We start from the raw sequence: 48,247 nt of genomic DNA on the forward strand, positions 1-48,247 counted from the left end.
AGTAATCCATCTCCACAACCAAACGGATCGCCTCCGCTTTTTCCTCAGATGTAACAACCCGATATCCCATGATGATTCCTAAAGTCGACGCTCCTACATCATGGTCCAAAAATATTCGACCACTACAGGCTCACTCCTACATATGGAATGCGTTCCCTTGTAGGAGTGAGCCTGCTCGCGATGGGGCCCTCACACCCACTGAAGATTTCAGCCTTTCCAACATACAGAAACAATTAAGCAGCCCTTCGGCTGCTCGATAAACTGTGCCCGTTACGTTTACGTTACCGTGATGCTGGCCCTGTACGTGGCCTTTCTCCACGGCAACGTGCCATCACGCTACTCACCTACACACTTTTTGCCGCCAAAGCTACGCACCAATTTGGCGCGCATCCTCAGCTCGTCGCCCTTTCCTGGATCAGAATCCACGGCGAAACGACCACTGCCCACAGCTCCGGATCGCGTTCGAAAAGATCCAGCGCCCGCGTTTCAGACAGCTTGGCGACCTTGTCGGCGGCCAGCCAGGCAGCCACTTTCTTGCCTTCATCGGTCGCGACTGCCTCCGCTGCAGCAATCAAATCCAGACCGGGGTCGACCCACAATAGGGCACCCTTGGCGAAGAACGGCTCCAGCTCCTTCCAGGTAATAGATGCGGTTTCACCAAGCAGCTTGGCATAGAGGGTGCTAGGTTCTTGAGTCATGGGTCCTGTCCGGAAAAGAAATCGACGTCATCATAACGTTGGTGGACTGGCAGAAAAACCCGGATGCAATTGAGTTACCGATTGAAAACAGCAGGAAAGCCAAGGATTGCTGATATTTCAGCTATAACCCCCGCCGCCATTCTGTCTTTTTCTTTCAAAAAAGCGACACCCTCTGATTTTGCCCCCTGGCGCCAGCTTCCCAGGCTAACAATTGGCGCTCTACACTGTACCGGTACAGTTGCCGGGGGCATTTTCCGGAGGATATCGAAGATATCTGACCCGGTTCTGCTGCTACGGCGCCAGGACTATAAAAACTACAACAGTAAGAGTGGAGCACTATGACTAAGGCTACTAAGCAGATTTCCAAACTGTTTGCCGCTATGGTTCTGGCCGGGGTTGCCAGCCATTCGTTCGCAGCTGACACCATCAAGATCGGCATCGCCGGCCCTAAAACCGGCCCTGTAGCCCAATACGGCGACATGCAGTTCAGTGGCGCCAAAATGGCCATCGAACAGATCAACGCCAAAGGCGGCGTAGACGGCAAGAAACTCGAAGCCGTTGAATACGATGACGCCTGTGATCCAAAACAAGCGGTAGCGGTCGCGAACAAAGTCGTCAACGACGGCGTCAAGTTCGTGGTCGGTCACCTGTGCTCCAGCTCCACCCAACCGGCTTCGGACATTTACGAAGACGAAGGCGTGATCATGATCACCCCGGCTGCCACCAGCCCGGACATCACCTCCCGTGGTTACAAAATGGTGTTCCGCACCATCGGTCTGGACAGCGCCCAGGGCCCTGCCGCCGGTAACTACATTGCTGACTTCGTAAAACCGAAAATCGTTGCTGTTCTGCACGACAAACAGCAATACGGTGAAGGCATCGCCACCGCCGTGAAGAAAACCCTGGAAGGCAAAAACGTCAAGGTTGCCGTGTTCGAAGGCATCAACGCCGGCGACAAAGACTTCTCTTCGATGATCTCCAAGCTCAAGCAAGCCAACGTCGACTTCGTCTACTACGGCGGCTACCACCCGGAGCTGGGTCTGATCCTGCGTCAAGCCCAGGAAAAAGGCCTGAAAGCCAAGTTCATGGGTCCGGAAGGCGTGGGTAACGACTCCATTTCGCAGATCGCCAAAGACGCTTCCGAAGGTCTGCTGGTAACCCTGCCGAAATCCTTCGACCAGGATCCGGCCAACGTCGCCCTGGCTGATGCGTTCAAAGCCAAGAAAGAAGACCCGAGCGGTCCATTCGTGTTCCCGGCCTACTCGGCTGTGACCGTGATTGCCGACGGCATCAAGGCTGCCAAGAGCGAAGACGCTGCCAAAGTGGCTGAAGCCATCCACGCAGGCACCTTCAAGACTCCGACTGGCGACCTGAGCTTCGACGCCAAGGGCGACCTGAAAGACTTCAAATTTGTGGTTTACGAGTGGCACTTCGGCAAACCAAAAACTGAAGCCAAGCCTCAGTAAGGCGTTGCCTGACTGACTGCCAATAAAGCCCACGGCGTGCCGTGGGCTTTGTTTTACGAACGTATTGGGCCGCGCTGGCGTGATCCGCCAGTCTCCCCACCTGAAAATCTCAAAACCGTCATCAGCGGTTCGCTGGCAAACCTCGCGTTCGAAGTGGATGCAGATCCACGGGGCTCGAGCGGGAAAATGACTCCACCAGTGAAATGCGTATCAGGTTTTTAGGAGCGCTGTAATGCCTGACATCTATCACTTTTTCCAACAGCTGGTTAATGGTCTGACCATTGGCAGCACGTATGCCCTGATCGCCATCGGCTATACGATGGTTTACGGCATCATTGGAATGATCAACTTCGCCCACGGCGAGGTGTACATGATTGGCTCTTACGTGGCGTTCATCGCCATTGCGGGCCTGTCCATGATGGGACTCGACAGTGTTCCACTGTTGATGACCGCCGCTTTTCTCGCGACCATTGTCGTGACCAGTGCCTACGGTTACAGCATCGAACGGATCGCCTACCGCCCTTTGCGCGGCAGCAACCGTCTGATCCCGCTGATTTCCGCCATCGGCATGTCGATCTTCCTGCAGAACACGGTTCTGCTGGCGCAAGACTCCAAGGACAAATCCATCCCCAACCTGATCCCCGGTAACTTCTCCATCGGGCCAGGTGGCGCACAAGAAGTGCTGATTTCCTACATGCAAATCGTGGTGTTCGTGGTGACCTTTGTCGCCATGCTCGGCCTGACGCTGTTCATCTCCCGCTCTCGCCTGGGTCGCGCCTGCCGCGCCTGTGCCGAAGACATCAAGATGGCCAACCTCTTGGGTATCAACACCAACAACATCATCGCCCTGACCTTCGTCATCGGTGCCGCACTGGCAGCCATCGCGGCTGTGTTGCTGAGCATGCAATACGGCGTGATCAACCCGAACGCCGGCTTCCTGGTCGGTCTCAAGGCCTTCACCGCAGCGGTACTGGGCGGTATCGGCAGCATCCCCGGAGCGATGCTCGGCGGGATCGTGCTTGGGGTGGCGGAAGCCTTTGGTGCCGATATCTTCGGCGACCAGTACAAGGACGTCGTGGCGTTCGGCTTATTGGTTCTGGTGTTGTTGTTCCGGCCAACCGGCCTGTTGGGCCGTCCGGAGGTTGAAAAAGTATGACTAGGAATCTTAAACAGGCGTTGTTCAGCGCCTTGCTGGTGTGGGCCGTTGCCTACCCGGTACTCGGTCTGAAACTGACCATTGTCGGCATCAACCTCGAAGTCCATGGCACCAGCAACGCAACGCTGATCACCATCGCCGTGTGCTCGGTGCTGATGTTCCTGCGGGTGTTGTTCGATCAGCAGATCAGCTCGGCCTGGAAATCCTCGCCGAACATGCCGGTGATCCCGGCCAAGGCCAGTACTTTCCTGACCCTGCCGACCACTCAGCGCTGGATCATCATCGCGTTGATCATCGGTGCGCTGGTCTGGCCGTTCTTCGGCTCCCGCGGTGCGGTGGATATCGCCACGCTGGTGCTGATCTACGTGATGCTCGGCCTGGGCCTGAACATCGTGGTCGGTCTGGCCGGTCTGCTCGACCTCGGTTACGTCGGCTTCTATGCCGTCGGCGCCTACAGCTATGCGCTGCTGTCGCACTACTACGGTCTGAGCTTCTGGATCTGCCTGCCAATCGCCGGGATGATGGCGGCCACCTTCGGCTTCCTGCTCGGCTTCCCGGTCCTGCGTCTGCGCGGTGACTATCTGGCGATCGTGACGCTGGGCTTCGGTGAAATCATCCGTCTGTTCCTGCGTAACCTGACCGGCCTCACGGGTGGTCCGAACGGCATCAGCAACATCGAGAAACCAACGTTCTTCGGCCTGACCTTCGAACGTAAAGCCGCTGAAGGCCTGCAGACGTTCCACGAGTACTTCGGCCTGGAATACAACTCGATCAACAAGGTGATCTTCCTTTACCTGGTTGCGCTGTTGCTGGCGCTGTTTGCCCTGTTCGTGATCAACCGCTTGCTGCGCATGCCGCTGGGCCGTGCCTGGGAAGCGTTGCGTGAAGACGAAATCGCCTGCCGTGCGTTGGGTCTCAATCCTACAGTCATCAAGCTCTCGGCCTTCACCCTCGGTGCCTGCTTCGCCGGTTTCGCCGGCAGCTTCTTCGCCGCGCGTCAGGGCCTGGTGACACCGGAGTCGTTCACCTTCATCGAGTCGGCGACCATCCTCGCCATCGTGGTGCTGGGTGGCATGGGCTCGCAACTGGGCGTCGTACTCGCCGCCACGGTGATGATCCTGTTGCCGGAAATGATGCGTGAGTTCAGTGAATACCGCATGTTGATGTTCGGCGCCTTGATGGTGCTGATGATGATCTGGCGTCCTCAAGGACTGCTGCCCATGCAACGTCCTCACATGGAGCTGCGCAAATGAGCCGCGAGATCCTTAAAGTCGAAAATCTGAGCATGCGCTTCGGCGGTTTGCTGGCGGTCAACGGCGTAGCCCTGAGCGTGAAGGAAAAACAGGTCGTGGCATTGATCGGCCCCAACGGCGCCGGCAAGACCACCGTGTTCAACTGCCTGACCGGTTTCTACCAGCCGAGTGGTGGCAGCATCCTGCTGGATGGCGAGCCGATCGAAGGCCTGCCCGGCCACAAGATTGCCCTCAAAGGCGTGGTGCGCACCTTTCAGAACGTGCGGTTGTTCAAGGACATGACGGCGGTCGAGAACCTCTTGATCGCCCAGCACCGTCACCTGAACACCAACTTCCTGGCCGGTCTGTTCAAGACCCCGGCGTTCCGCAAGAGCGAGCGCGAGGCCATGGAGTTCGCCGAGTTCTGGCTGGACAAGGTCAACCTCAAGGCGTTCGCCAACCGTCCGGCCGGCACCCTTGCCTACGGTCAGCAACGTCGTCTGGAAATCGCTCGCTGCATGATGACCCGTCCGCGGATCCTCATGCTCGACGAACCGGCCGCCGGCCTGAACCCGAAGGAAACCGAAGACCTGAAGGCGCTGATCAGCATGCTGCGTGAAGAGCACAACGTCACCGTGCTGCTGATCGAACACGACATGAAACTGGTCATGAGCATTTCCGACCACATCGTCGTGATCAACCAGGGCACGCCTCTGGCCGACGGCACACCGGAACAGATCCGCGACAATCCCGAAGTGATCAAAGCCTACCTGGGGGAAGCGTAAATGCTGCAATTCGAAAACGTTTCCACCTTCTACGGCAAGATCCAGGCCCTGCACAGCGTCAACGTGGAAATCCGTCAGGGCGAAATCGTCACCTTGATCGGTGCCAACGGCGCGGGCAAATCCACCTTGCTGATGACGCTTTGCGGTTCGCCGCAAGCCCACAGCGGCAGCATCAAGTACATGGGTGAAGAGCTCGTGGGGCAGACCTCGGCGCAGATCATGCGCAAGAGCATCGCCGTGGTTCCGGAAGGTCGTCGGGTGTTTGCCCGCCTGACCGTGGAAGAAAACCTCGCCATGGGCGGATTCTTCACCGACAAGGGCGATTATCAGGAACAGATGGACAAGGTTCTCGGACTTTTCCCACGCCTGAAAGAACGCTTCGCCCAACGCGGCGGCACCATGTCCGGCGGCGAACAGCAAATGCTCGCCATCGGCCGTGCGCTGATGAGCAAGCCCAAGTTGCTGCTGCTCGACGAACCTTCGTTGGGCCTGGCACCGATCATCATCCAGCAGATCTTCGACATCATCGAACAGCTGCGAAAGGATGGTGTGACGGTGTTCCTGGTGGAGCAGAACGCCAACCAGGCGCTGAAAATTGCTGACCGTGCGTACGTTCTGGAGAACGGCCGGGTGGTGATGACAGGCACTGGGGAAGCGCTGCTGACTGATCCGAAAGTACGTGAAGCGTACTTGGGTGGTTGAGTCTTTGCGGTAAACAAAAAACGGCCTTTGGGCCGTTTTTTTATGTCTGCCCCCAAACCCGAAATCACTGAAGATCCCCTGTGGGAGCGGGCTTGCTCGCGAACGCGGAGTGCCATTCAGCATTCATGTCGACTGATACTCCGCCTTCGCGAGCAAGCCCGCTCCCACAGGTTCGGTGTGATGAGCTAAAGCCGATCCAGCGCTTCACCGCTGCGCTTGAACCAGCCAATCAGATAATCCGCCAGCACTTGCGTACGTTTCGGCAAACCGCCCTGATACGGGTGAACCAGGTACATAGGCATGCGGCGGGTCTGATAGTCACGCAAGAGCCATCGCAATCGCCCGTCAGCCAATTCCGTTTGCAACAAGTAGGACGGCAACCGCGCAATGCCGGCGCCGGCCAGTGCCGCTTTCTTCAGCAGGCTGTAGTGGTTGCTGGCGAACGGTCCCGAGACTCGCACCCGCAACAACTCGTGTTGCTGGTGATAGAGCCACTCTTCGCGACCGCTGTAATGACTGTTGAGCAGGCAGCGGTGTTCAGCGAGTGCTTGAGGCGTCAACGGTTCGCCGTATTGCTCAAGGTAGGCCGGGCTGGCGCAGGTCATTTCGTGCCAGGCTAAAAGCGGTCGAGCCACCAGGCGCTCGTCATTGCCCACTTCGGAGCGAACCGCCAGATCAAACCCGTCGCGGGACAAATCACGGTAGTTGTTGCTCAGGTCCAGCTCGATCTGCACCTCGGGGTACTTGCCGGAAAACTCCAGCAACAAGCCATCGAAGAAGGTTTCCCCCAGCGATACCGGAACCGTCATACGCACCGGGCCGGCCATGTCGTCCTTCAGCCGCGCCAATGCCTGACGCGCCCTCTCGACCTGGACTACGAGCGCCTGGGCTTGCGGCAACAGCGCCGCACCCGCTGCCGTCAAACTCAAGCGCCGGGTGGTGCGTTGCAGCAGGACCACGGAAAACCGTGTTTCCAGCAGGCTGATGCGCTTGGACAATTGGCCCTTGCTACAGCCCAATTGCTGCGCCGCCAAGGTGAAACTCCCCGCTTCGATCAACACCGCGAACGCCGCCAGATCATCCATTTCGCTCATGGATTGTTTCCATTTGAAAACCAAAGGTTGCCTATTAGCGCGCTTATCAATGGAAAAAACCACACTAGACTTCAACCTCGTTTAACCACTTCGAGGAACAGCACAATGAAAATTCTTTTGATAGGCGCAGGCGGCACCATCGGTTCGGCGGTCGACAAAGAGCTGTCCGAGCGTCACGAGATCATCCGTATCGGCCGCAACAGCGGTGATTTCCATGTGGATATCAGCGACAGCGCATCGATTCGCAAGCTGTTCGAGAAAACCGGCAAGTTCGATGCACTGGTCTGCGCCGCCGGCAACGTAACCTTCGCCCCCCTCGATGAAATGACCGAAGAAAGCTTCGCGCTGGGCCTGAAAGACAAGTTAATGGGCCAGGTCAATTTGCTGCTGATCGGCCGCGAGTTCGCCAATGATGGCGCCTCGTTCACCTTCACCACTGGCGTGCTCAGCCACGACCCGATTCGCAGCGGCGCCTCGGCAGCGCTGGTCAACGGTGCCCTTGACAGCTTCGTCCGTGCCGCAGCGATCGAACTGCCTCGCGGTCTGCGCGTCAATTCGGTGAGCCCGAACGTACTGGTCGAAGCCATGGGCAGCTACGCGCCGTACTTCCGCGGCTACAAACCGGTTCCGGCAGCGGATGTGGCATTGGCCTACGCCAAAAGCGTGGAAGGCCTGCAAACAGGTCAGACCTTTCACGTGGGCTAAACCCTTGTGATGAACGGTCAGGCTGAGTAACGTGGCGACACTTGTCTGGAGACTCAAAGATGCGTGTTGCCCGTTCCTTAGTCCTTGTTGCCCTGCTTCCGCTGTTCGCCGCTTGCCAGTTGCTCGATGGCCCGCGTGAAAGTGCCTCCCACGTGGGCCAGACCCGCATGCAGGGCCAGTTGACGGCGGCCGACGGCAAGCTGTTGTTCCAGCCGTGCAATGAGCAGCGCAGTTATGTGGTCAACGACACCGGCGGCACCAGCGTCCTGCAAGAGGCCGCAACCCTGGCCGATGCCCAGGGCAAGCTGTTTGCCGACGTGCGCGGCCGAGTCAACGCCAGTGGTGCCGACAACCGCCTCGATCTTGCGCAGCTGTACCGCGTCGAGCGCTCGGGCACCGCGTGCAACGATCCGAATTTCAAATTGCTTATCCTGCGCGCCGCCGGCCATGGGCCTGAGTGGAACGTGAAAGTCAGCGGCAAAGGCATGGTCATCGAGCGCGCCGGTCAGCCGCCATTGGCCGTGCCCTACGTTGAAGAGCAACTGGGCGATGGCCGCTTCAACCTCAGCACCGAAGCCAATAACCAACGCATTGAACTGTGGGTCGCGCCGCAACGTTGCGTCGACAGCACCACCGGCAGCGTCCAGCACATGAGTGCCGAACTGCGCGTAGACGGCCAGGTTCAGCGTGGCTGCGGGTATTTCGGCGGATCGCGTAACGACTGATCGTTTTAGCCTCACGGGAATCATTCTTTGAGGCTTATAATCGCGGGCTTCAAACGCCTTGGCGCAGTTGTGCGCCCCGCGAACCGGATCCTGTCATGTTACGAATCACCGAACTCAAGCTGCCGATCGACCATCCCGAAGAAGACCTGCGCCCTGCCATCGTGCAGCGCTTGGGCATCACCAGTGATGACCTGCTCGATTTCACCTTGTTCAAGCGCAGCTACGATGCGCGCAAAAAGTCCTCCGAACTGTGCTTCATCTACACCATCGACCTCAACGTTCGCGATGAGGCGACGGTGCTGCACACGTTCGCCGATGACCGTAACGTCAACGTGGCGCCGGATGTCAGCTACAAAGCGGTCGGCCAGGCGCCGGCTGATCTTGAGCAACGTCCTGTCGTGGTGGGCTTCGGTCCGTGCGGGATTTTCGCCGGGCTGCTGCTCGCGCAAATGGGCTTCAAGCCGATCATCCTCGAGCGCGGCACCGAAGTGCGTCAGCGCACCAAGGACACGTGGGGTCTGTGGCGTAAAAGCGTGCTTAACCCGGAGTCCAACGTGCAGTTCGGTGAAGGTGGCGCGGGGACATTCTCCGACGGCAAGCTCTACAGCCAGATCAAGGACCCGAAATTCATCGGTCGCAAAGTCCTGCACGAGTTTGTAAAAGCAGGCGCGCCGGAAGAAATTCTCTACGTCAGCAAACCGCACATCGGTACGTTCCGTCTGACCGGTGTTGTGGAAAACATGCGTGAGCAGATTCGCGCGTTGGGTGGCGAAGTGCGCTTCCAGCAGCGCGTTACCGACGTATTGATCGAGGACGGCCAACTGGTCGGCGTCGAGCTCAATGGCGGCGAGCAGATCCATTCGAAACACGTGATTCTGGCCCTCGGCCACAGCGCCCGCGACACCTTCCGTATGCTCCACGGCCGTGGCGTGTTCATGGAAGCCAAGCCGTTTTCGGTGGGTTTCCGCATCGAACACCCGCAATCGCTGATCGACCGCGCGCGCTTGGGCAAGTACGCCGGCCACCCGAAACTCGGGGCCGCCGACTACAAACTGGTGCACCACGCCAGCAACGGGCGTTCGGTCTACAGCTTCTGCATGTGCCCGGGCGGCACCGTGGTGGCGGCGACGTCCGAGCCGGGCCGCGTGGTCACCAACGGCATGAGCCAATACTCGCGTAACGAGCGCAACGCCAACTCCGGGATCGTCGTCGGGATCACCCCGGAAGTCGATTATCCGGGCGGCCCGCTGGCGGGGATCGAGTTGCAGGAACGCCTGGAATCCCACGCCTTTGTGCTGGGCGGCAGTAACTACGAAGCACCGGCGCAACTGGTCGGTGACTTCATTGCCGGCAAGCCTTCCACCGAGTTGGGCAGCGTAGAACCCTCCTACAAACCGGGGGTTGCCTTGGGTGATTTGGCGCTGGCCTTGCCGGCGTTTGCCATCGAAGCCATTCGCGAAGCCTTGCCAGCGTTCGAGAAGCAGATTCGCGGTTACTCTCTGCACGACGCCGTGTTGACCGGGATCGAGACGCGTACGTCGTCGCCGCTGCGGATTACCCGTGACGAGTCGATGCAGAGCCTGAACGTGAAAGGCTTGTTCCCGGCGGGTGAAGGCGCGGGTTATGCGGGCGGGATTCTGTCGGCGGGTGTCGACGGGATTCGGATTGCAGAAGCTGTGGCCCGCGACATCCTAGGCCTCAAGGCCTGACCTGCATTACCTGGAATAAATGCAAAACCCTGTGGGAGCGGGCTTGCTCGCGAAAGCGGTGGATCAGCCAACATCTCTGTTGAATGTGAAACCGTATTCGCGAGCAAGCCCGCTCCCACATTGGATCTTCAGTGCTGAACAATCTCAGATATTGGCGCGCAGAACGGTGGCCGGCAGCAGCTCACCGCGCTCGACACTCCCCGCCACGGCATCCATCAAACCACTCAACTCATACCCCTGGGCCTTGAGCCAAGCCTGATCGTAATAGGTGGTGGCATAACGCTCGCCGCCATCACACAAAATCGCCACGATTGACCCCGACTCCCCCGCCGCTGCCATCTGCTGGGCCGCCATCAACGCGCCGATCAGGTTAGTACCGCTCGACCCGCCGACCCGTCGTCCCAAACGCTGCGCCAGGTAATGCATGGCCGCCAGAGACAACGCGTCCGGCACCTTGACCATCGCATCGATCACTTTGGGCAGGAACGACGCTTCCACCCGAGGCCGGCCGATGCCTTCAATCCGCGAACCGCAATCCAGGCGCAAACTGGCATCGCCGGTCTGGTAGTAATCGAAGAACACCGAGCGCTCGGCATCGGCGCAGAGCACGCGGGTGCAATGTTGGCGATAACGCACGTAACGGCCCAGCGTCGCGGTGGTGCCGCCGGTGCCGGGGCTGGAAATCAGCCAGCTCGGCTCGGGGTGCAGCTCGAAGCGCATTTGCTGGAAGATCGACTCGGCGATGTTGTTGTTCGCCCGCCAGTCGGTAGCGCGCTCGGCATAGGTGAACTGGTCGATGAAATGCCCATCGTGTTCGCGAGCCAGCCGCTCGGATTCGGCGTAGATCTGCGTCGGATCGTCGACCAGATGACTCTTGCCGCCGTAGAAGGCGATCTGCGCGATCTTCTCCTTGGAGGTGGTCGCCGGCATCACCGCAATGAACGGCAAGCCCAGCAAACTGGCGAAGTACGCCTCGGAAATCGCCGTTGAACCGCTGGACGCTTCAATCACCGGCGCCCCGGGCTTGAGCCAGCCGTTACACAGCGCATACAGAAACAGCGAGCGCGCCAAGCGGTGCTTCAGGCTGCCGGTGGGATGGCTGGACTCATCCTTGAAATACAACTCGATGCCCGGAAAACCCGGCAGCGGCAAGGGGATCAGGTGGGTGTCGGCGCTGCGCTGGAAGTCGGCTTCGATGATCCGGATGGCTTCGCGGGCCCACTGTCGGTTGTCGCTCATGGTGGTTTTCTCGTTGATTCGGCCTTGTTGCAAGGCTCAGCTAACAAGCTTAGGAAAAAACCTACATCACGCACAGATACAGCTGAGGTTCAATACGCCCGACAACTGCTAGGCTCAGGTCCCTGACGGTCGTTCGCGTTGTAACGGCATATAACAAAAAAGAATATAACTTTTGTTTTAACAACTAACGGTACGGGTTAGGGTGTGCCACCTTTTGAATTCATCGATGGAGAGCGACCTTGCCTCTGCGTAGCACTTTCACGCGTTTCTTCCAGTTGGAAGCTGCCAGCGGTCTGTTATTGATCGCCGCTGCTGCCCTGGCTTTGATCATCAACAATTCCCCGCTGTCGTGGCTTTACAGCAGCTTTCTGGACACTCCGGTAGTGGCGCAGATCGGCGCGTTGCAAATCGCCAAACCGGCGCTGCTATGGATCAACGACGGCCTGATGGCCCTGTTTTTCCTGCTGATCGGGCTGGAAGTGAAGCGCGAAGTTCTTGACGGTCAACTGTCGAAACCGTCGCAAATCGTCCTGCCCGGCGCGGCGGCGATTGGCGGCATGGTGGTTCCGGCGTTGGTCTACTGGTTTCTGAACCGCGAAGACCCGGCAGCCCTGAGTGGCTGGGCCATCCCGATGGCCACCGACATCGCCTTCGCCCTCGGCGTACTGGCCCTGCTGGGTAAGCGGGTGCCGGTGTCGCTGAAGCTGTTCCTGATGACTTTGGCGATCATTGATGACCTCGGCGCAATCATCGTCATTGCGATCTTCTACTCGGGTACGCTCTCGACCCTTTCGCTGTCTCTGGCCGCGACGTGCATCGTGGCGCTGATCGCGATGAACCGGCTCGGGGTGGTCAAGCTCGGGCCGTACATGATCATCGGCCTGATCCTTTGGGTTTGCGTGCTCAAGAGCGGCGTCCACGCGACACTGGCCGGTGTGACCCTGGCCTTCTGCATTCCACTGCGCACGAAAAACGCCGAACCGTCGCCGCTGCTGACCCTCGAACACGCCCTGCATCCATGGGTGGCCTACGGCATCTTGCCACTGTTCGCGTTCGCCAACGCCGGCCTGTCCCTGAGTGGCGTGACCGTCGAAAGCTTCACTCACCACGTACCGATGGGCATCGCGGTTGGCCTGCTGCTGGGCAAAACCCTAGGCGTCTTCGGCCTGACCTGGTTGGCCGTGAAAATCGGCATCGCCGCCCTGCCCCAAGGCGCCAACTGCGGCCAGGTATTGGGCGTGGCAATCCTCTGCGGCATCGGCTTCACCATGAGCCTGTTTGTCGGCTCCCTGGCGTTTGTACCGGGTGTCAGTGAATACGCCGGGATGGATCGGATGGGAATTTTGACCGGGTCGATACTGGCGGCGCTGATTGGTTATGCGGTGACGGCGGCAGCGAGTCGCAAGAGCACCGTTCTGCAATCCTGATAAACAGAGACAACTCCTAGAGTCATTCAAGACTCGTCCTACAGCCACGATCAGCCTCGTTCGTTAACGTCGCACAGCCCCTTTTTTGGGGGCTGTCGACGGACGAACGCAAGGAAGATCAGTGGCTGGCAACAAGGACATTCCCCGGGTTCAGAACCCTCCGTCAGGCGACGGTCATCACGTCACTCACCGCTTTATGACGGCTACCGAACTGGCCGCGCGGGACGCCAGACAAAACGCTTACGACGCCATGCTCGCAAGGCAAGACGCCTTCGAACGGAGTCGTGAGGTTGCCGCGAAAAAGCATGAAGTCGTTCGCGCGGGCTGCGTCTTCGCCAAGTCCTGCAAGCTGCCGGACGCCATCATCGATTACTCGAATCCTTCGGGAATGGTACCCACCGATAGCCTCAAGGACTACGGAGAAGTCGCCTGGCTCGGTGCTCGCGAGGTAGACGATGCAGGGCTGCTGAATCTTGAAACGATCAGTGGCAGCACCGTCTCGCTTGGCATCGGCCGAATGGCTCTTCGCACACCGACTCTCGCCGTTCCCACCGCAGCACTCAGTGCTGCTGGAACCGCCATATTGGCCGGCCTGGTCGCGTTTTTCTGGACGCCGAGCCTGGGCGACAGCGCGCTCTATACCGAAGACCAGTTGCGCGCCCTGAAACAGGCTCGAACTCGCGTTCGGCTGAGAATCGAGCAACAGGCTGACGGTAGTCTCAAAGGATACGGTTTCTACACCGGAAAAAACCGCGATTGGGAAATGGTTGATGTCGTGCAATTCACATTGCGTGGCAGTCAGCAGGTGGCGGATCTGGGGGATGGTGTTGAGCTGATCTGGACACCGGCTGTGGATGGTTCCGACATCCTCGGCATTCCAGCGCTGGAAGCTGCGCCGCAAGCGCCGCATATTTGGGTTTATCCGCCGACGAAAGCGGCGGATAGCATCATCGTGAATCCGGTTTATCCGCCTGAGTACAAGGATTTCATTCTTGTATTTCCGGTTGGTTCTGGGGTGTCGCCGCTATATGTTGTGATCAGCGCGCCTCGTAAAGGCTTGCCAGCAGCTGGTCACAGTTATCATCCAGCACCAAAAACCGAAGAAATCACTGCATTTCCGGGCCTTAGAAAGGCCAAGAAAAAGAATCCCATCGTAGGAGGCGGAGGACTTAGAGAGCGCTGGATTGATGCAAAGGGCAAAACCATCTACGAGTGGGACTCTATGCATGGGGAGCTGGAAGCTTATCGCGCAAGTAATGGGAGTCACTTGGGAGCATTTGACCCCATAACAGGTGAGCGACGTGACGATGCTCAATCTAAACGCAACATCCCCAAAAAATACTTGTGAGACGACGATGGGACTGAAACTAAGGTTGGAATGGTATGACAAGCAAACTGAAATTTGTGAGGGGGAAGAGTCCTCCAAAGATTTAGGTGACGATGAGTCAATACTTGATGCTCTCGGCATCCCCGTCGAAAACAATATTAACAATGGAGGCTTTGATGTTGGCAGCCATTGGGTTGCCATTATTCAACCCTACTTTCGCCACCTAATTGACCTGGCCGCCTACGATCACCAACTATCTTTCGATTATCGCGAGAACTGGTAACCCCGCCGAGACACTCAACTTACCGCTGACCGGATGGTCAGCCAATTTTCGTTAACGTCGCGCAGCCTTTTCGAGGGCTGCGAAGCCAGGTAGAAGGACCTCAAAATGACTGAAGATAAAAAACGTGCGCTATCTATCCATCGCCGGTTTTCACCCTGATGAAAAACAAGATAATTCATTGCAGTTCCAATTGACCATCAAAGACTATGAATTGAACCAGGCATTAGCTCAATTGACCGAGTCAAAAAAACTGGAAGAAATAGAGCCTGGAGAGCTGGAGCTAACAGCTGCTCAAATCCTACTGGTTGCAGAACTACTAGAAGTCGACTTCCCCGAGGGGCTGGAATATTTCATAGGTCCCCGCGCCGCGTCGTGACAATCCTTAACAAACAAAACCCCGACCAGTCACCTGATCGGGGTTTTCTTTTACCCGTATTCCCGCTTAATGCGAAACGCGGCTAGTCCCATCTACAGTAGCAATCCGCACCCGCTCACCAACACGGAATACTTCATTCTCCTGAACCTGTTGTACGTAGGCGCGCATGCTGCCGTCGTCTTCACGCACGGTGATTTCCACGCCCTGAGTGCGGGTCAGGCCTTCTTCGGCTGCAGAACCTGCCAGGCCGCCAGCGACGGCGCCGATAACTGCAGCAACGATGCTGCCACGACCGCCACCGATAGCGCTGCCGCCAACGCCACCCACCGCCGCACCGGCAAGGCCGCCGATTGGGGTTTTGGTGCCTTCGATTTTGACCGGTCGCAGGGATTCGATCGTACCCATGCGAATGGTCTGCACGCGACGCGCTTCGTCACGGGAGTAGGAGTCACCGGTCAGGCTCGATTGGCAGCCAGTGAGCAACATCGCCATCGTGGAAAAGGAAGCAACCAGCAGAACAGACTTACGCATAGCATCAACTCCAAAGGACAGGTATTCATTAAACTCCGCAGCTTGACGCCTGTCACGGCATCGCCCGGATAAAATTGGTTTGATTCAGGCCCGGTACAGGCACCTCCACGAACTCACCACACAGTAGCGGCAAATTCCGGAATCTGCGTCGCTGCCCCAAGGATTGTCATGGATTACTTCATTATTGTCGTCACTACCGTTGCCGGATTGTATTTCCACGGGTGGCTATACGTGCGGATCAAACGCTGGATGGACCGCGATCTGGCGTTGGCACTGGCGGGTAAAGACGAGCATAAAAAGGCGTTCATGCTCCAGCAACTGGCGAACGCTCAAGCGCAGAAAATCAAGCGCCGAGACCTGCCCCAGTGGCTTGAAGCCGCTGCGGCAGGCTATCCCGATCGGTAGACGGCTTAAGGTGCCAGACGTTCAAGAATCCAGTCGGCGCCCTGAAAGCGGTAGTTGAGGCGATCGTGCAGGCGGCTCGGACGGCCTTGCCAGAACTCGATACGCTCCGGTAACAAACGATAACCGCCCCAGTGCTCAGGGCAATGAGGTTGCGTGTCGCTGAAACGTTGCTCGGTGTTCTTGAGCAGCGCTTCCAGCTCGGCACGATCGGCGATTACCTGGCTCTGGGGCGAAGCCCAGGCACCGAGGCGGCTGCCCAGTGGACGGACCTGGAAGTAGGCGTCGGACTCTTCAGGCGTGACTTTCACCACCCGCCCCTCGATGCGCACCTGGCGCTCCAGGGCCGGCCAGAAAAAGGTCATGGCCGCGAACGGGTTCGCGGCCAGATGCTGACCCTTGGCGCTGTCGTAGTTGGTGAAGAAGGTGAAACCCTGCTCGTCCAGTCCCTTGAGCAGCAGAATGCGGCAATGCGGCCGACCGTCCTGATCGACGGTGGCCAGGGTCATGGCGTTGGCTTCCACCGGCGCCTGCTCGGTTTTCACCGCGTCGGCGAACCACTGAAGGAACAGCGCGAATGGCTCGGCCGGGGCTTGCGCCTCGGTCAGGCCATCACGGGTGTAGTCGCGACGCATATCAGCCAGGCCCTGGGTCATGGCGCATTCCTTTTGGTTAACGAATCACTTTTTTACAGTATCGGCGGCGTCGGCGACTTTTTTCGTGTCGGCAGTGGCTTTGGCCGGAGCAGTCTTTTTCGCCGGCGTTGCAGTTTTAGCCGGTGCCTTCTTGGCGGCGGCTTTCTTGGCCGGGGCTTTTTTCGCAGCAGGCACAGCCGCTTTCTTCGCGGCTGGTGCCGGGGTGACCGGCTTGACCACTGGCTTGACGTCCTGGGCAGCGACCAACTTCACTGGCGCTGGCGCCGGCATGTTGTACTTACTCAGTAACGCGACCATGGTGTTTTGCGGGGTCACCAGCAGTTCGATGCGACGGTTCAAGGCACGGCCTTCATTGCTGTCGTTGGCAGCACGCGGGGCTTCGCCACCCATACCGCGCAACATCAGGCGATCACGCTGCAGACCGCTGAGGCGGAAAATCGCTGCCACGGCCTGGGCACGCTCCTGGCTCAGTTTCACGTTGGCCGGTGCGGCGCCCGATGTATCGCTGTGGCCGAGAACCAGCACGGCGGTTTTCGGATCGACTTCAAGGATTTTCGCGACGCGAGTGAACGGACCGAGGGTCACCGGCAGCAGCATGGCCGGACGGTCAGGGTTGAACGAGCCTTCTACTGGCGCGGTCACCACCAACACGTTTTCACGACGTTCGAGTTGCAGATTGCTGTCCTTGATCGCTGCGCGCAGACGCGGTTCGTAGTCGTCGAGCCAGGCCTGGGTAACTTTAGGATCGGGCATCGGCACGGCTTTAGCAGTGCTTTGCTCTTTGCCGCCGAACGGCCACCACCAATTGCCACCTGCATCGGCCTCAGCCTTGGCCTTGGCCTTGGCCACCTCGACCGGTTTGGCTTCAGGATTGGCTTCAGCTTTTACCTCTGGCTTCTTGTCGAGAACTTCTTCGGAACCGAATGGCCAGTACCAAGGGTTGGAGCTTTCAGCCTTGGCAACCGGAGCAATCGCGGCAGGCTTCAAAGGTGCCGGGGCTGGGGTCGGAGCCGGACCTTTAGCGGCGACTTTGTCGGAAGAACCGAACGGCCACCAGCTGCTGCCATCCGAGTCATTTTGTGGAGTTTGTGCGCAACCGGTAATAGCGAAGCACAGGGCCAAAGCGAGAGTTTTATTGGATGACATTGAATATCCACAAAATAGGTAATGAAAAATCAGGCCGGGTTGACCCGGATAAACAGACGCTTGGAAACCATAAAGGCCTTGGGGTTCCGGCCCTGGAACCCCTGAGCGTGATTTACAGACAAGTGGCCAGTGCCCGCACAAGCTTTTGCGCGCGCGGATCCATCAAGACGTACGGCCCTAGGGTATTTGTCACAAAGCCGAAGGCCACATCGTGTTCCGGGTCAGCAAAACCGGTGGAACCGCCCGCACCCGGATGACCGAACGCACGAGGGCCGAGGCCGTAGGTGGCGTTGGGGACGTCCGGTTGATCGAGCATGCAACCCAGGCCGAAACGGGTCCGGGTCAGTAAAGTCTTGTCCTCGCCGAGGCTGTGCTCGCGCGTCAGTTCCTCGAGCATTTCGCTTTCCAGCAAGCTGCCATCGAGCAGACCCGCATAGAACCCGGCCAGGCTGCGGGCATTGCCGTGACCATTGGCGGCCGGCTGCTGCATGCGTCGCCACTCGGGTTTGTTGGTGCTGGTCATGATCGACGGCGGGTTAGTGAACGCCCTCGTGGTCATGGCCGTCGGCTCGCGCATGGTCACTTGCAGCAAGCGCTGGGCGGCGGCATCGCCGACATTGCCCTTGCCACGGGCGATGTGCGCCACGCGATGGAACTCCTGGTCCGCCAGGCCGACGTGGAAATCCAGGCCCAAAGGCTTCGCGACCCGTGCCACGATGGACTCACCCGGCCCACGACCGTCGGCACGACGCAGCAACTCACCGACCAGCCAGCCGTAGGTGATTGCCGCATAACCGTGACCAACCCCCGGCGTCCACCACGGTTCTTCGGCGGCCAGGGCGTCAACCATGGTTTGCCAGTCGTAAAGGGCTTCCGGGGCCAACAGCTCACGCAGTGCCGGTAGACCGGCCTGATGGCAGAGCAATTGACGCAGGGTCACGGACGCTTTGCCGGCGGCGGCGAACTCGGGCCAGTAGCGGGCAACCGGAGCATCCAGTTGCAGCTTGCCTTCGGCCACCAGTTGCAGGGCAGTCACGGCGGTAAAGGTCTTGGTGCAGGAAAACAGGTTGGCGATGGTGTCGCTGTGCCAGGCTTCGGTGCCGTCCTTGTCAGCGGTGCCGGCCCAAAGGTCGACCACGGTTTCACCGCCAATCTGGATGCACAACGCTGCGCCACGTTCCTGAGGATCGTCGAACAGCGCCGCGAAAGCCTCACGCACCGCTTCGAACTTCAGCTCGTAAAAACCCTGAATCTGCACCCGCAACTCCTCTGGATAAACGCTCTACAAAGTGGCCGCATTGTTCCAGCCATTGAAGGTTTTGGAAACAGGGCCGGGCCGGGCGGTCGCCATCCCGCCCGAGTGAAACACTCAGTAAATCTTACGTACTTGTCAGCACTCAGTGGCCATTGCCGGAATGCCCACCCGCATGACCAGCGCCCTGCCCCGGGCCTTTGCCGGCGTCGCCTTTTCGGTCGCCCTCGGCGGCATGGCTGGCTTTTTCAGCTTCGGCGCTGGCCTTCTCGGCCTCTTTACCGAGCTGATCGACGGTCTGCAAATTGCTCTTGCGCACGCTGTCGACGAAGCCCTGGAACGGCAGATCGGTAATGCCCACCAGCCCGAAGTGACCGTTCTCGCCATCCAGCAGACGACCGGTAACCGGTTGGTCAAGGTATTGGAACCAGTGCACGCCGACGATCGACGGTTCGCTCATCGCCTGTTTGAGGAAATTGGCGTAAGCGGCCCCACGGTCTTCTTCCTTCGCCAATTGCGTCACGCCGCCCCAGAACGGGCCGCGATCCGCGGAGCCAAAGTTGAACTCGGTGATCAGCACAGGTTTGTCCAGGCTGCGCAATTTGGCGAAGTCATACCCGTCCTGCGGTTGCAGGGTGTACATGTTGAAGCTCAGCACGTCGCAATACTGGGCGCAGGACTCAACCGCTTCCGGGGTGCTGATAGCAAACCGGCCACCCAGCAACAGCTGATTCGGCGCGTGCCACTTGAGCGAGTCGGAGAGGGTCTTGAAGTACGTGTCGGCGAAGACCTTCTGGAAGTATTTGAAGTCGGCTTCGATTTCCGGGTATTCGGCGCTTGGCAGCGGCGGCACGAAGCCCGGGTCTTCCATCAATTCCCAGGCCGGCAAATCAATGCCCCAGGCTTTGGAAAGGCCTGCCTGATTGCGGTACTTGTCCCGCAATTGCTTGAGGAATGCGCGCTTGGCCGGCACGTCGGTAGTCATTTTCAAGGTGCCGTAGGCCAAGGCGTAACGGGCTTTCGGGTCGTCGCCGGGACCGGCCCAGGCCAATTCGTTGTCGGCAAAGTAGCCGATCAGCCACGGATCGTCGCGATGGTCGCGCGCGGCGATGGCCACGGCACGTTCGGTGGCCATGGCGAATCGTGGGTCGAACGGATCGGGCATGCCGCCCCACCAGTCGGTGCCGGTGCTGATGCTGGCGTAATCGCCGACGATCGACAGCGGCAAGGTGTACGGCACGCGATCAGCGCTGGCCAACGCCGGGGCGCTCCAGTTGCCGAGGGTGTTGAAGCCCCAGGCTTGCAGGCGATCAAGGGTGTGGCTGGCCCAGCGTTGTTCATCAACCAGCGCTTTGCAGGGTTCGGCAGGTGTTTGCTCAGCTGCTTTCGCGGCGGTCGCTTCAACGGCGCCGGTCTTCGCGGATTCGGCGACACCGGCCTTGGTGTCGCTGGTCAACACACACGGCGGACCATACAGACGCTGCAAGTTGGCACCATAGAAGTCGTACCAGCGACCGGCATTGTAGCCTCGGCCCTGATCGACGCCGTTGCCACCACGGTTATCGCCTTCGCCATAATGGCTGGCCAGAGGCTCGTCGGGTTTGGGCAGCGATTCAAACATCCACTCGCGGCCGGCGACGTAGGTCTGGTCGACGTCCGGGGTGACGGTGTTGACCCCGAGCGAATAGAACGGGTGGCCTTCCGGGGTCACCAGGTACCAGCGACCGTCGCGCTTCTCAGTGCGGAAAAACCCGCTGGCCTTGAAGGCCGGACCTTTGTTCCAGCCACCAAACTTGTCCAGGGACGACTTCTCGCGCTCGGCCAGCCAGGTTTTCAGTTGCTGCTGTTCCTTGGCGGCGGCGCTTTTCAGTTGCTCGTCGCTGCTGACTTTCTCTGGCCATTTGGCCCGGGCCGACTGGCCGTAAGCGTCTACAAGGCCGCCAAAAGCCGCTTGGGTAACCGCATCGCCGTCCTGCACGCCAAAGCGTTCCAGCAGAATGCTTTGGGCGACTTTTGGCTGATCCATCGACAAGGTCACCGACACCACCTGGCTGCGCTCCAGCTCACCGGCGCTGCTGGCCAGCAATACGCGCTGCCCCTCAAAAGTGATCGGCATCGGCGGGCCGGCTTTCAGGCCAAGGCTCAATGGCGTAAAGGGCTGCAGCGGCACCAACAAGGTTTGCGCAGGGCCGGCCGGCAAGTCGACGCGGCTGACCAGTGTCTTGCCGTCGTTGCTCTGGATTTTCACGTACAGGGTCACGGCCCAGTTCATTGCGCTCTGAATCCGCAAACTCATGAAGCCCGACTGCGACCAGTCCCAGGCGCCAGTCTGCGGGGTCAGACGCAAGGTCGGTTGTGCCACCGGGTTGAACGTCACCCGACGCAACACTTCGCCTTCGGCCGTTTGCTCGGCGTTGGATTGCGGCAGGCTGGCGTCCTGAGTCGCCACCTGGACCACATCGGCGGGGCGCACAAAGTTGAACAGCGTCTGTTGGCCGGCAGGAGCCGCCAGCAAAGGGGCTGCGAACATCAGAGCGAAAACGGCAGGTAACGAACGGCGCAGCGAACGGCGAATCATGAGAACGAAATTCTCCCTAACGACCCGGATGGGCCAGTGGAAAAGCGATGGCAGAGAGATAGACAACGCGGTGGGCAAATTTGCCCACCGGTGTATCAGGAAATTTCTCGACGGAAGGGTGGCAACGCATTGAGGATCGCTTTGCCATAACGCTGGGTCACCAGACGTCGATCGAGCAAGGTGATGGTTCCGCGGTCTTCTTCGGTGCGCAGCAAGCGACCGCAGGCCTGGACCAGCTTCAGCGAAGCATCCGGCACGGAGATTTCCATGAACGGATTGCCACCCCGTGCTTCGATCCACTCGGCCAGGGCCGCTTCGACCGGATCATCGGGCACCGAGAATGGAATCTTCGCGATCACCACGTGCTCGCAGTAGGCACCGGGCAAGTCGACCCCTTCGGCGAAACTGGCCAGGCCGAACAACACACTGGAATCGCCACCGTCGACGCGCGCCTTGTGTTTGTTCAGGGTTTCCTGTTTCGACAGGTTGCCTTGAATGAACACCTGCTTGCGCCAGTCGCGGTCGAGGCCGTCGAACACGTCCTGCATCTGTTTGCGCGAGGAGAACAGCACCAGGGTGCCGCGCGAACCTTCCACCAAGGCCGGCAAATCACGGATGATCGCCGCGGTGTGGGCCGGCGCATCACGCGGATCGGCCTTCAGGTCCGGCACTCGCAGCACGCCGGCGTCGGCATGATGGAAGGGACTTGGGACCACAGCGGTCACGGCTTTTTTCGGCAGGCCGGCGCGCATGCGGAAGCGGTCGAAGGTACCGAGCGCGGTCAGGGTCGCGGAGGTCACCAGCGCGCCGTAGGCGACGTTCCACAAATTGCGACGGAGCATTTCCGCCGCGAGGATCGGGCTGGCGTTGACCTCGATGTCGAACAGCGAGCCGCTTTCGGCCAACGTCAGCCAACGGGCCATGGGCGGGTTGTCTTCCGGGTCTTCAGCAGTGAACGCCACCCACAATTCCCAATTGCCCGAGGAACGGGACAACAGGCTGCCGAACAGCGGATACCACTCTTCGGCCTGGTTACTGGCGATGCCGATGTTGACCTCGCCGTCCATGCCTTCCTTGAGCAGTTCGGTGAGCCGAGTGAACAGGTCGGTCAGACGGGCAAAGCCCTTCTTCAGCTCGACACCCATCTCGCGCATGTGCTCGGGAATCACCCCGCCGACGAAGCGGTGACGCGGCCGCTCGCGACCTTCAACGTCTTCGCCGGGCTTGAAATCGGCGACCTGCTCGCAGGCGCTGAACATGAATTGCTGCTGGGTCTTGATCTCCCGCGCCAACTCCGGCACTTGTTCGATCAACTTGCCCAGGTCGCCCGGCAGCGGATGCTGGGCCAGCAACTTGGTGAGGTTCTTGGCGGTGGTTTCCAGCCAGTCGGCGGTGGACCGCAGACGCGTGTAATGGGCGAAATGGCCGATGGCCTTGTCCGGCAGGTGGTGGCCTTCGTCGAACACGTAGATGGTGTCGCGCGGGTCCGGCAGCACGGCACCGCCGCCCAGCGCGAGGTCGGCAAGGACCATGTCGTGGTTGGTGACGATCACGTCAACCTTGCCCATGCCTTCGCGGGCCTTGTAGAAGGCGCACTGGCCGAAGTTCGGGCAATGGCGATTGGTGCATTGGCTGTGATCGGTGGTCAGGCGCGCCCAGTCGGCATCTTCCAGTGCGGTGGACCAACTGTCGCGGTCGCCGTCCCACTTATTGCCGGCGAGTTTCTCGATCATGCTGGTGAACAGCTTCTGACTGGCCTCGTCGACCTCGATCTTGAAGCCTTCTTCTTCGAACAGCTGCGCCGTGGCGGTTTGCGCGTGACCTTCCTGGAGCAACATGTCGAGCTTGGACAGGCACATGTAGCGCCCGCGCCCCTTGGCCAGGGCGAAACTGAAGTTCAGCCCGCTGTTGCGCATCAGGTCGGGCAAATCCTTGTAGACGATCTGTTCTTGCAGGGCCACGGTGGCCGTGGCAATCACCAGGCGTTTGCCGGCGGCCTTGGCCGTGGGGATGGCGGCCAGGCTGTAGGCCACGGTTTTGCCGGTACCGGTGCCGGCTTCCACCGCGACAATCGCGGGGTCGCCACTGCGCCGGCCTTCGTCGTCGGTGTCGATGTCACCGAGGACCTTGGCAATTTCGGCGATCATCAGGCGTTGGCCGTAGCGCGGCTTGAGGCTCTTGGCTTCGAGAAAACGCGAGTAGGCGCCCTGGATCGTGGTTTTGAGTTCAGTGCTGATCATGGATTGTCGGGCGCAAAAAACGCTGGATAAATTTTCAGTGGTTCGGTTCGGCCGCTATCATACCCCGCTAATTAATCCCGCGCAGAACGGAGTACCCCAATGACACCTTTTGGCATCGTTTACACCCTGCATGTCCTGTCCGCCCTGGTCTGGGTTGGTGGCATGTTTTTCGCGTGGATGGTCTTGCGGCCCGCGGCGATGAAGGCGCTGGAGGGCCCTGCCCGGCTGAAGCTGTGGGTAGAAGTGTTTCAAGGTTTTTTCCGCTGGGTCTGGGTCGCGGTGGTGCTGTTGCCGGTCAGCGGTGTGGGCATGATTCATCTGCAGTACAGCGGTTTTGAAGCGGCGCCGCGGTATGTGCAGGTGATGATGGGGTTGTACGTGGTGATGACGGCGCTGTTTATCCGGATTCAGGCGTTGTTGTTGCCGGAGTTGCGTACGGCGGTGGCGGCGCAGGACTGGCCGACCGGGGCTGCGACGCTTGGGAAAATTCGCAAGTTGGTGGGGATTAATCTGATGGTCGGGTTGGTGCTGGTGGCGATTGCTGCGGCTCGGCCTACCTTCTAAAGCCTCACAGCTTTTGTGGCGAGGGGACTTGTCCCCGTTCGGCTGCGCAGCAGTCGTAAACCAGACACTCTCCGGTTTGGTGCCGCTTCGCAGCACAACGGGGACAAGTCCCCTCGCCACAGGGGTCTGGGGCGTTCTTACAACCGCTGAACAGTCACCGCCCCCGCCGCACCCGCAGGCCCCGGCTGACCATCAACACCCGGTCTGCCGTTCTTGCCGCCATCAGCCTTGTAAACAAAGCAGCCCTTGGCCTTGCCACCCGCGCCCGGTTTACCGCCAGGCCCGGCCACACCACCGTCACCGCCAGCCACCTGAACCTTGATCAGTTCCGTCGGGAAATCACGCGGCACTTCCAAACGAACCAGTGCACCCGGAGCGCCGGCCTGACCGTCGCTGCCATCACTGCCATCGGCACCGCGACCGGCCTGGCCCCAGGTACAACCCGGTGCCTGACCGTTGGCCCCATCGAGACCGACGAAACCCGGCGCGCCCGCACCGCCGCGAGCGTCCACCAACAATTGCGGCGCACTCAGTGCCTTGATCTGCAAGTTGAGGTTACGCCCGGAGCGGGCTGCCTTGAGGTAAGTTCCCGGCGCACCGCGAGCCGTGATCTGGCTGCCTTCCGACAACTGCGCACGACTGACCTTCAGCTCAAACGGCTGTTCGCCGGGTACGATGGCGATCCGCGCTTCACGTCCCAGACGCAATTCGCCGACGGTGACCTCGGTCACATTCGAGGGAATCAACAACGTGCCGTAGTCGGCCACTTCCAGGCGTTCCAGCTGCAAGGTGCTGGCGGTGTTGGGCAAACGCATCAGCGAGTTGGTTTCGACGCTCACCACCTGGGCGCAGGCCAACGGGCTGATGAGTGCAGCGAGCAGACAGAGTTTACGCATGGGAAGCCTTAGGCGCGGTCGGAGCCGGGATGGTTTGCAGGTGGAAAACGCCGAAAAAAAGGATCTTCAGGCGATCAAGCCAAGGGTGGGCGCGACCTCTGAGGCTGCGGAAACAGAACACCGCCTCAAGAAGATGAAGGGATGCCAGCAGGCCGCCGGCCAGATCGACCAACAGATGCAGAGGATTGACAAACGGCATGAGCTGATTGACCAGCACCACCAGCCAGAACAGCAGGGTCAACAACTTCCCCAGCCCCCAAAACACGTTCATACGCCCCCCGTTGAGAATTATTCTTTGCACGCACAGTACCGGCTTCCACGCGGGATAAGCCAGAGGGCGACGAAAAATTCTTCATGAAGACCGCCGAATGGCCGCCGAACCAATCTTAATTGTCGTCCGACGGCTCTATCACGGGGCTCAGCGATTGACGTGCAACTCCACCCGACGGTTTTTCGCCCGTCCTTCTTCCGTTTCGTTATCGGCCACCGGCTGACTTTGGCCCTTGCCCTCGCTGGTGAGCTTGTTCGGCGCCACGCCCTGGCTCAACAGGTAGGCCGCCACGCTGCTGGCGCGACGTTCCGAGAGTGCCTGGTTATAGGTGTCCGAGCCGACGCTGTCGGTATGTCCGATCACCTTGATGCTCACCACATCGGCGCTTTGCAGTTTGGGCATCAGCGAATCCAGCTTGCTCTGCGCGGCAGGGGTCAGTTCGGATTGGTTGAAGGCAAACAGTACGTCGCCCGCGTCACTCAGGGTGATGACCTCCGATTGCACAGGTTCAGGTTTCACGCTGGCCGGGTACTGCGGCATTGGGCAACCATGATGTTCGACGGGGGTATTGGCCGGCGTATCAGGGCAGCGATCACGTCGGTCGAAGACACCATCGCCGTCTTCGTCGCCATCCTGGGCGTAACAGATCAAGCCACCGGTCAAGATACCGAGCGCCGCCCCACCGGCCGCCCAACCGCCACTTTCGAGAGCGCCCAGACCGCCACCGACCAGGCCGCCGATAACGCTGCAGATTGGCCAGGTTCGTTGATTGAGGGGGGCGGTGCCATCGCTGTGAGTAGCGCAACCGGTCAACAGGCTGCCCAGCAGCACAACCGGCAAGACGGTCCGTGTGAAAACACTCATGGTGAAAGCTCCTGTGTTACCGGCCAATGCCGGTCACACAGGAGTAAAGACCCGCATCCGCGACTGCACAAGCCGCGGAGTACGAGGGGTTTAGCGGTTGATTTTGATTTCCGTGCGACGGTTCATCGCGCGGCCGTCAGCGGTTTTGTTATCGGCAACCGGCTGGCTTTCACCGGCACCGGTAACAGAGACGAAGCTGCTGCGCGGTACACCTTGGGAAATCAGGTATTCAACCACCGAGTGCGCACGACGATCCGACAGTTTCTGGTTATAGGTATCGCTGCCAACGCTGTCGGTGTGACCGGTTACAGTCAGTTGGGCGTTAGGCGCTTCCCCTTTCAAGCGAGTGGCGATTTTATCGAGTACAACTTTGTCTGCGGGGGTAAGTGTGGCCTTGTCGAACTGGAAGTGAACATCGCGAATGACGATGACTTCTTCTTTAACCACGGCTGCTTCTTCGACCACTGGTGCAGGCACCGGTGGAGGGCAACCGTCGGCATCGACGCGCACGCCTTTAGGTGTTCCCGGGCACTTGTCGCGGCTATCCGGCACGCCATCGCCGTCTTCGTCGCCATCACCGTGAACCCAGCAATAGGCCGCCGCCGTGCCGCCGACGAGCAGCGCGCCATACCCCGCCCATGCCGAGCTCTCGGTTGCGCCGAGACCTGCACCCACGACACCACCGACCGCCGCACAGGTCGGCCAGTCGGTTTTCTGCAAACCTGCGCAACCAGTCAACACACTGGTTAGCAGAACCAAGGGTAATGCTGTCCGAACTATGCTCATCTAGTTTTCTCCTGAGGGATCGGCTTAGAACCGATTCAGGTAGTAAAGACCCGAGTTTTAATCTCCGCCAGCAATAGGCCATTGCAGTTTTATCCCGTGTTCACGGCGCATCGGCGCTTTTGGGGCAAACCACCTCTAGGCCCGGCTCTTTGAGCAGGCTAGTCTTGGCAGTTCTGATTGAGGATCTTCGATGATTGCAGGTATTTCTTCGCGCACGCCCCAGCAGGCGTTGGCCGCTTTGCTTGATCGTTATGCCCCCGCGCGCCTGTTGCTGATTGGCGCCAGCGAGTTCCCCGCGCTTGAGGCCTTCAAGCTGGCGCACCCGGACACTTGTGTGGCCCATGCGGCACCCGGGGCGTTGCCGGCTGAATTGGCGGCGCGCCGATTTGACCTGGCATTGGTGGTCGATTGCCTCGAACACTTGCCCAAACGCGATGGCCTGAACCTGCTTGGCGGGGTCCGTAACCTCAACGCCAGTCGCATTGCGGTGCTGGCGGACTTGCCGGCCAGCGGCTGGCAGGAAACCGATTTTTTCTCCCTGGCCCTGCAAGCCAGCGAACGCTTCCAGCGCGACGATCAAGTGCTGACCCTGTTCACCTATGATCTGCTTGACTACAAACAAGTCCCCGACTGGCTCAACTCACGGTTTTGGGCCAATCCGGAAAACTTCGGGAAATATTGGTGGTAACGCAATGAGTACATCCATTTGCCCCTGCGGCAGCGGCACCCTGCTGGATGCCTGCTGCGGCCATTACCATGCTGGCCATCCAGCGCCGTGTGCCGAAGCTTTGATGCGTTCGCGCTACAGCGCCTACGTGCTGGGGCTGATCGATTATCTGGTGGCGACCACCCTGCCCGCACAACAGGCAGGCCTGGATCGGCAGTCCATCAGCGACTGGAGCGTCCAAAGCACCTGGCTGGGCCTTGAAGTGGAAAGCTCCGAGGTCTTCGGCGGTCAGCCTGAACATGCCTTCGTGACCTTTACCGCTCGCTGGCACGACGGCAGCGGTGAACACAGCCACCGCGAGCGCTCCTCGTTCGTGCAGAACGCCGGCCACTGGTACTTCATCGACCCCACCGTACAACTCAAGGCCGGGCGTAATGATGCGTGTCCTTGCGCCAGCGGGCAGAAGTTCAAGAAGTGTTGTGCGGGTTATTTCAGCAGTTGAGGTAACCCCGAGAGGCTAGACTGGGCATCAAAGGGAGTCCCTCCATGCTCAGTCAGCGGCGCGTCTTTCAAACCCTCACCCTGCTCCTGTTTCTGGGGCTCGGCGGCTGCGCGTCCTGGTTCGGCGACGATCTGCCGGAGCCGCAGGTGCACCTGGCCAAGGTCGAAGTGGTCCAGGCCAAACTGATGCAGCAGCGATTCCTGCTGCACTTTCGCGTCGACAACCCCAACGACAGCGATCTGACGGTGCGGGGCATCGAGTACCGCATTCACTTGGGCGACATGCTGTTGACCGAAGGTGAACACGAACACTGGTTCACGGTCGGGCCCAAGCACAGTGCCTACTTCAAAGTGCCGATCCGCACCAACCTGTGGCCCAAGGTGCGGGATCTGGTGAAACTGCTGAAAAAACCCAAGCAGCCCATTCCCTATCGTCTGGAAGGTGAACTGGAAACCGGTTTATTCATCGCGCACTACGTGCACCTGGCGCGCAATGGCGTGATAATCCCCGCCGATTTAATTCCGGAGCAAAACCGATGACCCAGCAACCCCATGTCCATGGCCCTGACTGCAACCACGATCATGACCATCACGACCACCCTGATCACGACCATGGCCATGTCCACGGCCCGAACTGCGGCCACGCCCACCAGGAACCGGTGCGTAACGCCCTGAAAGACGTCGGCCGCAACGACCCTTGCCCCTGTGGCAACGGCAAGAAATTCAAGAAGTGCCACGGCGCTTGATGCTTCGGGCGAAGATCTTTTTCGCCTGTTGAATCGCCTTCGCGAGCAAGCCCGCTCCCACATTTGATCGCGTTCACAAGGTAGATACGGTCAAGTGTGGGAGCGAGCCTGCTCGCGAAGAGGCCCTCAAAGTCACCCTCACTTCAAGATCTGCACAGAGCTGACGACCGTCGCGTATTCCCCGTGCAAATTTCCTAGCGACATCGCATGCACTTCCTCGGCTGTATGGGCTTTACCAAAGTAGTCAGCCTTGTCGAACGTAAAACACGCATCCTCCGCCACCCACGTTTCAAACCCCAGATTCCCGGCCGTTCGTGCCGTGGATTCCACCGAGTTGTTGGTCGCTACTCCGACAATGACCAACTGATCGATACCTGCCTCTCGCAAACTCGCTTCCAGCCCCGTCGCACAAAACGCATCCGGCACCTGCTTTTGAATAAGCTGCTCACCGGTCTGTGGCTGAAACCGTTCCTGAAATTCCACCCCCGATTGCTGCGGCCAGAACACCGAGTCAGGTGAACGGGACAGGTGCTGTACATGAATGACCGGTCGCCCGGTTCGACGCCAATGCCCCAGCAAATCGAGAATTCGCTGCTCGGCCTGAATATTATTTCGGCGACCGAGTTTGGGATGCAGAATGCCTTTTTGTTGATCGATGATGATCAGCGCCGCGTTTGTTTTGAGCTCCATGCCGTTTTTTTCTCATGCGGGGTCATTGAATTTCCCGCACTTCAGCATCACCTCCTCCTACAGGCAAGCTATCGAACGCAAACAGGACGACCTGATGCCGGCGTTTGCTGTCCGCAAGTAACGACATCTTTTGATTTGGAGTACTCCATGATCGACCTGTATTACTGGACCACCCCCAACGGCCACAAAATCTCGATATTCCTGGAAGAAGCCGGCCTGCCGTACAACGTGCACCCGATCAACATCAGCCAGAACGACCAGTTCAAACCCGAATTCCTGAAAATCTCCCCGAACAACAAAATTCCGGCCATCGTCGATCCCGAACCGGCCGATGGCGGTGAGCCATTAGCACTGTTCGAGTCCGGGGCGATTCTGTTGTACCTGGCAGAGAAAACCGGCAAGTTCCTGCCCAAAGACCTGCGTGGTCGCCAGCAAGCGCTGCAATGGTTGTTCTGGCAGATGGGTGGCCTGGGGCCGATGGCCGGGCAGAATCATCACTTCAGTCGGTTCGCGCCGGAGAACATCCCCTACGCGATCAAGCGCTACATTGACGAGACCGCCCGCCTCTACGGGGTCCTCGACAAGCAGCTGGCCGATAAAGACTTCGTCGCCGGCAGCGAATACAGCATTGCCGACATGGCGATCTACCCGTGGATCGTTTCCCACAAATGGCAGAGCCAGAACCTGGAAGACTTCCCCAACGTGCTGCGCTGGTTCAACCACATCCAGAGCCGTCCGGCGACGGTGAAGGCGTATGCCCTGGTGGCCAAGGTCAATCCGCCTAAATCCTGAAATAACCTGATACCCCGCTTGCGCGGGCACCTCCTGCTCACTAACGTAGCGCCTTTAATGACGCTACCCCCCGCAGGAGCTTTGCCATGGCCTCGCCAGCCCTTACACATTTTCTTCCCCGGTTCGGCGTTGCCGCTGCAGTGGCCGGTGTTTTGAGCCTGACCGGTTGTCAGACCTGGAACACCCAGGACACCCTCCCGCCGACCACCGGTGTGCAGCCGCTCAAGGGCCTGGCGCAGAACGTTTCGGTACGCCGCAATGCCATGGGCATGCCGTTGATCGAAAGCAACACCTTCCACGACGCGCTGTTCACCCTGGGTTACGTCCACGCCACCGACCGCATCACGCAGATGGTCACCCTGCGCCTGTTGGCTCAGGGCCGTTTGTCGGAGATGTCCGGTTCGGACCTGCTCGACGCTGACCGCTACATGCGCGCCGTCAACCTGAAGAAAAGCGCCGGCGAGCTGTACAAGGCGTCTTCGCCGCGCCTCAAACGCTTCTTCGAAGTCTATGCCCGCGGCGTCAACGCCTACCTGTTCCGCTATCGCGACAAGCTGCCGGCGGACCTCGCGGCCACCGGCTACAAACCTGAATACTGGAAGCCGGAAGATTCGGCGCTGATTTTCTGCCTGCTGAACTTCAGCCAGTCGGCCAACCTGCCGGAAGAAATCGCCTCGTTGATGCTGGCTCAAACCGTCAGCACCGACAAACTCCCGTGGCTGACGCCGTCTGCCCCCGATGAAAAGCTGCCGCTGGCCGAAGCTGAAAAACTTCAGGGCATCAAGCTCAACGGGCAAATCCCGGGGCTGGCCGAGATCAGCAAAGCCACGAGCCAACTGTCCGATCTGAACCTGCTGGGCGCCACCTCGTCGAACAACTGGGCGATCGGCCCGCAACGCAGCCGCAGCGGCAAAAGCCTGCTGGCCAGCGACAGCCATGGACCACTGGGCGTGCCGTCGTTGTTCAGTTACGTGCAGATCCGCGCGCCGAAGTACCAGGCCTCTGGCGTAACCATTGCCGGTTTGCCGATGGTGCTCGGCGGTTTCAACGGCAAAGTGGCGTGGAGCATGACCACCGTCATGGGCGACAACCAGGATTTGTTCCTGGAAAAAATCAAACGCCAGGGCAACGGTCTTTCCTACGAGGTGGGCGGCAAATGGCAGCCGGCGATCGTGCGAAACGAAACCTACTTCGTCAAAGGCCAGCGGCCGATTCGCGAAGTGGTGTACGAAACCCGCCATGGCCCGCTGCTCAACAGTGCCCAAGGCACGACGCTGGCCAACGGTTTCGGCCTGGCCTTGCAGACGCCGAACTTCACCGATGACAAGACCCTGGATGCATTTTTCGACTTGTCTCGCGCCCAGACCGTCGAGAAAGCCTCGGACGCCAGCCGTGAAATCCGCGCCATCGCGCTGAACCTGGTATTTGCCGACGCCAGCAACATTGGTTGGCAAGTCACCGGCCGCTTCCCGAACCGTCGCGAAGGCGAAGGCTTGCTGCCGTCGCCGGGCTGGGAAGGTCGTTACGATTGGGACGGTTACGCCGACCCGATGCTCCATCCCTATGACCAGGATCCGGCCCAAGGTTGGCTCGGCACCGCCAACCAGCGAGTCATTCCCCATGGCTACGGCATGCAGTTGTCCAACTCCTGGTCGGCGCCGGAGCGTGGCGAACGCCTGGCCGAACTGGCGGGCGTGGGCAAACACGACACACGCAGTCTGATCGCCATGCAATACGACCAGACCACCACTTTCGCTGCCAAGCTGAAGAAAATGTTTGAAGCGCCGGGCATGGCCAAGCCACTCAAGCAGGCCATTGAAGCGTTGCCTGAGGCGGATCGCGGCAAGGCTCGTGAGGCGTATACCCACCTGATGGCCTTCGACGGCAAACTCAGCCCGACCTCCGCTGATGCAGCGATTTACGAGCTGTTCCTCCAGCAAAGCACCCAGCAAATCTTCCTCGACGAACTGGGTCCGGAAAGCAGCCCTACGTGGAAAGCCTTTATCGCCAACGGCAAGTTGTCCTACGCGGCCCAGGCTGATCACCTGTTGGGGCGTGAGGACAGTCCGTTCTGGGATGACGCTCGCACACCGCAGAAAGAAGATAAACCGGCGATCCTCGCTCGCAGCCTGGCAGCCGCGATCAGCGCGGGCGACAGCCAGTTGGGCGGCGATCACAAAGCCTGGCAGTGGGGCAAACTGCACCGCTACGAATGGAAAAACGCCAGTGGCCAGACGGTGCGCGGTCCGCTTGCAGCCGGCGGCGACCACACCACGCTGAATACAGCTGCATTCGCCTGGGGTCAGGATTTCAACACCACCCTGGCGCCGGCCATGCGCTTTATCGTCGACTTCGGCCAGGCCGAACCGCTGATGGGGCAGAACGGTACGGGGCAATCCGGTAATCCAGCGAGTCCGAACTACCTCGACAGCATTGATCCGTGGCTGAAGGGGCAATACATGAGTCTGCCGATGCAGCCGCAGAACTTTGACAAGGTGTATGGGAAGACGCGGTTGACGCTGACACCTGGCAAGTAAGTCAAAAAGACAAGATCAAAAGATCGCAGCCTCGTTTCACTCGACAGCTCCTACAGGTCTACGCGATCCCCTGTAGGAGCTGTCGAGTGAAACGAGGCTGCGATCTTTTGTTTTTGATCCCTGAAAATTAATAGAACTTCTAGCCTCACGCAAACCTCATAGCTAACAAGTCCCTCCACTTTGGTAACAACATGGATCTTGTTATCGCGCGTCCTGAAGGTTTGTACTGCCCGGCCGGAGATTTCTACATCGACCCGTGGCGGCCGGTCGAACGTTCAGTCATCACCCACGCTCACGGCGACCATGCCCGCACCGGCAACCGGCATTATCTGGCGGCCGCTCCCGCTGAAGGGATTTTGCGTGCGCGATTGGGCCAGGACATCAACCTGCAAACCCTGCCCTACGGTCAACCCCTGACCCACCATGGCGTCACCTTGAGTTTTCACCCTGCCGGGCATGTCCTCGGCTCGGCACAGGTGCGTCTGGAATATGGCGGCGAAGTCTGGGTCGCCTCGGGCGACTACAAGATCGAGCCCGACGGCACCTGCGCGCCGTTCGAACCCGTACGCTGCGATACCTTCATCACTGAATCGACCTTTGGTCTGCCGATTTATCGCTGGCAACCCCAGGCGCACGTCTTTGCCGAGATCAATCAGTGGTGGCAAGCCAACGCCGCCGCCGACAAAACCAGCGTGTTGTTCTGCTACGCCTTCGGCAAGGCGCAGCGAATTCTCCACGGCATCGATGCCAGCCTCGGCCCCATTCTGGTGCACGGCGCCGTGGAGCCGCTCAATCAGGTTTATCGCAAAGGTGGTATTTGTTTACCGCCAACGATCTATGCCGGCGCGGTAAAAAAGAACGACCCCATGATGCGCAAGGCCTTGGTCCTGGCCCCGCCTTCGGCTGGCGGCAGCACTTGGATGCATCGCTTCGGTGATTACAGCGACGGCTTCGCCAGCGGCTGGATGCGTTTGCGTGGCACGCGGCGGCGACGTGGCGTGGATCGTGGTTTCGTGCTGTCTGACCACGCTGACTGGCCCGGCCTGCTCTGGGCCATCGAACAGACCGGCGCTGAGCGTGTGGTGGTGACCCACGGTTCGGTCGGGGTACTGGTGCGCCATCTGCGCGAACAGGGTCTCGATGCCATGAGTTTCAGCACTGAATACGGCGACGATGAGGAAGAAAACGCAGCCGTCGCCCCTGAGAGCGCCGAGGTGCTGGCATGAAGGCGTTCGCCGAGTTGTACGCCGAACTCGATGCCACGACGTCGAGCAACGCCAAACTGGCGGCGATGCAACACTACTTCGCCGAGGCCGCGCCGGAAGATGCCGCATGGGCTGTTTACTTTTTGTCCGGCGGGCGGCCTCGGCAACTGGTGCCGGTGCGCATCCTGCGAGAGTTGGCGGTGGAGATCTCCGGCCTCGCGCCGTGGCTGTTCGAAGAGAGTTATCAGGCGGTCGGCGATCTGGCGGAAACCATTTCGCTGGTGCTGCCCGAAGCGCTTCACAGCTCCAACGATGGATTGGCGGTCTGGATTGAAGACAAACTGCTGCCGCTGCGCGGTGAAACCCCGCAAGTCCTCGCCGAGCGACTGCCTGCCCTGTGGTCGCAACTGGACCGCCAGAGCCTGATGCTGTGCATCAAACTGATCACCGGCAGTTTCCGTGTTGGCGTCTCCAAGTTGCTGGTCACCCGCGCCTTGGCGGCCATGGCCGGGCTCGACAGCAAACGCGTCGCCCAGCGACTGGTGGGTTACACCGACCTGTCCAACCGCCCGAGCGCGCCCGGTTACTTGAAGTTGATCGCCGCCGAATCGTCTGACGAACATACCCAACGGGGCGGTCAGCCCTACCCGTTTTTCCTGGCCCATGCATTGTCGCAACCGGTCGAGCGTTTCGAAGCCCTGCTCGGCCCGGCCAGCGATTGGCAAGTGGAATGGAAGTGGGATGGCATCCGCGCCCAGGTGGTCAAACGCGACGGGCGACTGTGGATCTGGTCGCGAGGTGAAGAACTGGTCACCGAGCGCTTCCCCGAACTCGACAGTCTGGTTCACTGCTTGCCCGACGGTACGGTGATCGACGGTGAAATCGTCGCCTGGAAAACCGAACAACCCACCACCGAAGACGCCTTCAACCCTCATTCCCCGGCCTCACCCGCGGTAAAGCCTTTCGCTTTGCTGCAACAGCGGATCGGCCGTAAAACCCTGGACAAAAAGATCCTCGAAGAAGTGCCGGTGGTGGTCCTCGCCTACGACCTGCTGGAATGGCAAGGTGAAGACTGGCGCAACCAGCCTCAGGCCAAGCGTCGCACTCAACTGGAGCACGTCGTCAGCCGCTGTTACAACCCGGTGTTGTTCACTTCACCGGTACTCACCGGCGCAGACTGGTTTGACCTCGCCCGACAGCGGCAAGCCTCCCGCAAGCTCGGTGTCGAAGGCATGATGCTCAAGGCCCGGGATGCGTTGTATGGCGTCGGGCGGACCAAGGACATGGGCGTCTGGTGGAAATGGAAAGTCGACCCGTTCAGCGTCGACGCGGTACTGATTTATGCGCAACGCGGCCATGGTCGCCGCGCCAGTCTCTACAGCGATTACACCTTCGCCGTGTGGGACGGGCCGCCTGACGCGAGCGAACGCGCACTGGTGCCATTTGCCAAGGCCTATTCAGGGCTGACAGACGAAGAAATGCGCCAGGTCGACAGCATCGTGCGCAAGACCACCGTAGAGACATTCGGGCCGGTGAGCAGTGTGACGCCGAGCCTGGTGTTTGAACTGGGATTTGAAGGCATCGCCCTGTCCAGGCGACACAAGAGCGGGATTGCGGTGCGGTTTCCGAGGATGCTGCGCTGGCGGCAGGATAAGTCGGTCGAAGAAGCTGACAATCTGGGAACGTTGCAAGACTTACTCTGCTGACGATCAGATACGCCCCCTATCGGTGCAGCTATTTTCCGGCGCCCGTTTTCGTGCACAAATCCCTCCTTGCCATTTCTTGAATCACCTTTTAAAACACTTGTTCGGGACTCTGGTTCGGAAATTGCTACTTTCATAGGGTCTTACGCTTTCCAGTAACAATAATTCTGCGCCACAAGCGCTCATATTGGTTTTTAGGGATTGAATAATGAAAAAAGCATTGCTGACCCTTTCTGCACTGGCGTTGTGCATGGCAGCCGGTTCCGCGCTGGCCAAGGAATACAAGGAATTGCGTTTTGGCGTTGATCCTTCCTACGCTCCGTTTGAGTCGAAAGCGGCTGACGGTAGCCTGGTAGGTTTCGACATCGATCTGGGTAACGCGATCTGCGCCGAGCTGAAGGTCAAGTGCAAATGGGTCGAAAGCGATTTCGACGGCATGATTCCGGGCCTGAAGGCCAATAAATTCGACGGTGTGATCTCTTCGATGACCGTCACCCCGGCCCGCGAAAAAGTCATCGACTTCTCCAGCGAGCTGTTCTCCGGCCCAACCGCATACGTGTCCAAGAAAGGTTCTGGCGTCACCGCAGACGTCGCTTCGCTCAAGGGCAAAACTGTCGGCTACGAACAAGGCACCATCCAGGAAGCCTATGCCAAAGCCGTTCTGGACAAGGCGGGCGTGAAAACCCAGGCCTATCAGAACCAGGACCAAGTGTATTCCGACCTGACTTCCGGTCGTCTCGACGCCGGCATCCAGGACATGCTGCAGGCCGAACTGGGCTTTTTGAAGTCGCCACAAGGTGCCGGTTACGAAATCAGCAAGCCGGTGGACAGCGAATTGCTGCCAGCTAAAACGGCTGTCGGTATCTCGAAAGGTAACAAAGACCTCAAGGCACTTTTGGATAAAGGTATCAAAGCGTTACACGACGATGGCACCTACGCCACCATTCAGAAGAAACACTTTGGCGATCTGAATCTGTACAGCGGCAAATAATGCCCGGCGCCCATCTTGCGATGGGCGCTTTTTTCATCCGATCAGGTTGCTGATTTATGTTCGAAAACCTACTACAAAACCTGGGGCTCTCAGCCTTCAGCCTCCAGGGCTTCGGTCCGTTGCTGATGGAAGGCACCTGGATGACCATCAAATTGTCGGTGTTGTCGCTGTTGGTGGCCGTGTTGCTCGGCTTGCTCGGCGCCAGTGCCAAGCTGTCAAAAGTCAAACTGGTGCGCGTACCGGCCCAGCTCTACACCACGCTGATTCGCGGTGTGCCGGACCTGGTGCTGATGCTGTTGATCTTCTACAGCCTGCAGACCTGGCTGACGTCGTTTACCGATTTGATGGAATGGGAATACATCGAGATCAACCCGTTCAGCGCCGGGGTCATCACCCTGGGCTTCATTTATGGCGCGTACTTCACCGAAACCTTCCGTGGCGCGATTCTCGCGGTCCCACGGGGCCAGGTCGAAGCGGCGACCGCGTATGGCCTCAAACGCGGCCAGCGCTTCTGGATCGTAGTGTTCCCACAGATGATGCGTTTTGCCCTGCCGGGTATCGGTAACAACTGGATGGTGATGCTCAAGGCCACCGCGCTGGTCTCGATCATCGGCCTCGCCGACCTGGTCAAGGCAGCACAAGATGCCGGCAAAAGCACCTATCAGCTGTTCTACTTCCTGGTACTTGCAGCGTTGATTTACCTGCTGATCACCAGCGCCTCCAACTTCGTCCTGCGCTGGCTCGAACGCCGCTACGCCGCCGGTTCCCGGGAGGCCGTACGATGATCGAGCTCTTGCAGGAATACTGGAAACCGTTCCTTTACACCGACGGCTACAACATCACCGGCCTGGCCATGACCATGTGGCTGCTCAGCGCGTCGATCTTCATCGGTTTCGTGGTGTCGATCCCGCTGTCCATCGCCCGGGTTTCGCCGCATTTCTACATCCGCTGGCCGGTTCAGTTCTTCACCTATCTGTTCCGCGGTACGCCTCTCTATATTCAGCTGCTGATCTGCTACACCGGGATTTACAGTCTGGCCGCCGTGCGCGCCCAGCCCGTGCTCGATGCGTTCTTTCGCGATGCGATGAACTGCACGATCCTGGCCTTCGCCCTGAACACCTGCGCCTACACCACGGAGATTTTCGCCGGGGCGATTCGCAGCATGGCGCATGGTGAAGTCGAAGCGGCCAAGGCATACGGTCTGACAGGCTGGAAGCTTTATGCCTACGTGATCATGCCTTCAGCCCTGCGTCGTTCGTTGCCTTATTACAGCAACGAAGTGATTCTGATGCTGCACTCGACCACCGTGGCCTTCACCGCGACCATCCCGGACATCTTGAAAGTCGCGCGGGACGCCAACTCGGCGACCTTCCTGACCTTCCAGTCGTTCGGCATCGCCGCGCTGATCTACCTGACCGTTACCTTTGCGCTGGTCGGCGTGTTCCGCCTCGCCGAACGCCGATGGCTGGCCTTCCTCGGGCCAACCCACTAGGACCCGCTTTAGGAATAAAGAGACATGCGCCACCAGATTCATGACCTGCTGGCCCCGCTGCCGGGGACCGCTCGACAGATTCACAGCTTTCACTTCGGCCCCTCATCGGCCAAAGGCAAGATTTACATCCAGTCATCCCTGCATGCCGACGAAATGCCGGGCATGCTGGTTGCCTGGCACCTCAAGCAACGTCTGGCGGAACTCGAAGCCGCCGGCCGTCTGCGCAGTGAAATCGTGCTGGTGCCGGTGGCCAACCCGGTCGGCCTCGAACAAGTGCTGATGGATGTACCGCTGGGCCGTTACGACCTCGAAAGCGGGCAGAACTTCAACCGCTGGTTCGTCGATCTGAGCGAAGCCGTCGGCAACGAGATCGAAGGTCTGCTCGGCGACGATCCGCAGCACAACCTCGAACTGATTCGCAGCAGCCTGCGCAATGCCCTCGCCCAACAGACGGCCAGCACGCAACTGCAATCCCAGCGCCTGGCTCTGCAACGGCTGGCCTGCGATGCCGACATGGTGCTGGACCTGCATTGCGATTTCGAAGCGGTCGCCCACCTTTACACCACGCCCGAGGCCTGGCCGCAGGTCGAGCCACTGGCGCGGTACATCGGTGCCGAAGCCAGCCTGCTGGCTACCGACTCCGGCGGTCAGTCGTTCGATGAATGCTTCACTCTGCTCTGGTGGCAATTGAAGGAGCGCTTCGGCGAACACTTCGACATTCCGCTGGGCAGTTTCTCGGTCACCGTCGAATTGCGCGGTCAGGGCGACGTCAATCACCCCTTGGCGAGCCTCGATTGCCAGGCGCTGATCGATTACCTGATTCACTTCGGCGCCATTGCCGGCGAACCTGCGTCGCTGCCCGAACTGCCCTACCCGGCCACGCCGCTGGCCGGCGTTGAACCGGTGGCAACACCGGTCGGTGGGCTGCTGGTATTCACCGCGCTACCAGGGGAATACCTCGAAGCCGGGCAACTGATCGCTGAAATCATCGACCCGATCTTTGACCGCGTCACCCCCGTTCATTGCACCGTCGCCGGGTTGATGTACGCCCGTTCGCTACGGCGCATGGCCACTGCCGGCATGGTGATCGCCCACGTCGCGGGCACCGAAGCCTATCGCAGCGGCTACCTACTTTCGCCTTGAGGATGCATGCCCCCATGTACAAACTGACCATTGAAGGCCTGCATAAAAGCTATGGCGAACATGAAGTACTCAAAGGCGTTTCGCTCAAGGCCAACACCGGCGACGTCATCAGCCTGATCGGCGCCAGCGGCTCGGGCAAAAGTACCTTCCTGCGTTGCATCAACTTTCTCGAACAGCCCAACGACGGCACCATGAGCCTGGACGGCCAGAACATCCGCATGATCAAGGATCGCCACGGCATACACGTGGCCGACGCCGATGAACTGCAACGGATCCGCACCCGCCTGGCCATGGTGTTCCAGCACTTCAACCTGTGGAGCCACATGACGGTGCTGGAAAACATCACCATGGCCCCGCGTCGGGTGCTGGGGTGCAGCAAGCAGGAAGCCGAAGACCGTGCCCGGCGCTATCTCGACAAGGTTGGCCTGGCCTCGCGCGTGGCGGATCAATACCCGGCGTTTCTTTCCGGAGGTCAACAGCAACGCGTGGCGATCGCCCGGGCACTCGCGATGGAACCGGAAGTCATGCTGTTCGACGAACCGACCTCGGCCCTCGACCCCGAACTGGTGGGCGAAGTACTGCGCGTGATTCAGGGTCTGGCCGAGGAAGGCCGAACCATGATCATGGTGACCCACGAAATGAGCTTCGCGCGCAAGGTGTCGAGTCAGGTGTTGTTTCTGCACCAAGGCTTGGTGGAGGAAGAAGGTGCGCCGGACGACGTACTGGGCAATCCGAAAAGTGAGCGGTTGAAGCAGTTCCTGAGCGGCAACCTGAAATAGCCTCACTTCCCACCTCTACAACGAAATATGGCCAGTCAGCTGAAGTCTTTGAAGACATCAGCTGACTGGCCATTCGTTTTTCGCAGGCGGCGATCAAACAACGGGCGCTGGAGGCGGCTCGTCCGGCAAGGTGGGCTCACCGGGCTCGGAAGGTTGTTCGTTGGGGGTATCGGGATCAGGCTGACCGGGAATGCCCCCTGCCATGCTGATAGGTGGATGTGCCAACAAGGACCAGGCCAAAACGCCAACCTGATTGGGCTCAAGCCTTGCCAGTTCGGCACTTATTCGCGGATCGATCTTCATAGGGCACTCCTGAGCGATGGCCCGTCCGCGTTGCGCGAACCGGGCAGTACACCCAATAGAGTGTCCACCCGCTCAAGAATTCCCACGACTTGCCTGACGAACGGATCAGGTGCGTGGCAGGGTAACGCCGCGCTGACCCTGATACTTGCCGCCACGGTCCTTGTAGGACACTTCGCACTCTTCGTCGGATTCAAGGAACAGCATCTGTGCCACGCCTTCGTTCGCGTAGATTTTCGCCGGCAGATTGGTGGTGTTGGAGAACTCCAGGGTCACATGACCCTCCCACTCAGGCTCAAGCGGCGTGACGTTGACGATGATACCGCAGCGCGCATAGGTGCTTTTACCCAGGCAAATGGTCAATACATTACGCGGAATGCGGAAATATTCGACGGTGCTGGCCAGGGCGAAGGAGTTCGGCGGAATGATGCACACGTCGCTGTGGATGTCGACGAAGCTGCCGGCATCGAAGTTTTTCGGGTCGACGATAGCCGAATTGATGTTGGTGAACACCTTGAAATGATTTGTGCAACGCACATCGTAGCCGTAGCTTGACACGCCGTAGGAGATCACACGGCTATCGTCGCTGCCACGCACCTGGCGCTCTACGAAGGGCTCGATCATGCCGTGCTCTTGCGCCATGCGGCGAATCCACTTGTCCGATTTGATGCTCATGGCGGGTGTCCTGAATAGCGAGGTGGAAAAAATCTGTCCGGCATCTTACCGGGCGCGCGCTTCGGGTTCAAAGTCCGAGGCACAAATCTTGCCGATCCCCCGTAATTTCCGGGCCTTGCGAGAAAACCGGCGGACCGTCAGTCATGAAAACAGAGAAACCTTCGTCGCAAGCATTGGCACGTTCCGGAAAAAGGGTTAAGGTGGCGCCACTGTGCTGCTTGTGTCACTGAGAATCTCTACACGATATGTTGAATTTCGATCCAACCATCTACAAGAATTTTTCCTGCTCTTTGCACTCAGTCTCGGCCAGGGTTCTTCCTGCGTCGCAGTTATCTTTGTTCAAGGAGTTACACCATGTCTAATCGCCAAACTGGTACCGTTAAGTGGTTCAACGATGAAAAAGGCTTCGGCTTCATCACTCCACAATCCGGTGACGACCTGTTCGTTCACTTCAAAGCTATCCAATCCGACGGCTTCAAAAGCCTGAAAGAAGGCCAACAGGTTTCTTTCATCGCTACCCGCGGTCAGAAAGGCATGCAAGCTGAAGAAGTTCAAGTTATCTAACTTGTACTTGCTTTAGTAAAAAGCCCCGCCCTCAAAAGCGGGGCTTTTTTGTGCCTGTCTGTTTTGCAGGCAAAAAAAATCGCAGCCCATGGCTGCGATTTTTTGCGTCTTACCAAGCCACGCCAAACCCGGCGGTGTACCGGGTCTTGTCCAGATCAGCATCGTCGGTGCCGCTGATGATGTCTCTCTCGGCCTTCAGGTTAAGCGACGCCCATTCGGTCACCTTGTAGCGCAAGCCCATTTCGGCATCGAGTGCGTAATCGGCCACGCCCGACAACGGCTTGCCCACTTCGCCATTGGTGAAGAACTCCACCTTCTTGCCGATCAGGTAGCGGTTGTAATCCCACTTCATCGCCAGGGAATAGAAGTTTTCTTTACCACCGTCAGCGAACTCATAGTCCGTGCGGTTGACCAGCGAGCCCAGCGAGAATGCACCCAGCTCGTTATCCCAGAACTGGTAACCCGGACCGGTACCGACGGTGCGCTGGCGGGACAGCTCTTCGACCTTGTCGCGCTTATAGACCGCGCGCCCTTGCCAGAACCATTTTTCGGTCAGGAAGCGGTCGAGCGAGTATTCGCCCCGCCAGTTGTCGGTAGTGACCACGTCATCCTGAAATTCGCGGTTGTACTCACCTTCTGCGGTGTGTCGCCATCTGCCGTGACGCGCAGTGGTCTTGAAGTCGATATCGTAATCATCGGTGTCTTTCTCGGCCCGCTGATAATCCAGCGCTGCATCGACATTACCCTTCCAAACCAAATCCTCGACGACAGGCTTTGGCTTGAGAATCTGCTGAATACTCGCCAGCTCCACAGTCTTGGGCGTCTCGCCGTTGGCCAGGGTGACCTTGCCGTCTTCTGCCGCATGCAGCGCCTTGGCCTTTTCACCGGTGTAGGCATCCTGTTTGACCAACAACTGCTGATCGCTTTCCAGGGTTTTGACCTGCTTCCAGTCGATCGGGACGGCACCGGCGTATTCGGTCTGGATCAACAGTTTGCCGCCATCGAAAACGGTGATCTTGCCGCTCAGCTTGTCACCGTTCTTCAACCAGACGGTATCGGCGAGCAAGGGCGTGGAGGCACTGACGACAGCAAGGCACAGCAGGGTTCTGGACAACATAAGCAAATACAGGCTCAATTTTGCGAAAAAAAGTCGGCATTATCCATACGAATAAGGCCCTAACAAGGACTGACCCGACTATTTCTATTGAGTTCATTTCTCAATTGGCGATCCAGGATTTACTCTACAGACGGTAAGGCGAACTCTTTCAGGAACTGCCGACGTGACCGACTCCACCACTGAAACCGATAGTCCGGCGCAAATCCGACGCACGGCGCTGTACCTGACTCTGGCGCAAGTCCCGGAGGGAAAAGTCGTGAGTTACGGTCAGCTCGCCGAGCTGGCCGGACTGGGTCGCGCCGCCCGCTTCGTCGGACGGACGCTGAGCCAACTGCCGGGCGACAGCAAATTACCCTGGCACCGCGTGCTCGGCGCCGGCGGGCGTATCAGCCTGCCTGCAGGCAGCCCTTCGGGGGATGAACAACGCGCGCGTTTGCGCATGGAGGGCATCAGTATCCTGAACAATCGTGTTGATATTCAGCGCCATGGCTGGCGCCCGGTAGAGCACAGCGGTTAGAGTGCGCGCTTTGTTTCCGTATTTCTTGAGGCAGACTCCAGCCCATGCCCCGTAAAACCTGGCGCGCCGCGCTCGCCGCCTATGCCAGCCCCTCGACGCTTGTACTGTTGCTGCTTGGTTTCGCCGCCGGCCTGCCCTACATGCTGGTGTTTTCGACACTTTCGGTCTGGCTGCGCGAAGCCGGCGTGGCTCGCGAAACCATTGGCTATGCAAGCCTGATCGGCCTGGCCTACGCCTTTAAATGGGTCTGGTCACCGCTGCTCGACCAATGGCGCCTGCCTTTTCTCGGCAAGCTCGGTCGCCGACGTTCCTGGCTGGTGCTTTCCCAGGCACTGGTCATTCTCGGCCTGATCGGGATGGGTTTCTGCGACCCGCAAAAGCATTTGTCCTGGCTGATCGCTATTGCTGTGGTTGTCGCCTTCGCTTCGGCGACGCAAGACATCGCAGTCGACGCCTATCGCCTGGAAATCGCCGACGACACCCGCCAGGCCGCGCTCGCCGCCAGTTACATGTCCGGTTATCGGATCGCCGCACTGCTGGCCACCGCCGGCGCCCTGTTCTTCGCTGAAGGCTTCGGCTCCACCGGTTTCAACTATAAGCATTCGGCATGGGCCGGCACCTACATCCTGTTCGGTGCCTTGATGGTTCCGGCGCTGCTGACCTCCTTTTTCATGCGCGAACCGCCGGTGCCGCTGCGCACGCAGCTTCAGGCCGGGCGCTACAGCTTTGTGCATCAACTGGCATCGGTGTTTGTGCTGATCGTGCTGCTGGTTTCCGTGCCAGCCATGTTTACTCAGCTGTACAACACCGATTTCGCCAGCGTGCTGTTCGAAGGTGTGAGCCTTCTCGACCTGCTGCTCGAAGACCGCGCGTTCCTGCGGGCGATTCTCTACACCACGCTCACCGCTCTGTGCCTGTCAGCCATTGGTCGCCGTGGCCTGGCGCCGGTACTGACGCCGATCAACGACTTCATTCTGCGCTACCGCTGGCAAGCGTTCCTGCTGCTCGGCCTGATCGCCACCTATCGGATGTCCGATACGGTCATGGGCGTGATGGCCAACGTGTTCTACATCGACCAAGGCTTCACCAAGGATCAGATTGCCAGCGTCAGCAAGATCTTTGGCCTGATCATGACCCTGGTCGGCGCCGGCATGGGCGGCCTGCTGATTGTGCGCTTCGGCATCTTGCCGATTCTGCTCATCGGCGGCATTGCATCAGCCGGCACCAACCTGCTGTTCCTGATGCTCGCCGACATGGGCGCCAACCTGAACATGCTGATCCTCACCATTTCCCTGGATAACTTCAGTTCGGGCCTCGCGACCTCGGCGTTTGTCGCCTACCTGTCAAGCCTGACCAACTTGAAGTTCTCCGCGACCCAGTACGCCCTGCTCAGCTCGATCATGCTCTTGCTGCCACGCCTGATCGGCGGCTACTCGGGGGTCATGGTGGAGAAATTCGGTTATCACAACTTCTTCCTGATCACTGCCCTGTTGGGCGTTCCGACGCTGCTGTTGATCGCGCTGCACTGGTTCCAGGAGAGCCGCCGCGAAGGCCCGACGCCAACGCCGGCACCAGAACCGGTTCCGACCCAGGTCGCGGAAGAATCGTAGGTTCTTTAGCAGGAAGCAGCGCAGAGGGCGCGGGAATTCCCGCCCTCCCGTCACACCCCGCCGACCGCACGCCTGTACGCCAGCAGATCTCGCCCGTACAATGCTCCGTCATTTCTCGTCATCAGCAACCGACAACGGCCAACCATGCGCACCAGTCAATTTTTGCTCGCCACACAGAAAGAAACGCCTTCCGACGCGGTCGTGATCAGCCATCAGCTGATGCTGCGCGCCGGCATGATCCGCAAACTCGCCTCGGGCCTGTACACCTGGCTGCCGATGGGCTTGCGAGTGATGCGCAAGGTCGAAGCCGTCGTTCGTGAAGAAATGAACGCCGCGGGCTCTCTCGAAGTGTTGATGCCGAGCACCCAACCGGCTGAGCTGTGGCAGGAATCCGGTCGCTGGGAAGAATACGGCCCTGAATTGTTGCGCTTCAAGGATCGCCACGGTCGCGATTTCTGCGCAGGCCCGACCCACGAAGAAGTCATCACTGACCTGATGCGCAACGAATTGAGCAGCTACAAACAGCTGCCGATCAACCTGTACCAGATCCAGACCAAATTCCGTGACGAAATCCGTCCACGCTTCGGTTTGATGCGCGGTCGCGAATTCATCATGAAGGATGCCTACTCTTTCCACGCTGACCAGCCATCGTTGCAGGTCACCTATGACCGCATGCATCAGGCGTATTGCAACGTGTTCACCCGTCTGGGCCTGAAATTCCGCCCGGTTGAAGCCGACAACGGCTCGATCGGTGGTGCTGGCTCCCACGAATTCCACGTACTAGCCGAATCCGGCGAAGACGATATCGCCTTCAGCAACGGTTCCGACTACGCCGCGAACATCGAGAAAGCCGAAGCAGTGCCACGGGAAACTTCCCGCCCAGCACCCGCCGAAGAGCTGCGTCTGGTCGATACGCCTGACACCAAGACCATCGCCGCGCTGGTGGAAAAATTCAATCTGCCGATTGAAAAGACCATCAAGACCCTGGTGGTTCACGCTGAAGAGAAAGGCAAGCTGATTGCCCTGATCATCCGTGGCGACCACGAGCTGAACGAAATCAAGGCCGGCAACCAGCCTGGCGTTGCCAGCCCGCTGGTCATGGCATCCGAAGCCGAACTGCGCGACGCCATTGGCGCCGGCGCTGGCTCCCTCGGCCCGTTGAACCTGCCGCTGCCAATCATCATCGACCGTTCCGTCGAGCTGATGAGCGACTTCGGCATCGGTGCCAACATCGATGACAAACACTATTTCGGCGTGAACTGGGAGCGTGATCTGCCGGTTCCTACCGTTGCCGACCTGCGTAACGTGGTCGCCGGCGACCCGAGCCCGGATGGCAAGGGCACCCTGGAAATCAAGCGCGGCATCGAAGTCGGGCACATCTTCCAGCTGGGCAACAAGTACAGCAAAGCGATGAAGTGCGAAGTGCTGGGCGAGAATGGCAAGCCAGTCACCCTGGAAATGGGTTGCTACGGCATCGGCGTTTCCCGCGTGGTGGCTGCGGCCATCGAGCAGAACAACGACGCCAACGGGATCATCTGGAGTGACACGCTGGCCCCGTTCCAGATCGCTCTGGTACCGCTGCGCTACGAAACCGAACAGGTTCGCGAAGCCACCGACAAGCTGTATGCAGAATTGACTGCCGCCGGCTTCGAAGTACTGCTGGACGACCGCGACAAGAAAACCAGCCCGGGCATCAAGTTCGCGGACATGGAGCTGATCGGCATTCCTCACCGGATCGTGGTCAGTGACCGCGGCCTCGCCGAAGGCAATCTGGAATACAAGAGCCGCACCGAGCCCGAAGCGCAAGCGCTGCCGGTCGCAGACGTGCTGTCCTTCCTTCAGTCCCGTATCCGCCGCTGACACCAGATAGAGAAGTCATGTTCAAGCGAAACACCTTAGGCCTCGGTGGTGCCGCCCTGTGCGGCACCCTGCTGGTCAGCGGCTGTGCCAATCACATGTCACAACGCAGCGAGCACGAGGAACGTGTCGAGCGTAAATTGCTCGATCACAGCCTGCAGATTGATGTCGGCGAGCCGAAGGTGCTTGAGCTGCCGCAACGTCGGGTGAAGATCCACGAGCAGAAGACGTTCGAAGTCACCGAATTCGAAGTCACACGCCACTACGACCGCTACACGCCTTACCAACCCTGGCGGGAGGCTTACGAGATCCCGCTGGGTGCGGTGGCCGTGGTGGCCGGTGTCGGTGCGAACGTGGTCAACGTGTTCGCCCTCGGCAACCTGCCGGACAGCGTGACGAAAGACTGGTTGAGCTACGGTTTCGCCGGGCTCAACCCGTTCATGAACGTGCAGTCTCATGGTCGCGCGCAACAGAACCTGGCGGGAATCGACGAGGTCCAGCTCGACAAGCGCACCGAATACTCGAGCCTGCCATGGAGCGAGCGTCCGGTTGAGGTCAAGGCCGGCAAGGAAACGTTCGAGCTGAGCACCGACAAAAACGGTGTATTGCGCGTGAACCTGCTGGACAGTCCGTTCGCCGAACATGACATCAATCATTTGAGCCGGCTGCTGATCAGTGTCCAGGATGCCCAGGACGATGTGCACACCAATTCGTCCCTGGCGGTCAGTAGCTCCTTGCGTAGCAAGCTGCTCGAAGCTCACGGACTGATTTACGACGACCTCGAAGACGACGAAGTGAGCCAGTGGGTACACCGGGTCAAACGCTTGTCGGAACTGGGTCTGGAAGAGGAAGCCACCGAGCTGGAACAAAGCCTGATCGAACTGACGCGCAACGATCCTGAGCTACAGACCGAATTCCTCAAGTCATTGACCAAGGATGCCGGGCGACTGGTCGCGGATCCGGGACCGAATTAAAGTCAAAAGCTTCGTCGGAACGCCGCCCGGAGCAAGCCCGCTCCCACATTAGATTTATGGTGTTCACAAAACCAATGTGGGAGCGGGCTTGCTCGCGAAGGCGACCTGACATTCACTTCAACATCAAGATCTGCCACTACCGCTCGAACAACTCCATCTGCTCAAACCCGCCCCGCAAATCCTCCAGCCGCACCCCAATCCCCAACAACCGCACCGGTTTCCCGCCGCGATTGAACGCCTGGGTCAGCAACAACTGATAGCTCCCCAAATCCCGCCC

49 protein-coding genes and 1 pseudogene are annotated in these 48,247 nt (G+C 59.4%); 32 read left to right on the top strand and 18 right to left on the bottom strand.

Annotated features, from left to right (window positions below):
• Window positions 1–392: 392 nt before the first annotated feature.
• A complete protein-coding gene (locus tag KGB23_RS24750; RefSeq protein WP_223432942.1) occupies window positions 393–698 on the bottom strand; it encodes a DUF2288 domain-containing protein in 306 nt (101 codons plus the stop codon).
• 338 nt (window positions 699–1,036) lie between these two features.
• On the opposite strand from KGB23_RS24750, the gene KGB23_RS24755 reads away from it, so the two are divergent.
• The 5 genes from KGB23_RS24755 (at window position 1,037) to KGB23_RS24775 (ending at window position 6,039) form a co-directional block, all read left to right on the top strand.
• Window positions 1,037–2,164 (top strand): branched-chain amino acid ABC transporter substrate-binding protein, encoded by a 1,128-nt coding sequence (locus KGB23_RS24755; RefSeq protein ID WP_150654892.1) that lies wholly within the window; start codon window positions 1,037–1,039, stop codon window positions 2,162–2,164.
• Window positions 2,165–2,396: 232 nt separating this feature from the next.
• Entirely contained in the window at window positions 2,397–3,320 is a 924-nt protein-coding gene (livH, locus tag KGB23_RS24760) for a high-affinity branched-chain amino acid ABC transporter permease LivH (protein WP_046046220.1), read from the top strand.
• Complete coding sequence (locus KGB23_RS24765; RefSeq protein WP_223432943.1) at window positions 3,317–4,573, top strand: high-affinity branched-chain amino acid ABC transporter permease LivM; 1,257 nt, start codon at window positions 3,317–3,319, stop codon at window positions 4,571–4,573. Before livH ends, KGB23_RS24765 begins: the two co-directional genes overlap by 4 nt.
• Entirely contained in the window at window positions 4,570–5,337 is a 768-nt protein-coding gene (gene livG, locus KGB23_RS24770; protein WP_223432944.1) for a high-affinity branched-chain amino acid ABC transporter ATP-binding protein LivG, read from the top strand. Before KGB23_RS24765 ends, livG begins: the two co-directional genes overlap by 4 nt.
• Window positions 5,338–6,039, top strand: coding sequence for an ABC transporter ATP-binding protein (locus KGB23_RS24775; protein ID WP_046046223.1), 702 nt, complete (start codon window positions 5,338–5,340; stop codon window positions 6,037–6,039).
• 185 nt (window positions 6,040–6,224) lie between these two features.
• Here KGB23_RS24775 and KGB23_RS24780 read toward each other — a convergent pair whose 3' ends face one another.
• Window positions 6,225–7,133 (bottom strand): LysR family transcriptional regulator, encoded by a 909-nt coding sequence (locus tag KGB23_RS24780; protein WP_223432945.1) that lies wholly within the window; start codon window positions 7,131–7,133, stop codon window positions 6,225–6,227.
• 105 nt (window positions 7,134–7,238) lie between these two features.
• On the opposite strand from KGB23_RS24780, the gene KGB23_RS24785 reads away from it, so the two are divergent.
• The 3 genes from KGB23_RS24785 (at window position 7,239) to KGB23_RS24795 (ending at window position 10,272) form a co-directional block, all read left to right on the top strand.
• Entirely contained in the window at window positions 7,239–7,838 is a 600-nt protein-coding gene (locus KGB23_RS24785; protein WP_223432946.1) for a short chain dehydrogenase, read from the top strand.
• 59 nt (window positions 7,839–7,897) lie between these two features.
• Window positions 7,898–8,563 carry a COG3650 family protein gene (locus tag KGB23_RS24790; protein ID WP_223432947.1) on the top strand — a complete coding sequence of 222 codons (666 nt, stop codon included), beginning with the start codon at window positions 7,898–7,900 and terminating at the stop codon, window positions 8,561–8,563.
• A gap of 95 nt (window positions 8,564–8,658) precedes the next feature.
• Complete coding sequence (locus KGB23_RS24795; RefSeq protein ID WP_223432948.1) at window positions 8,659–10,272, top strand: NAD(P)/FAD-dependent oxidoreductase; 1,614 nt, start codon at window positions 8,659–8,661, stop codon at window positions 10,270–10,272.
• 144 nt (window positions 10,273–10,416) lie between these two features.
• Here the strand turns inward: KGB23_RS24795 and KGB23_RS24800 are convergent, their stop codons facing one another.
• Window positions 10,417–11,511, bottom strand: coding sequence for a PLP-dependent cysteine synthase family protein (locus KGB23_RS24800; protein WP_223432949.1), 1,095 nt, complete (start codon window positions 11,509–11,511; stop codon window positions 10,417–10,419).
• 239 nt (window positions 11,512–11,750) lie between these two features.
• On the opposite strand from KGB23_RS24800, the gene nhaA reads away from it, so the two are divergent.
• The 4 genes from nhaA to KGB23_RS24820 all read left to right on the top strand — a co-directional run bounded on the left by nhaA (window position 11,751) and on the right by KGB23_RS24820 (window position 14,924).
• Window positions 11,751–12,938 (top strand): Na+/H+ antiporter NhaA, encoded by a 1,188-nt coding sequence (nhaA, locus tag KGB23_RS24805; protein WP_223432950.1) that lies wholly within the window; start codon window positions 11,751–11,753, stop codon window positions 12,936–12,938.
• Between the two features lie 121 nt (window positions 12,939–13,059).
• Window positions 13,060–14,286: a colicin E3/pyocin S6 family cytotoxin gene (locus tag KGB23_RS24810; RefSeq protein WP_223432951.1), complete on the top strand. Its 1,227-nt coding sequence runs from the start codon at window positions 13,060–13,062 to the stop codon at window positions 14,284–14,286.
• A gap of 7 nt (window positions 14,287–14,293) precedes the next feature.
• A complete protein-coding gene (locus tag KGB23_RS24815; RefSeq protein ID WP_223432952.1) occupies window positions 14,294–14,548 on the top strand; it encodes a colicin E3-like toxin immunity protein in 255 nt (84 codons plus the stop codon).
• 124 nt (window positions 14,549–14,672) lie between these two features.
• Entirely contained in the window at window positions 14,673–14,924 is a 252-nt protein-coding gene (locus KGB23_RS24820; RefSeq protein ID WP_223432953.1) for a pyocin S6 family toxin immunity protein, read from the top strand.
• 66 nt (window positions 14,925–14,990) lie between these two features.
• Here the strand turns inward: KGB23_RS24820 and KGB23_RS24825 are convergent, their stop codons facing one another.
• Entirely contained in the window at window positions 14,991–15,455 is a 465-nt protein-coding gene (locus KGB23_RS24825; RefSeq protein ID WP_150654882.1) for a glycine zipper 2TM domain-containing protein, read from the bottom strand.
• 168 nt (window positions 15,456–15,623) lie between these two features.
• Between KGB23_RS24825 and KGB23_RS24830 the strand changes: the two genes are divergently transcribed.
• Window positions 15,624–15,860, top strand: a complete 237-nt coding sequence (locus tag KGB23_RS24830) for a hypothetical protein (protein ID WP_223432954.1) — start codon at window positions 15,624–15,626, stop codon at window positions 15,858–15,860.
• A 5-nt stretch (window positions 15,861–15,865) separates the two neighbouring features.
• Here KGB23_RS24830 and pdxH read toward each other — a convergent pair whose 3' ends face one another.
• From pdxH to dinG, 5 genes are all read right to left on the bottom strand, one after another.
• Window positions 15,866–16,513, bottom strand: coding sequence for a pyridoxamine 5'-phosphate oxidase (pdxH, locus tag KGB23_RS24835; protein ID WP_223432955.1), 648 nt, complete (start codon window positions 16,511–16,513; stop codon window positions 15,866–15,868).
• Window positions 16,514–16,537: 24 nt separating this feature from the next.
• Complete coding sequence (locus KGB23_RS24840) at window positions 16,538–17,659, bottom strand: OmpA family protein (RefSeq protein WP_223432956.1); 1,122 nt, start codon at window positions 17,657–17,659, stop codon at window positions 16,538–16,540.
• Between the two features lie 112 nt (window positions 17,660–17,771).
• The gene (locus tag KGB23_RS24845) at window positions 17,772–18,917 is read right to left on the bottom strand and encodes a serine hydrolase domain-containing protein (protein WP_223432957.1); all 1,146 of its coding nucleotides are present in this window, start codon (window positions 18,915–18,917) and stop codon (window positions 17,772–17,774) included.
• Window positions 18,918–19,056: 139 nt separating this feature from the next.
• The gene (locus KGB23_RS24850) at window positions 19,057–21,489 is read right to left on the bottom strand and encodes a beta-galactosidase (protein ID WP_223432958.1); all 2,433 of its coding nucleotides are present in this window, start codon (window positions 21,487–21,489) and stop codon (window positions 19,057–19,059) included.
• 95 nt (window positions 21,490–21,584) lie between these two features.
• Window positions 21,585–23,729: an ATP-dependent DNA helicase DinG gene (gene dinG, locus KGB23_RS24855; protein ID WP_008153901.1), complete on the bottom strand. Its 2,145-nt coding sequence runs from the start codon at window positions 23,727–23,729 to the stop codon at window positions 21,585–21,587.
• A gap of 99 nt (window positions 23,730–23,828) precedes the next feature.
• Between dinG and KGB23_RS24860 the strand changes: the two genes are divergently transcribed.
• Window positions 23,829–24,293 (top strand): CopD family protein, encoded by a 465-nt coding sequence (locus KGB23_RS24860; protein WP_223432959.1) that lies wholly within the window; start codon window positions 23,829–23,831, stop codon window positions 24,291–24,293.
• 137 nt (window positions 24,294–24,430) lie between these two features.
• Here KGB23_RS24860 and KGB23_RS24865 read toward each other — a convergent pair whose 3' ends face one another.
• From KGB23_RS24865 to KGB23_RS24880, 4 genes are all read right to left on the bottom strand, one after another.
• A complete protein-coding gene (locus tag KGB23_RS24865) occupies window positions 24,431–25,189 on the bottom strand; it encodes a collagen-like protein (RefSeq protein ID WP_223432960.1) in 759 nt (252 codons plus the stop codon).
• Window positions 25,182–25,460, bottom strand: a complete 279-nt coding sequence (locus KGB23_RS24870; RefSeq protein ID WP_150654874.1) for a DUF1145 domain-containing protein — start codon at window positions 25,458–25,460, stop codon at window positions 25,182–25,184. Before KGB23_RS24870 ends, KGB23_RS24865 begins: the two co-directional genes overlap by 8 nt.
• Window positions 25,461–25,607: 147 nt before the next feature.
• Window positions 25,608–26,324, bottom strand: coding sequence for an OmpA family protein (locus tag KGB23_RS24875; RefSeq protein ID WP_223432961.1), 717 nt, complete (start codon window positions 26,322–26,324; stop codon window positions 25,608–25,610).
• 90 nt (window positions 26,325–26,414) lie between these two features.
• Complete coding sequence (locus KGB23_RS24880; RefSeq protein ID WP_223432962.1) at window positions 26,415–27,110, bottom strand: OmpA family protein; 696 nt, start codon at window positions 27,108–27,110, stop codon at window positions 26,415–26,417.
• 190 nt (window positions 27,111–27,300) lie between these two features.
• Here KGB23_RS24880 and KGB23_RS24885 point away from each other — a divergent pair, with 190 nt between their 5' ends.
• From KGB23_RS24885 to KGB23_RS24900, 4 genes are read left to right on the top strand one after another with little or no spacing between them, the layout of a single operon-like run.
• On the top strand, window positions 27,301–27,798 hold the full coding sequence (locus tag KGB23_RS24885) for a DUF6231 family protein (protein WP_150654871.1): 498 nt from the start codon (window positions 27,301–27,303) through the stop codon (window positions 27,796–27,798).
• 4 nt (window positions 27,799–27,802) lie between these two features.
• Entirely contained in the window at window positions 27,803–28,279 is a 477-nt protein-coding gene (locus KGB23_RS24890; RefSeq protein ID WP_223432963.1) for a YchJ family protein, read from the top strand.
• A 44-nt stretch (window positions 28,280–28,323) separates the two neighbouring features.
• Window positions 28,324–28,818: an LEA type 2 family protein gene (locus KGB23_RS24895; RefSeq protein ID WP_223432964.1), complete on the top strand. Its 495-nt coding sequence runs from the start codon at window positions 28,324–28,326 to the stop codon at window positions 28,816–28,818.
• Complete coding sequence (locus KGB23_RS24900; RefSeq protein ID WP_223432965.1) at window positions 28,815–29,024, top strand: SEC-C metal-binding domain-containing protein; 210 nt, start codon at window positions 28,815–28,817, stop codon at window positions 29,022–29,024. Before KGB23_RS24895 ends, KGB23_RS24900 begins: the two co-directional genes overlap by 4 nt.
• Window positions 29,025–29,162: 138 nt before the next feature.
• On the opposite strand, the gene KGB23_RS24905 is transcribed toward KGB23_RS24900, so the two are convergent.
• Window positions 29,163–29,714, bottom strand: coding sequence for a cysteine hydrolase family protein (locus KGB23_RS24905; RefSeq protein WP_223432966.1), 552 nt, complete (start codon window positions 29,712–29,714; stop codon window positions 29,163–29,165).
• 147 nt (window positions 29,715–29,861) lie between these two features.
• On the opposite strand from KGB23_RS24905, the gene KGB23_RS24910 reads away from it, so the two are divergent.
• The 9 genes from KGB23_RS24910 to KGB23_RS24950 all read left to right on the top strand — a co-directional run bounded on the left by KGB23_RS24910 (window position 29,862) and on the right by KGB23_RS24950 (window position 40,356).
• Window positions 29,862–30,506 (top strand): glutathione S-transferase N-terminal domain-containing protein, encoded by a 645-nt coding sequence (locus tag KGB23_RS24910; protein ID WP_223432967.1) that lies wholly within the window; start codon window positions 29,862–29,864, stop codon window positions 30,504–30,506.
• Between the two features lie 86 nt (window positions 30,507–30,592).
• A complete protein-coding gene (locus KGB23_RS24915; protein ID WP_223432968.1) occupies window positions 30,593–33,043 on the top strand; it encodes a penicillin acylase family protein in 2,451 nt (816 codons plus the stop codon).
• 191 nt (window positions 33,044–33,234) lie between these two features.
• A complete protein-coding gene (locus KGB23_RS24920; RefSeq protein ID WP_223432969.1) occupies window positions 33,235–34,269 on the top strand; it encodes a ligase-associated DNA damage response exonuclease in 1,035 nt (344 codons plus the stop codon).
• On the top strand, window positions 34,266–35,954 hold the full coding sequence (locus KGB23_RS24925; RefSeq protein ID WP_223432970.1) for an ATP-dependent DNA ligase: 1,689 nt from the start codon (window positions 34,266–34,268) through the stop codon (window positions 35,952–35,954). Before KGB23_RS24920 ends, KGB23_RS24925 begins: the two co-directional genes overlap by 4 nt.
• A gap of 205 nt (window positions 35,955–36,159) precedes the next feature.
• Complete coding sequence (locus KGB23_RS24930) at window positions 36,160–36,942, top strand: transporter substrate-binding domain-containing protein (protein WP_223432971.1); 783 nt, start codon at window positions 36,160–36,162, stop codon at window positions 36,940–36,942.
• A 56-nt stretch (window positions 36,943–36,998) separates the two neighbouring features.
• The gene (locus tag KGB23_RS24935) at window positions 36,999–37,727 is read left to right on the top strand and encodes an ABC transporter permease (RefSeq protein ID WP_150654863.1); all 729 of its coding nucleotides are present in this window, start codon (window positions 36,999–37,001) and stop codon (window positions 37,725–37,727) included.
• Complete coding sequence (locus KGB23_RS24940) at window positions 37,724–38,434, top strand: ABC transporter permease (protein ID WP_223432972.1); 711 nt, start codon at window positions 37,724–37,726, stop codon at window positions 38,432–38,434. Before KGB23_RS24935 ends, KGB23_RS24940 begins: the two co-directional genes overlap by 4 nt.
• Window positions 38,435–38,458: 24 nt before the next feature.
• The gene (locus KGB23_RS24945) at window positions 38,459–39,577 is read left to right on the top strand and encodes a succinylglutamate desuccinylase/aspartoacylase family protein (RefSeq protein WP_223432973.1); all 1,119 of its coding nucleotides are present in this window, start codon (window positions 38,459–38,461) and stop codon (window positions 39,575–39,577) included.
• Between the two features lie 14 nt (window positions 39,578–39,591).
• A complete protein-coding gene (locus tag KGB23_RS24950; protein ID WP_223432974.1) occupies window positions 39,592–40,356 on the top strand; it encodes an ABC transporter ATP-binding protein in 765 nt (254 codons plus the stop codon).
• Window positions 40,357–40,449: 93 nt separating this feature from the next.
• Here the strand turns inward: KGB23_RS24950 and KGB23_RS24955 are convergent, their stop codons facing one another.
• Both KGB23_RS24955 and dcd read right to left on the bottom strand, forming a co-directional pair.
• Window positions 40,450–40,659: a hypothetical protein gene (locus KGB23_RS24955; protein ID WP_008030060.1), complete on the bottom strand. Its 210-nt coding sequence runs from the start codon at window positions 40,657–40,659 to the stop codon at window positions 40,450–40,452.
• Window positions 40,660–40,764: 105 nt separating this feature from the next.
• The gene (dcd, locus tag KGB23_RS24960; RefSeq protein WP_007904652.1) at window positions 40,765–41,331 is read right to left on the bottom strand and encodes a dCTP deaminase; all 567 of its coding nucleotides are present in this window, start codon (window positions 41,329–41,331) and stop codon (window positions 40,765–40,767) included.
• A 354-nt stretch (window positions 41,332–41,685) separates the two neighbouring features.
• Between dcd and KGB23_RS24965 the strand changes: the two genes are divergently transcribed.
• Entirely contained in the window at window positions 41,686–41,895 is a 210-nt protein-coding gene (locus tag KGB23_RS24965) for a cold-shock protein (RefSeq protein ID WP_002554837.1), read from the top strand.
• Window positions 41,896–42,004: 109 nt separating this feature from the next.
• Here the strand turns inward: KGB23_RS24965 and KGB23_RS24970 are convergent, their stop codons facing one another.
• Window positions 42,005–43,012, bottom strand: a complete 1,008-nt coding sequence (locus KGB23_RS24970; protein WP_223432975.1) for a DUF481 domain-containing protein — start codon at window positions 43,010–43,012, stop codon at window positions 42,005–42,007.
• Between the two features lie 163 nt (window positions 43,013–43,175).
• Here KGB23_RS24970 and KGB23_RS24975 point away from each other — a divergent pair, with 163 nt between their 5' ends.
• The 4 genes from KGB23_RS24975 (at window position 43,176) to KGB23_RS24990 (ending at window position 47,970) form a co-directional block, all read left to right on the top strand.
• Window positions 43,176–43,529, top strand: coding sequence for an MGMT family protein (locus KGB23_RS24975; protein ID WP_008153938.1), 354 nt, complete (start codon window positions 43,176–43,178; stop codon window positions 43,527–43,529).
• A 44-nt stretch (window positions 43,530–43,573) separates the two neighbouring features.
• Window positions 43,574–45,139 (top strand): AmpG family muropeptide MFS transporter, encoded by a 1,566-nt coding sequence (locus tag KGB23_RS24980; RefSeq protein ID WP_223432976.1) that lies wholly within the window; start codon window positions 43,574–43,576, stop codon window positions 45,137–45,139.
• A 144-nt stretch (window positions 45,140–45,283) separates the two neighbouring features.
• The gene (locus KGB23_RS24985; protein WP_223432977.1) at window positions 45,284–46,999 is read left to right on the top strand and encodes a proline--tRNA ligase; all 1,716 of its coding nucleotides are present in this window, start codon (window positions 45,284–45,286) and stop codon (window positions 46,997–46,999) included.
• A 17-nt stretch (window positions 47,000–47,016) separates the two neighbouring features.
• A complete protein-coding gene (locus KGB23_RS24990) occupies window positions 47,017–47,970 on the top strand; it encodes a hypothetical protein (RefSeq protein WP_223432978.1) in 954 nt (317 codons plus the stop codon).
• A 136-nt stretch (window positions 47,971–48,106) separates the two neighbouring features.
• Here KGB23_RS24990 and KGB23_RS24995 read toward each other — a convergent pair.
• Window positions 48,107–48,247, bottom strand: a pseudogene (locus tag KGB23_RS24995) (DNA polymerase IV); the annotation flags it as partial.

The sequence above is a fragment of the Pseudomonas sp. GL-B-26 genome (genome assembly GCF_019947405.1).
Classification (GTDB): Bacteria; Pseudomonadota; Gammaproteobacteria; order Pseudomonadales; family Pseudomonadaceae; genus Aquipseudomonas.

Coding starts and splice junctions, on each gene's coding strand:
- KGB23_RS24990 (WP_223432978.1), top strand. CDS start 47,017: ATGTTCAAGCGAAACACCTTAGGCCTCGGTGGTGCCGCCCTGTGCGGC.
- KGB23_RS24765 (WP_223432943.1), top strand. CDS start 3,317: ATGACTAGGAATCTTAAACAGGCGTTGTTCAGCGCCTTGCTGGTGTGG.
- KGB23_RS24980 (WP_223432976.1), top strand. CDS start 43,574: ATGCCCCGTAAAACCTGGCGCGCCGCGCTCGCCGCCTATGCCAGCCCC.
- KGB23_RS24750 (WP_223432942.1), bottom strand. CDS start 698: ATGACTCAAGAACCTAGCACCCTCTATGCCAAGCTGCTTGGTGAAACC.
- KGB23_RS24825 (WP_150654882.1), bottom strand. CDS start 15,455: ATGCGTAAGTCTGTTCTGCTGGTTGCTTCCTTTTCCACGATGGCGATG.
- KGB23_RS24940 (WP_223432972.1), top strand. CDS start 37,724: ATGATCGAGCTCTTGCAGGAATACTGGAAACCGTTCCTTTACACCGAC.
- KGB23_RS24850 (WP_223432958.1), bottom strand. CDS start 21,489: ATGATTCGCCGTTCGCTGCGCCGTTCGTTACCTGCCGTTTTCGCTCTG.
- KGB23_RS24755 (WP_150654892.1), top strand. CDS start 1,037: ATGACTAAGGCTACTAAGCAGATTTCCAAACTGTTTGCCGCTATGGTT.
- KGB23_RS24900 (WP_223432965.1), top strand. CDS start 28,815: ATGACCCAGCAACCCCATGTCCATGGCCCTGACTGCAACCACGATCAT.
- KGB23_RS24950 (WP_223432974.1), top strand. CDS start 39,592: ATGTACAAACTGACCATTGAAGGCCTGCATAAAAGCTATGGCGAACAT.
- KGB23_RS24870 (WP_150654874.1), bottom strand. CDS start 25,460: ATGAACGTGTTTTGGGGGCTGGGGAAGTTGTTGACCCTGCTGTTCTGG.
- KGB23_RS24970 (WP_223432975.1), bottom strand. CDS start 43,012: ATGTTGTCCAGAACCCTGCTGTGCCTTGCTGTCGTCAGTGCCTCCACG.
- KGB23_RS24910 (WP_223432967.1), top strand. CDS start 29,862: ATGATCGACCTGTATTACTGGACCACCCCCAACGGCCACAAAATCTCG.
- dcd (WP_007904652.1), bottom strand. CDS start 41,331: ATGAGCATCAAATCGGACAAGTGGATTCGCCGCATGGCGCAAGAGCAC.
- KGB23_RS24865 (WP_223432960.1), bottom strand. CDS start 25,189: ATGCGTAAACTCTGTCTGCTCGCTGCACTCATCAGCCCGTTGGCCTGC.
- KGB23_RS24795 (WP_223432948.1), top strand. CDS start 8,659: ATGTTACGAATCACCGAACTCAAGCTGCCGATCGACCATCCCGAAGAA.
- KGB23_RS24955 (WP_008030060.1), bottom strand. CDS start 40,659: ATGAAGATCGATCCGCGAATAAGTGCCGAACTGGCAAGGCTTGAGCCC.
- KGB23_RS24780 (WP_223432945.1), bottom strand. CDS start 7,133: ATGAGCGAAATGGATGATCTGGCGGCGTTCGCGGTGTTGATCGAAGCG.
- livG (WP_223432944.1), top strand. CDS start 4,570: ATGAGCCGCGAGATCCTTAAAGTCGAAAATCTGAGCATGCGCTTCGGC.
- KGB23_RS24895 (WP_223432964.1), top strand. CDS start 28,324: ATGCTCAGTCAGCGGCGCGTCTTTCAAACCCTCACCCTGCTCCTGTTT.
- KGB23_RS24860 (WP_223432959.1), top strand. CDS start 23,829: ATGACACCTTTTGGCATCGTTTACACCCTGCATGTCCTGTCCGCCCTG.
- KGB23_RS24965 (WP_002554837.1), top strand. CDS start 41,686: ATGTCTAATCGCCAAACTGGTACCGTTAAGTGGTTCAACGATGAAAAA.
- livH (WP_046046220.1), top strand. CDS start 2,397: ATGCCTGACATCTATCACTTTTTCCAACAGCTGGTTAATGGTCTGACC.
- KGB23_RS24790 (WP_223432947.1), top strand. CDS start 7,898: ATGCGTGTTGCCCGTTCCTTAGTCCTTGTTGCCCTGCTTCCGCTGTTC.
- pdxH (WP_223432955.1), bottom strand. CDS start 16,513: ATGACCCAGGGCCTGGCTGATATGCGTCGCGACTACACCCGTGATGGC.
- KGB23_RS24830 (WP_223432954.1), top strand. CDS start 15,624: ATGGATTACTTCATTATTGTCGTCACTACCGTTGCCGGATTGTATTTC.
- KGB23_RS24925 (WP_223432970.1), top strand. CDS start 34,266: ATGAAGGCGTTCGCCGAGTTGTACGCCGAACTCGATGCCACGACGTCG.
- KGB23_RS24880 (WP_223432962.1), bottom strand. CDS start 27,110: ATGAGCATAGTTCGGACAGCATTACCCTTGGTTCTGCTAACCAGTGTG.
- KGB23_RS24985 (WP_223432977.1), top strand. CDS start 45,284: ATGCGCACCAGTCAATTTTTGCTCGCCACACAGAAAGAAACGCCTTCC.
- KGB23_RS24935 (WP_150654863.1), top strand. CDS start 36,999: ATGTTCGAAAACCTACTACAAAACCTGGGGCTCTCAGCCTTCAGCCTC.
- KGB23_RS24815 (WP_223432952.1), top strand. CDS start 14,294: ATGGGACTGAAACTAAGGTTGGAATGGTATGACAAGCAAACTGAAATT.
- KGB23_RS24875 (WP_223432961.1), bottom strand. CDS start 26,324: ATGAGTGTTTTCACACGGACCGTCTTGCCGGTTGTGCTGCTGGGCAGC.
- KGB23_RS24890 (WP_223432963.1), top strand. CDS start 27,803: ATGAGTACATCCATTTGCCCCTGCGGCAGCGGCACCCTGCTGGATGCC.
- KGB23_RS24905 (WP_223432966.1), bottom strand. CDS start 29,714: ATGGAGCTCAAAACAAACGCGGCGCTGATCATCATCGATCAACAAAAA.
- KGB23_RS24785 (WP_223432946.1), top strand. CDS start 7,239: ATGAAAATTCTTTTGATAGGCGCAGGCGGCACCATCGGTTCGGCGGTC.
- KGB23_RS24915 (WP_223432968.1), top strand. CDS start 30,593: ATGGCCTCGCCAGCCCTTACACATTTTCTTCCCCGGTTCGGCGTTGCC.
- KGB23_RS24885 (WP_150654871.1), top strand. CDS start 27,301: ATGATTGCAGGTATTTCTTCGCGCACGCCCCAGCAGGCGTTGGCCGCT.
- KGB23_RS24840 (WP_223432956.1), bottom strand. CDS start 17,659: ATGTCATCCAATAAAACTCTCGCTTTGGCCCTGTGCTTCGCTATTACC.
- KGB23_RS24930 (WP_223432971.1), top strand. CDS start 36,160: ATGAAAAAAGCATTGCTGACCCTTTCTGCACTGGCGTTGTGCATGGCA.
- dinG (WP_008153901.1), bottom strand. CDS start 23,729: ATGATCAGCACTGAACTCAAAACCACGATCCAGGGCGCCTACTCGCGT.
- KGB23_RS24775 (WP_046046223.1), top strand. CDS start 5,338: ATGCTGCAATTCGAAAACGTTTCCACCTTCTACGGCAAGATCCAGGCC.
- KGB23_RS24800 (WP_223432949.1), bottom strand. CDS start 11,511: ATGAGCGACAACCGACAGTGGGCCCGCGAAGCCATCCGGATCATCGAA.
- KGB23_RS24920 (WP_223432969.1), top strand. CDS start 33,235: ATGGATCTTGTTATCGCGCGTCCTGAAGGTTTGTACTGCCCGGCCGGA.
- KGB23_RS24945 (WP_223432973.1), top strand. CDS start 38,459: ATGCGCCACCAGATTCATGACCTGCTGGCCCCGCTGCCGGGGACCGCT.